This is a genomic window from Pseudomonas syringae, from assembly GCF_021605415.1.
Taxonomy (GTDB): Bacteria; Pseudomonadota; Gammaproteobacteria; order Pseudomonadales; family Pseudomonadaceae; genus Aquipseudomonas; species Aquipseudomonas syringae_S.
The window spans coordinates 56,223-112,960 of record NZ_WKEQ01000015.1; the positions used below are offsets into that span (position 1 = coordinate 56,223).

53 protein-coding genes (2 of these 53 cut by a window edge) are annotated in these 56,738 nt (G+C 59.6%); 33 read left to right on the plus strand and 20 right to left on the minus strand.

All coding sequences use genetic code 11. The annotated features are described in order from the left end of the window. Positions 1-1,340, plus strand: the 3' portion of a protein-coding gene (radA, locus tag GIW69_RS13050; RefSeq protein ID WP_236483095.1) for a DNA repair protein RadA. It extends 28 nt beyond the left edge of the window; the window shows 1,340 of its 1,368 coding nt (coding positions 29-1,368); the start codon falls outside the window, past its left edge; its stop codon occupies positions 1,338-1,340. Between the two features lie 60 nt (positions 1,341-1,400). Here the strand turns inward: radA and GIW69_RS13055 are convergent, their stop codons facing one another. After that, on the minus strand, positions 1,401-1,769 hold the full coding sequence (locus tag GIW69_RS13055) for a PilZ domain-containing protein (protein WP_236483096.1): 369 nt from the start codon (positions 1,767-1,769) through the stop codon (positions 1,401-1,403). Positions 1,770-1,929: 160 nt separating this feature from the next. Between GIW69_RS13055 and GIW69_RS13060 the strand changes: the two genes are divergently transcribed. From GIW69_RS13060 to yjiA, 3 genes are all read left to right on the plus strand, one after another. After that, positions 1,930-3,996 (plus strand): carbon starvation CstA family protein, encoded by a 2,067-nt coding sequence (locus tag GIW69_RS13060; RefSeq protein ID WP_236483097.1) that lies wholly within the window; start codon positions 1,930-1,932, stop codon positions 3,994-3,996. A gap of 15 nt (positions 3,997-4,011) precedes the next feature. Beyond that, positions 4,012-4,209, plus strand: a complete 198-nt coding sequence (locus tag GIW69_RS13065; RefSeq protein ID WP_003228401.1) for a YbdD/YjiX family protein — start codon at positions 4,012-4,014, stop codon at positions 4,207-4,209. Between the two features lie 158 nt (positions 4,210-4,367). Beyond that, positions 4,368-5,339 carry a GTPase gene (gene yjiA, locus GIW69_RS13070; protein ID WP_236483098.1) on the plus strand — a complete coding sequence of 324 codons (972 nt, stop codon included), beginning with the start codon at positions 4,368-4,370 and terminating at the stop codon, positions 5,337-5,339. 127 nt (positions 5,340-5,466) lie between these two features. Here yjiA and GIW69_RS13075 read toward each other — a convergent pair whose 3' ends face one another. The 3 genes from GIW69_RS13075 to GIW69_RS13085 form a co-directional block, all read right to left on the minus strand. Then, complete coding sequence (locus GIW69_RS13075; protein ID WP_236483099.1) at positions 5,467-6,153, minus strand: GntR family transcriptional regulator; 687 nt, start codon at positions 6,151-6,153, stop codon at positions 5,467-5,469. 21 nt (positions 6,154-6,174) lie between these two features. Next, the gene (locus tag GIW69_RS13080; protein ID WP_236483100.1) at positions 6,175-6,879 is read right to left on the minus strand and encodes a FadR/GntR family transcriptional regulator; all 705 of its coding nucleotides are present in this window, start codon (positions 6,877-6,879) and stop codon (positions 6,175-6,177) included. 81 nt (positions 6,880-6,960) lie between these two features. Further along, complete coding sequence (locus GIW69_RS13085; RefSeq protein ID WP_236483101.1) at positions 6,961-8,274, minus strand: C4-dicarboxylate transporter DctA; 1,314 nt, start codon at positions 8,272-8,274, stop codon at positions 6,961-6,963. Between the two features lie 147 nt (positions 8,275-8,421). On the opposite strand from GIW69_RS13085, the gene GIW69_RS13090 reads away from it, so the two are divergent. Continuing rightward, positions 8,422-8,580, plus strand: coding sequence for a hypothetical protein (locus GIW69_RS13090; RefSeq protein ID WP_236483102.1), 159 nt, complete (start codon positions 8,422-8,424; stop codon positions 8,578-8,580). Here GIW69_RS13090 and glyA read toward each other — a convergent pair. Next, positions 8,577-9,830: a serine hydroxymethyltransferase gene (gene glyA / locus GIW69_RS13095; RefSeq protein ID WP_236483103.1), complete on the minus strand. Its 1,254-nt coding sequence runs from the start codon at positions 9,828-9,830 to the stop codon at positions 8,577-8,579. The genes GIW69_RS13090 and glyA overlap by 4 nt on opposite strands. A 238-nt stretch (positions 9,831-10,068) precedes the next feature. Then, the gene (locus GIW69_RS13100; protein ID WP_236483104.1) at positions 10,069-13,917 is read right to left on the minus strand and encodes a bifunctional diguanylate cyclase/phosphodiesterase; all 3,849 of its coding nucleotides are present in this window, start codon (positions 13,915-13,917) and stop codon (positions 10,069-10,071) included. A gap of 285 nt (positions 13,918-14,202) precedes the next feature. Here GIW69_RS13100 and ettA point away from each other — a divergent pair, with 285 nt between their 5' ends. Next, a complete protein-coding gene (gene ettA, locus GIW69_RS13105; RefSeq protein WP_236483105.1) occupies positions 14,203-15,867 on the plus strand; it encodes an energy-dependent translational throttle protein EttA in 1,665 nt (554 codons plus the stop codon). Positions 15,868-16,241: 374 nt separating this feature from the next. Then, the gene (gene gdhA / locus GIW69_RS13110; protein WP_236483106.1) at positions 16,242-17,579 is read left to right on the plus strand and encodes an NADP-specific glutamate dehydrogenase; all 1,338 of its coding nucleotides are present in this window, start codon (positions 16,242-16,244) and stop codon (positions 17,577-17,579) included. Here gdhA and GIW69_RS13115 read toward each other — a convergent pair. The 4 genes from GIW69_RS13115 to GIW69_RS13130 all read right to left on the minus strand — a co-directional run bounded on the left by GIW69_RS13115 (position 17,576) and on the right by GIW69_RS13130 (position 21,156). Then, complete coding sequence (locus GIW69_RS13115; protein ID WP_236483107.1) at positions 17,576-18,070, minus strand: GreA/GreB family elongation factor; 495 nt, start codon at positions 18,068-18,070, stop codon at positions 17,576-17,578. The two genes, gdhA and GIW69_RS13115, sit on opposite strands and share 4 nt — an antisense overlap. 71 nt (positions 18,071-18,141) lie before the next feature. Beyond that, complete coding sequence (locus GIW69_RS13120; protein WP_236483108.1) at positions 18,142-18,498, minus strand: hypothetical protein; 357 nt, start codon at positions 18,496-18,498, stop codon at positions 18,142-18,144. Positions 18,499-18,717: 219 nt separating this feature from the next. After that, the gene (locus tag GIW69_RS13125; protein WP_236483109.1) at positions 18,718-20,571 is read right to left on the minus strand and encodes an Lnb N-terminal periplasmic domain-containing protein; all 1,854 of its coding nucleotides are present in this window, start codon (positions 20,569-20,571) and stop codon (positions 18,718-18,720) included. Between the two features lie 96 nt (positions 20,572-20,667). Beyond that, entirely contained in the window at positions 20,668-21,156 is a 489-nt protein-coding gene (locus tag GIW69_RS13130; RefSeq protein ID WP_007909797.1) for a DUF3015 domain-containing protein, read from the minus strand. A 324-nt stretch (positions 21,157-21,480) separates the two neighbouring features. Here GIW69_RS13130 and GIW69_RS13135 point away from each other — a divergent pair, with 324 nt between their 5' ends. Both GIW69_RS13135 and GIW69_RS13140 read left to right on the plus strand, forming a co-directional pair. After that, complete coding sequence (locus GIW69_RS13135) at positions 21,481-23,919, plus strand: ATP-binding protein (protein ID WP_236483110.1); 2,439 nt, start codon at positions 21,481-21,483, stop codon at positions 23,917-23,919. 294 nt (positions 23,920-24,213) lie between these two features. Next, entirely contained in the window at positions 24,214-24,534 is a 321-nt protein-coding gene (locus tag GIW69_RS13140; RefSeq protein WP_236483111.1) for a PA4575 family protein, read from the plus strand. Here GIW69_RS13140 and GIW69_RS13145 read toward each other — a convergent pair. Further along, on the minus strand, positions 24,531-26,351 hold the full coding sequence (locus GIW69_RS13145) for a hypothetical protein (RefSeq protein ID WP_236483112.1): 1,821 nt from the start codon (positions 26,349-26,351) through the stop codon (positions 24,531-24,533). The two genes, GIW69_RS13140 and GIW69_RS13145, sit on opposite strands and share 4 nt — an antisense overlap. A gap of 161 nt (positions 26,352-26,512) precedes the next feature. On the opposite strand from GIW69_RS13145, the gene GIW69_RS13150 reads away from it, so the two are divergent. From GIW69_RS13150 to bamJ, 3 genes are all read left to right on the plus strand, one after another. Next, positions 26,513-27,001 (plus strand): TIGR00645 family protein, encoded by a 489-nt coding sequence (locus GIW69_RS13150; RefSeq protein WP_192309046.1) that lies wholly within the window; start codon positions 26,513-26,515, stop codon positions 26,999-27,001. Positions 27,002-27,132: 131 nt separating this feature from the next. Next, positions 27,133-27,438: a DUF6482 family protein gene (locus tag GIW69_RS13155; RefSeq protein ID WP_236483113.1), complete on the plus strand. Its 306-nt coding sequence runs from the start codon at positions 27,133-27,135 to the stop codon at positions 27,436-27,438. A gap of 124 nt (positions 27,439-27,562) precedes the next feature. After that, the gene (gene bamJ / locus GIW69_RS13160) at positions 27,563-28,180 is read left to right on the plus strand and encodes a BamJ family beta-barrel-assembly machinery protein (protein WP_236483114.1); all 618 of its coding nucleotides are present in this window, start codon (positions 27,563-27,565) and stop codon (positions 28,178-28,180) included. Positions 28,181-28,309: 129 nt separating this feature from the next. On the opposite strand, the gene GIW69_RS13165 is transcribed toward bamJ, so the two are convergent. From GIW69_RS13165 to GIW69_RS13175, 3 genes are all read right to left on the minus strand, one after another. Continuing rightward, positions 28,310-28,567 carry a PA4570 family protein gene (locus tag GIW69_RS13165; RefSeq protein WP_236483115.1) on the minus strand — a complete coding sequence of 86 codons (258 nt, stop codon included), beginning with the start codon at positions 28,565-28,567 and terminating at the stop codon, positions 28,310-28,312. Positions 28,568-28,774: 207 nt separating this feature from the next. Beyond that, positions 28,775-29,116 carry a zinc ribbon domain-containing protein YjdM gene (locus tag GIW69_RS13170; protein ID WP_236483116.1) on the minus strand — a complete coding sequence of 114 codons (342 nt, stop codon included), beginning with the start codon at positions 29,114-29,116 and terminating at the stop codon, positions 28,775-28,777. 181 nt (positions 29,117-29,297) lie between these two features. Next, positions 29,298-30,266, minus strand: a complete 969-nt coding sequence (locus tag GIW69_RS13175; RefSeq protein ID WP_236483117.1) for a polyprenyl synthetase family protein — start codon at positions 30,264-30,266, stop codon at positions 29,298-29,300. A gap of 240 nt (positions 30,267-30,506) precedes the next feature. On the opposite strand from GIW69_RS13175, the gene rplU reads away from it, so the two are divergent. The 5 genes from rplU (at position 30,507) to GIW69_RS13200 (ending at position 34,265) form a co-directional block, all read left to right on the plus strand. Next, positions 30,507-30,821, plus strand: coding sequence for a 50S ribosomal protein L21 (gene rplU, locus GIW69_RS13180; RefSeq protein WP_003176051.1), 315 nt, complete (start codon positions 30,507-30,509; stop codon positions 30,819-30,821). A 35-nt stretch (positions 30,822-30,856) separates the two neighbouring features. Then, complete coding sequence (gene rpmA / locus GIW69_RS13185; protein WP_007950960.1) at positions 30,857-31,114, plus strand: 50S ribosomal protein L27; 258 nt, start codon at positions 30,857-30,859, stop codon at positions 31,112-31,114. 192 nt (positions 31,115-31,306) lie between these two features. Beyond that, a complete protein-coding gene (gene cgtA, locus GIW69_RS13190) occupies positions 31,307-32,530 on the plus strand; it encodes an Obg family GTPase CgtA (RefSeq protein WP_236483118.1) in 1,224 nt (407 codons plus the stop codon). A 137-nt stretch (positions 32,531-32,667) separates the two neighbouring features. Beyond that, a complete protein-coding gene (gene proB, locus GIW69_RS13195; protein ID WP_236483143.1) occupies positions 32,668-33,786 on the plus strand; it encodes a glutamate 5-kinase in 1,119 nt (372 codons plus the stop codon). A gap of 11 nt (positions 33,787-33,797) precedes the next feature. Next, entirely contained in the window at positions 33,798-34,265 is a 468-nt protein-coding gene (locus GIW69_RS13200; protein ID WP_236483119.1) for a CreA family protein, read from the plus strand. 187 nt (positions 34,266-34,452) lie between these two features. Here GIW69_RS13200 and rpsT read toward each other — a convergent pair whose 3' ends face one another. After that, on the minus strand, positions 34,453-34,725 hold the full coding sequence (gene rpsT / locus GIW69_RS13205) for a 30S ribosomal protein S20 (RefSeq protein ID WP_003228351.1): 273 nt from the start codon (positions 34,723-34,725) through the stop codon (positions 34,453-34,455). 252 nt (positions 34,726-34,977) lie between these two features. Here rpsT and murJ point away from each other — a divergent pair, with 252 nt between their 5' ends. The 6 genes from murJ to ispH all read left to right on the plus strand — a co-directional run bounded on the left by murJ (position 34,978) and on the right by ispH (position 42,462). Beyond that, entirely contained in the window at positions 34,978-36,516 is a 1,539-nt protein-coding gene (murJ, locus tag GIW69_RS13210) for a murein biosynthesis integral membrane protein MurJ (RefSeq protein ID WP_236483120.1), read from the plus strand. Positions 36,517-36,645: 129 nt separating this feature from the next. Continuing rightward, positions 36,646-37,584 carry a bifunctional riboflavin kinase/FAD synthetase gene (gene ribF, locus GIW69_RS13215; RefSeq protein ID WP_236483121.1) on the plus strand — a complete coding sequence of 313 codons (939 nt, stop codon included), beginning with the start codon at positions 36,646-36,648 and terminating at the stop codon, positions 37,582-37,584. Positions 37,585-37,597: 13 nt separating this feature from the next. Then, entirely contained in the window at positions 37,598-40,429 is a 2,832-nt protein-coding gene (gene ileS / locus GIW69_RS13220; RefSeq protein WP_236483122.1) for an isoleucine--tRNA ligase, read from the plus strand. Then, positions 40,422-40,934, plus strand: coding sequence for a signal peptidase II (gene lspA / locus GIW69_RS13225; RefSeq protein WP_236483123.1), 513 nt, complete (start codon positions 40,422-40,424; stop codon positions 40,932-40,934). Before ileS ends, lspA begins: the two co-directional genes overlap by 8 nt. Beyond that, the gene (fkpB, locus tag GIW69_RS13230; protein ID WP_236483124.1) at positions 40,927-41,370 is read left to right on the plus strand and encodes an FKBP-type peptidyl-prolyl cis-trans isomerase; all 444 of its coding nucleotides are present in this window, start codon (positions 40,927-40,929) and stop codon (positions 41,368-41,370) included. The genes lspA and fkpB overlap by 8 nt, the downstream gene beginning before the upstream one ends. A 144-nt stretch (positions 41,371-41,514) precedes the next feature. Further along, complete coding sequence (gene ispH, locus GIW69_RS13235; protein WP_236483125.1) at positions 41,515-42,462, plus strand: 4-hydroxy-3-methylbut-2-enyl diphosphate reductase; 948 nt, start codon at positions 41,515-41,517, stop codon at positions 42,460-42,462. On the opposite strand, the gene GIW69_RS13240 is transcribed toward ispH, so the two are convergent. After that, positions 42,431-42,988, minus strand: coding sequence for a GspH/FimT family pseudopilin (locus tag GIW69_RS13240; RefSeq protein WP_236483126.1), 558 nt, complete (start codon positions 42,986-42,988; stop codon positions 42,431-42,433). The two genes, ispH and GIW69_RS13240, sit on opposite strands and share 32 nt — an antisense overlap. A gap of 127 nt (positions 42,989-43,115) precedes the next feature. On the opposite strand from GIW69_RS13240, the gene GIW69_RS13245 reads away from it, so the two are divergent. From GIW69_RS13245 to thiO, 7 genes are read left to right on the plus strand one after another with little or no spacing between them, the layout of a single operon-like run. Further along, positions 43,116-43,589, plus strand: coding sequence for a GspH/FimT family pseudopilin (locus tag GIW69_RS13245; protein WP_236483127.1), 474 nt, complete (start codon positions 43,116-43,118; stop codon positions 43,587-43,589). Further along, positions 43,586-44,035, plus strand: coding sequence for a type IV pilus modification protein PilV (pilV, locus tag GIW69_RS13250; protein WP_236483128.1), 450 nt, complete (start codon positions 43,586-43,588; stop codon positions 44,033-44,035). Before GIW69_RS13245 ends, pilV begins: the two co-directional genes overlap by 4 nt. Next, on the plus strand, positions 44,032-44,745 hold the full coding sequence (locus GIW69_RS13255) for a prepilin-type N-terminal cleavage/methylation domain-containing protein (RefSeq protein WP_236483129.1): 714 nt from the start codon (positions 44,032-44,034) through the stop codon (positions 44,743-44,745). The genes pilV and GIW69_RS13255 overlap by 4 nt, the downstream gene beginning before the upstream one ends. An 11-nt stretch (positions 44,746-44,756) precedes the next feature. Then, entirely contained in the window at positions 44,757-45,236 is a 480-nt protein-coding gene (locus GIW69_RS13260) for a PilX N-terminal domain-containing pilus assembly protein (protein WP_236483130.1), read from the plus strand. Next, positions 45,223-48,321 (plus strand): PilC/PilY family type IV pilus protein, encoded by a 3,099-nt coding sequence (locus GIW69_RS13265; protein WP_236483131.1) that lies wholly within the window; start codon positions 45,223-45,225, stop codon positions 48,319-48,321. The genes GIW69_RS13260 and GIW69_RS13265 overlap by 14 nt, the downstream gene beginning before the upstream one ends. Before the next feature lie 14 nt (positions 48,322-48,335). Beyond that, positions 48,336-48,737: a type IV pilin protein gene (locus GIW69_RS13270; protein ID WP_236483132.1), complete on the plus strand. Its 402-nt coding sequence runs from the start codon at positions 48,336-48,338 to the stop codon at positions 48,735-48,737. A 57-nt stretch (positions 48,738-48,794) separates the two neighbouring features. Further along, the gene (thiO, locus tag GIW69_RS13275) at positions 48,795-49,895 is read left to right on the plus strand and encodes a glycine oxidase ThiO (protein ID WP_236483133.1); all 1,101 of its coding nucleotides are present in this window, start codon (positions 48,795-48,797) and stop codon (positions 49,893-49,895) included. A gap of 106 nt (positions 49,896-50,001) precedes the next feature. Here thiO and GIW69_RS13280 read toward each other — a convergent pair whose 3' ends face one another. The 4 genes from GIW69_RS13280 to GIW69_RS13295 all read right to left on the minus strand — a co-directional run bounded on the left by GIW69_RS13280 (position 50,002) and on the right by GIW69_RS13295 (position 54,299). After that, a complete protein-coding gene (locus GIW69_RS13280) occupies positions 50,002-51,348 on the minus strand; it encodes a sigma-54-dependent transcriptional regulator (RefSeq protein WP_236483134.1) in 1,347 nt (448 codons plus the stop codon). Beyond that, positions 51,345-52,934 (minus strand): ATP-binding protein, encoded by a 1,590-nt coding sequence (locus GIW69_RS13285; RefSeq protein ID WP_236483144.1) that lies wholly within the window; start codon positions 52,932-52,934, stop codon positions 51,345-51,347. The genes GIW69_RS13280 and GIW69_RS13285 overlap by 4 nt, the downstream gene beginning before the upstream one ends. After that, positions 52,924-53,157, minus strand: a complete 234-nt coding sequence (locus tag GIW69_RS13290; RefSeq protein ID WP_236483135.1) for a PP0621 family protein — start codon at positions 53,155-53,157, stop codon at positions 52,924-52,926. The genes GIW69_RS13285 and GIW69_RS13290 overlap by 11 nt, the downstream gene beginning before the upstream one ends. Positions 53,158-53,282: 125 nt before the next feature. Next, positions 53,283-54,299, minus strand: a complete 1,017-nt coding sequence (locus tag GIW69_RS13295) for an outer membrane protein assembly factor BamD (protein WP_236483136.1) — start codon at positions 54,297-54,299, stop codon at positions 53,283-53,285. A 150-nt stretch (positions 54,300-54,449) separates the two neighbouring features. Between GIW69_RS13295 and rluD the strand changes: the two genes are divergently transcribed. The 3 genes from rluD to clpB all read left to right on the plus strand — a co-directional run. Next, the gene (gene rluD, locus GIW69_RS13300) at positions 54,450-55,412 is read left to right on the plus strand and encodes a 23S rRNA pseudouridine(1911/1915/1917) synthase RluD (RefSeq protein WP_236483137.1); all 963 of its coding nucleotides are present in this window, start codon (positions 54,450-54,452) and stop codon (positions 55,410-55,412) included. Next, positions 55,409-56,131: a peptidoglycan editing factor PgeF gene (gene pgeF / locus GIW69_RS13305; protein WP_236483138.1), complete on the plus strand. Its 723-nt coding sequence runs from the start codon at positions 55,409-55,411 to the stop codon at positions 56,129-56,131. Before rluD ends, pgeF begins: the two co-directional genes overlap by 4 nt. 131 nt (positions 56,132-56,262) lie before the next feature. Beyond that, positions 56,263-56,738 carry the 5' end (the start) of an ATP-dependent chaperone ClpB gene (gene clpB / locus GIW69_RS13310; protein ID WP_236483139.1) on the plus strand. Its footprint extends 2,089 nt past the window's final position, so the window shows 476 of its 2,565 coding nt (coding positions 1-476); the start codon lies at positions 56,263-56,265; its stop codon lies off the right edge, out of view.

A 56,738-nucleotide genomic window follows, 5' to 3' on the forward strand; every position in this document is an offset into this window, starting at 1 on the left:
GCACGGAGTGCGGCGCAACCTTTCCCAAGTGGGCCGGCCAGTGTGGCGAGTGCGGCGCCTGGAACACCCTGACTGAAACCATGATCGAAAGCGGCGGCGCCACGGCGCCGACCGGGCGAACCGGTTGGGCGGGGCAGCAGGCGCAAATCAAGACCCTGGCCGAAGTCAGTGTTGAAGAGATTCCACGGTTTTCCACCGCATCCGGTGAGCTTGACCGTGTGCTCGGCGGTGGTCTGGTCGACGGCTCGGTGGTGCTGATCGGCGGTGACCCGGGGATCGGCAAATCGACGATTCTGTTGCAAACGTTGTGCAACCTCGCCAAGAGCATGTCGGCTCTGTACGTCACCGGCGAAGAATCCCAGCAACAAGTGGCGATGCGCGCCCGGCGTCTTGGTTTGCCCCAGGATCAACTGCGGGTGATGACCGAAACCTGCATCGAAACCATCATCGCCACCGCCCGCGTCGAAAAGCCCCGAGTAATGGTGATCGACTCGATCCAGACGATTTTCACCGAACAACTGCAATCGGCGCCCGGTGGGGTTTCACAGGTGCGCGAGAGCGCAGCATTGCTGGTGCGCTACGCCAAGCAGAGTGGCACGGCGATTTTCCTTGTCGGCCATGTGACCAAAGAAGGCGCGCTGGCTGGGCCGCGCGTGCTGGAACATATGGTCGACACCGTGTTGTATTTCGAAGGCGAGTCGGACGGTCGGTTGCGTTTGCTGCGGGCGGTGAAGAACCGTTTTGGCGCGGTGAACGAACTCGGCGTGTTCGGCATGACCGACAAGGGTTTGAAAGAAGTCTCCAATCCTTCGGCGATTTTTCTCACGCGAGCTCAGGAAGAGGTCCCGGGCAGTGTGGTGATGGCAACGTGGGAAGGCACCCGGCCGATGCTGGTTGAAGTGCAGGCGCTGGTGGACGACAGTCATTTGGCCAATCCGCGTCGGGTGACGCTCGGTCTGGATCAGAACCGCTTGGCCATGTTGTTGGCGGTGCTGCATCGACATGGCGGGATCCCGACGCACGATCAGGATGTGTTCCTCAACGTGGTGGGTGGTGTGAAAGTGCTGGAAACTGCTTCCGACCTGGCGTTGATGGCGGCCGTCATGTCGAGCCTGCGCAACCGGCCGTTGCCCCACGACTTGCTGGTGTTCGGTGAAGTCGGTTTGTCCGGCGAAGTGCGCCCGGTGCCAAGCGGACAAGAGCGCCTGAAAGAGGCGGCCAAGCACGGCTTCAAGCGCGCGATCGTGCCCAAGGGCAACGCGCCGAAGGAAGCCCCGCCGGGGTTGCAGATCATCGCCGTGACCCGCCTCGAACAAGCCCTCGACGCCCTCTTCGAATAACCACCCAACAAGACCTGTGGGAGCGAGCAGGCTCGCTCCCACGTTTGATGTGTGCGAACTTCAGAGTTCGATCAGGGCGCCCAGCTCTGCTTCCAGTTCTTTCGCATCGGCCAGGTTAAGCTCGATCAACCGCCGCAACCGCTGGATCGACTCAAGGCTGATGTGCCGACACTCAAAACCCAGATGACCATGATCGTCATGGGCCAGGTGCACATCCATTTCGATGTCGACGTCATCGCTCAAATGAATGTCGACGAAAAAATCCTGCTGCGGATCCCCGCGCCACGGCTCGGGTTTTTCGATCAGCAGCCCTTTTAGCGACAGATCGATCAGCTTCACTGGCCAGGTGAATTCGCCCTGGCTCAGTTCGGTTCGGGCATCGAACGCAATTCGTTTGAAACGACGACGATTGGCTGGGTGTTCGCTCATGGCGCAATCCTCCGGACATTCGCTGACTATAGACCCGCATTGTTCAAGCGTGCCAGCGCGGGCGGGCGACTCAGACCAACGTCGGGGTATGGCCTTTATCGTCAGTAGCGCTAAACTCGGGGTGGCTGTCTTTCTTGTCCACTCTGGCTGGAATATAAAAATGAAAAATAATAATAGCCTGCTGCGCCACCTACCCTGGCTGCTGCTGGCAATCGTAGGAGCGTGCGCCCTGGGCGTAGTGGCATTGCGCCGAGGCGAGGCGATCAACGCCTTGTGGATTGTGGTCGCTGCCGTGGCCATTTATCTGGTTGCTTACCGCTATTACAGTCTGTTCATCGCCAACAACGTGATGCAACTGGATCCGCGTCGGGCCACCCCCGCCGTGCTCAACAACGATGGTCTGGACTATGTGCCGACCAACAAACACATTCTTTTCGGTCACCACTTCGCGGCAATCGCTGGCGCGGGACCTCTGGTCGGCCCGGTACTGGCGGCGCAGATGGGCTATTTGCCCGGTACGCTCTGGCTGATCGCCGGTGTGGTGCTGGCGGGCGCGGTGCAGGACTTCATGGTGCTGTTCATGTCGACCCGTCGCAACGGCCGTTCACTGGGCGACATGGTGCGTGAAGAAATGGGCCGCATTCCCGGCACCATTGCACTGTTCGGCTGCTTCCTGATCATGATCATCATCCTCGCGGTGCTGGCACTGATCGTGGTCAAAGCACTCGCCGAGAGCCCGTGGGGCATCTTCACGGTGATGGCGACCATCCCGATCGCGATGTTTATGGGCATCTACATGCGCTACATCCGTCCGGGTCGTATCGGCGAAATTTCCGTGGTCGGTGTATTGCTGCTGCTGGGGTCGATCTGGCTGGGCGGGCAGATTGCCGCCGATCCGGTATGGGCCAAGGCCTTCACCTTCACAGGCGTGCAGATCACCTGGATGCTGGTCGGTTACGGTTTCGTTGCCGCCTCGTTGCCGGTCTGGCTGATCCTTGCGCCACGCGACTATCTGTCGACGTTCCTCAAGATCGGCACCATCGTCGCCCTGGCGATCGGCATTCTGGTGACCATGCCCGAGCTGAAAATGCCGGCGCTGACCCAGTTCGTCGACGGCACCGGCCCAGTGTGGAAGGGCGGGTTGTTCCCGTTCCTGTTCATCACCATCGCCTGCGGTGCGGTTTCCGGCTTCCACGCACTGATTTCCTCCGGTACCACGCCGAAGTTGCTGGATAACGAAACCAACGCCCGTTACATCGGTTACGGCGGCATGCTGATGGAGTCATTCGTGGCGATCATGGCCATGGTCGCTGCCTCGGTGATCGAGCCTGGCGTGTACTTCGCCATGAACAGTCCGGCGGCTGTCGTCGGCAGTGACGTGGTGTCGGTTGCGCAAGTGGTTACCAGTTGGGGTTTTGCGATTACGCCTGAGGCGCTGCAAGCCGTGGCGAATGACATCGGCGAAACCACCATCCTCGCCCGTGCCGGCGGTGCACCGACCCTGGCGGTGGGTATTGCGCAGATCCTGCACAGTGTCCTGCCGGGTGAAAACACCATGGCATTCTGGTACCACTTCGCGATCCTGTTCGAAGCGCTGTTCATCCTGACTGCTGTCGACGCCGGCACCCGTGCCGGTCGTTTCATGCTGCAGGATCTGCTCGGTTCTTTTGTTCCGGCTCTCAAACGTACCGAATCCTGGACGGCCAACCTGATTGCCACTGCCGGTTGTGTGGCGATGTGGGGCTGGTTGCTGTATCAGGGCGTGATCGATCCACTGGGCGGCATCAACACCTTGTGGCCGCTGTTCGGTATCTCCAACCAGATGCTGGCCGGTATCGCGCTGATGCTCGGCACCGTGGTACTGATCAAGATGAAGCGTCAGCGCTACATTTGGGTCACCCTGTTGCCGGCAACCTGGCTGCTGATCTGCACCACGACGGCGGGCTTCATCAAGCTGTTCGACGCCAATCCTGCGATCGGCTTCCTGTCGCTGGCCAAGAAATACAGCGATGCGCTGGCCAATAACCAGATCCTCGCACCGGCGAAAAGCGTCGAGCAGATGCAGCACGTGATCTTCAACGCCTACACCAACGCAACACTGACCGCGCTGTTCCTGTTTGTGGTGTTCAGCATCCTGTTCTATGCGCTCAAGGTCGGTATCGCCGCCTGGGGCAAAAAAGAGCGTACGGATAAAGAATCGCCATTCCAGGCTTTGCCGGATGCGTAACTCGAGGAATGCACCATGTTCAATGACCTGAGTCGCCTCGGTAAATACCTCGGTCAGGCTGCGCGCCTGATGGTCGGCATGCCCGACTACGACACCTACGTCGAGCATATGCAGACCAAACACCCGGACAAACCGGTGATGAGCTACGAGATGTTCTTCCGCGAACGTCAGGAAGCCCGTTACGGTGGCAAGGGTGGGCCGAAGTGCTGTTGATCTGACAGCGTTAGGGCCAACGCTATCCCCCTGTGGGAGCGGGCTTGCTCGCGAAAGCGTAATGTCAGTTGACGAATAAGTCGGCTGACACACCGCTTTCGCGAGCAAGCCCGCTCCCACAGTTGTTTTGTGTCGTTCATTAATCAGGAGATCGAGTTTTGTCCTCTCCCATTCCGGTAACAGTCCTTAGCGGTTTCCTCGGCGCCGGCAAGACCACCTTGCTGCGCCACCTGCTGAAAGCCGAACACGGCCTGAAAATCGCCGTGATCGAAAACGAATTCTCCGACGCCGGCATCGACACCCAGTTGCTGGGTGACGAGCCGGTGCAAGTCATGACCTTGGCCAACGGCTGTGTCTGCTGCACGATTCACACTGATTTGACCAAAGCCCTGTACCTGTTGCTCGAACGACTGGACAGCGGCGAAATCGCCTTCGACCGACTGGTGATCGAGTGCACCGGCCTCGCCGATCCGGCTCCGGTGGCGCAGACGTTTTTTATCGATGAAGAATTGCGCGACCGCTACATCCTCGACGGCATCATCACGCTGGTGGACGCGGCTCACGCAGAAGATCACCTGGCCCAGACCATCGCCCAGGCGCAGATCGGTTTCGCCGATCGCTTGCTGGTGAGCAAAACCGATTTAGTCGACGAGGCGACGTTCACCGCGCTGAGTGAACGCCTGTCACGGATCAACCGCCGGGCGCCGATCCGCGTGGTCGAGCACGGCAACATAGACCTGGCCGAATTGCTTGATGTGCGTGGCTTCAACCTGAATGCCGATATCGGCGGCGGATTGAGCCTGCGTCCAGTGAGTCAGGCGCCGTCGATCGACCGCATTTCCAGTCTGGTGCTGCGTACCGGGCAGCCGCTGGATATCGATCGACTCAGCGAGTTCATGAACGAACTGCTGGAAGCACACGGCAAGCAATTGCTGCGTTACAAAGGCGTGCTGAACATTGCCGGGGAAGATCGGCGGCTGGTGTTTCAGGGGGTTTTGAAACTCTACGGTTTTGACTGGGACACCGAATGGGCCGAGGGCGAGACGCGGGAAAGTGTGATCGTGTTCATCGCCGATGATTTGCCGGAAGAGACGATTCGGGCGGGTTTTGCCAAGGTGGCGGCGGGCTGATTATTTTGTGGTGCCTGTGAAGGCCTCATCGCTGGCAAGTCAGCTCCCACAGCTTTTGGGTTGGGCACAGAACGTGTGAACACCCTAGACCCCTGTTGGAGCCTGGCTTGCCAGCGATAGCGGCCGATCAGCCAACACAGCCCAACAATGTGTCCCCGAGATTGTCCAGATGCCGGTTCAGCAGCAGGGTGGCTTTCGCTACATCCCTACATTCCACCGCACCCACAATCGCAACATGCTCGCGCCATGCGCAACAAGCGAGCGCATCTGCGTCACATCGCGCAATTGCCAGTGATGTCAGCGGCACCAGACTTCCCAAAAAATGCGCCAACGGTGCATTCCCCGCCATTTCAGCCAAGCGCAGATGAAACTCCCCGGATAAGCGTATCGCTGCGCCGCGTCGATGCTGTTCGGCCGCCTGGCGCTCGCGCTCGATCAGTGTGCGCAAGCGTTTCACATCGTCGGCACGCGGCTGCTGGGACGCCAGGTGCACCAGCATGGTTTCGGTCAGCCGCCGCGCATGCAGCGTCTGGCGGGTCTGTTCAACATTGACGTCGGCCAGGCGCGGCCGATGATTGGCGCGCAACACAACAATCTGTTGATGCGACAACTGCGTCAGGACTCGGCGAATGTCCGTACGGCTGGCATTGAACATCTGCCCGAGGCTTTCCTCGGTGAAGCGTGTGTCGATGCGCTGATCGAGAATCGCGTCGAACACGCGCGGATACAGGTCATCCACCGACGCACGCAGGCGCGAAAAGGGCAGGGCGCGGGTGCTCTGGCGGTTGGGCTGTGGCATGGCAAGACTGTTCATGACCTGTCTCCAGTAAGTGGTTCAACTGCCGAGGTTGTCATCCGGAATGTTCAGTTCGATGCCCATCCGCTGGCCCTCGCGCAGAATGTGCCGACGCATTTCGGCGCTGGCCTGGGCACTGTTTTTGCTGCGAATGGCGCGGACGACGGCTTCGTTTTCTTCCAGACGCTCGGCCAGATGTTCCGGCGAATTGCGCAGCACCTCGGCGCTCTGCTTGAGGGCGTTGCTGGTTTGCTGAACGACGCTTTGGAAGATCGGGTTCGAAGTCAGGGTGAAGAGTTCTTCGTGGAACGCAATGTAGGCGCTGACCCCGGCTTCGCTGTCGCCGGCGTCGAGCGCTTCGCGCATGTCCATCAATGTCAGGCGTAACTGGCCGACTTCCTTGCTGCTGATCGACTGCGCGACAAGACCGACGATGAACGGTTCGAGGGTGTAGCGCAGTTGCAAGACGTCTTCGAGGCTGGCACCGGCGACTGCGCTGTCGTGGCTTTGGCTGTCGCTGAGTTGGGCGTCGAGGACGACCACGCCTTTGCCCGGCATCGAGCGCACCAGGCCGAGGGTTTCCAGGACAATCACCGCTTCACGCAGGCTCGGGCGGCTGATGCCCAATTGCTCGGCGAGTTCGCGCTGGCCCGGCAGCATGTCGCCGGAACGCCATTGACCCCGGGCCAGTGCGGCGCGGAGTTTTTCTACGACTGAGTTGACGACGGTTGAGGTGGTAATCACGTGTTGGCTCCATGAACCTCCAGAAACACCGCAAGTCAGATCAAAAGATCGCAGCTTGCGGCAGCTTCTACAGGGTTGAAATCAGAATTCCTGCTGGTGTGCGGGAATCACTGGTTTACGCGGCTGAAAGGTGTAGCCCTGCTGGCCGCTGAGTACTTTGTTTGCTCGTTGCACGTCGATGTCTTTTTCCCAGCGGGCGATGGCCACGGTGGCGACGCAGTTGCCGATCAGGTTGGTCAGCGCCCGGCCGATGCCCATGAACCAGTCCACCGCCAGTACAAGCACCAGACCAACCACCGGAATCGCCGGGATCGCGGTCAATGTCGCAGCAAGAATCACCAGTGCCGAACCGGGGATACCATGGGCGCCTTTGGAAGTAATCAGCGACACCAAAAGAATCGTCAGCAAATCGGTCATGGCCAGCGGCGTACCGGTGGCGTTGGCGATGAACACGATGGCCAGGGTCAGGTAGATCGAAAAACCGTCGAGGTTGAACGAGTAGCCCGTAGGAATGACCAGCCCGACGGTCGAGCTGCCGATGCCCAGGTGTTCGAGTTTGCGCATGATCTGTGGCAACACGGCGTCGGACGAAGCCGTACCCATGACGATCAGCAATTCTTCACGCAGGTACTTGAGCAGCGGCCACATGCGCAGGCCCGATACGCGCATGACCAGACCCAGAATCAACCCGACGAACGCTATGCAGGTCAGGTAAAACAGGCCGACCAGACTGCCCAGGTGTTGCAGCGAATCGAGGCCGTATTTGCTGGTGGTGAAGGCAATGGCGCCAAACACGCCAATCGGCGCCAGACGCACGATCATGCCCATGATCCGGAAGATCACATGGCTCAGTTCGTTGATCAGTCGCGAGATGCCCGAAGCGGCTTCGCCGACCAGATTCAACGCGCTGCCGAACAACACCGAGAACAGCAGCACTTGCAGGATGTTGTTGTCGGCGAAGGCGCCGATCACCGAGGTCGGGATCAGATCCATCAGAAACTGCGTGGTGGTGTGCATATGCTGGCCGCGTTGGGCGATGTCGCCCATGTCGGCGGCGGACAATTGCTCCAGATGAATATTCGCGCCGCTGCCGATACCGGTGCTGAAGGCGAACACCAGGCCGATCACCAAAGCGATGGTGGTCAGCACTTCAAAGTAGATGACTGATTTGAGGCCGATACGCCCGACCTTTTTCAGGTCGCCTGCGCCGCTGATGCCGCTGACCACTACGCAGAACACGATCAGACCGATGAGCATCTTGATCAGTTTGATGAAGCCGTCGCCGAGGGGTTTGAGCTGGGCGGAATATTCGGGAAGGGTCAGCCCGCAGACGATGCCGAGCACCAGTCCGAGAACCACTTGGAGGAAGATTGAACGCGAGCACCATCTGAGCATGGGAGGAATCCTGGTCGGTGTCCTGGCTGCCGGCGCTTGCGCGCTCAGATTCAGGACTTAATTATTGTGGTCTTACCGGTATGTCCAGTGCAGGCGCAGTCTAGGCTTGGGTATTTCCGGATTACAAGGGGGAAGAACTAAATTGGCATGACCGGTCTGACCAGTGGTGTAGAAGCTGCCGCAGGCTGCTCCTACACGGGGATTCAACGGGCAATTTTAGGGGAATCCAGCGGGATTTCAGGGCGAAAAAAAACCGGCCATCACTGGCCGGTTTTTTTTGTTCTGCGATTCAGCGAGGCTGATTAAGCGCCGTAGACCGGCAGCTTTTTGCAGATGGCTTTGACTTTTTCACGAACGGCGTCGATCACCGCTTCGTTGTTCAGGTCAGCCAGGATGTCGCAGATCCAGCCCGCCAGCTCTTTGCACTCGGTTTCCTTGAAACCGCGAGTGGTCACGGCCGGGGTGCCGAAGCGCAGACCGGAGGTGACGAACGGCGAGCGTGGATCGTTAGGCACGGAGTTCTTGTTGACGGTGATGAACGCTTTGCCCAGTGCGGCGTCGGCGTCTTTACCGGAGATCTCTTGCTTGATCAGCGACAGCAGGAACAGGTGGTTTTCAGTACCGCCGGACACCACGTCAAAACCGCGCTCGATGAACACGCCGGCCATGGCCTTGGCGTTTTTCACCACTTGCTGCTGGTACGTCTTGAACTCAGGCTGCAGCGCTTCCTTGAAGCAGATCGCTTTGGCGGCGATCACGTGTTCCAGCGGGCCACCCTGGGCGCCCGGGAATACGGCGGAGTTGAGCTTCTTCTCGATGTCGGCGTTGGCCTTGGCCAGGATCAGGCCGCCACGTGGACCGCGCAGGGTCTTGTGAGTGGTGGTGGTCACGACGTCAGCGAATGGCACCGGGTTCGGGTAGACGCCAGCGGCGACCAGACCGGCCACGTGGGCCATGTCGACGAACAGGTAGGCGCCAACCTTGTCAGCGATTTCACGGAAACGCGGGAAGTCGAGGATCTGCGAGTAGGCAGAGAAACCGGCCACGATCATCTTTGGCTTGTGCTCGACCGCCAGGCGCTCGACTTCGTCGTAATCGATCAGGCCGTTGCCGTCGATGCCGTACTGAACGGCGTTGTACAGCTTGCCGGAGGAGGAAACGCTGGCGCCGTGGGTCAGGTGGCCGCCGTGGGCCAGGCTCATGCCCAGGATGGTGTCACCCGCCGACAGCAGGGCCAGGTAAACAGCAGCGTTGGCTTGCGAGCCAGCGTGCGGCTGAACGTTGGCGTAATCGGCGCCGAACAGTTCCTTGGCGCGGTCGATGGCCAGTTGCTCGACGACGTCAACGTACTCGCAGCCACCGTAGTAACGCTTGCCCGGATAACCTTCGGCGTACTTGTTGGTCAGTACCGAGCCTTGAGCTTCCATCACCGCTGGGCTGGTGTAGTTTTCCGAAGCGATCAGCTCGATGTGTTCTTCCTGGCGCTGAGCTTCTTGCTCCATGGCGGCAAAAAGGTCGGCGTCGTACTTGGCAATAGTCAAATCACGGCTGAACATGGCGGTCCTCAAGGATCGGGGGCAGAAAAGGGGGGCATTCTAACCCAAGCGCTTTTGGATGGCATATGAAACGGCATCATGTCGCAGACAAGTGGCGTTCATGACAGATGTGCGGTGCTCTTGCCGGCCCCATCGCTGGCAAGCCAGCTCCCACCTTTCCTTGGTGAACCACGAGTCTTGTGATCGGCATCAACCCTTGTGGGAGCTGGCTTGCCAGCGATGACCGCGCCGCAGATTTTCAGTCGAACATGAACAGCGCATCATTGCTGAACTGCGCCTCGAACCGTGCCGCCGGCATCGGCCGCCCAAACAGGTAACCCTGCACCTCGTCGCAACCATGCTCACGCAGGAAATCCAGCTGCTCATGGGTTTCCACGCCCTCGGCGATGACCGCCAGATTGAGGCTGTGGGCCATGGCGATGATCGCCCGGGCGATCTGCGCGTCCTGTTCGCCGGACGGCAACCCGTCGACGAAAGTGCGGTCGATTTTCAGCACATCGATCGGGAATTGCTTGAGGTAGTTCAGCGAGGAGTAACCGGTGCCGAAGTCGTCGACCGCGATGCTCAGGCCAAGATTTTTCAGCCCGGCCAGAATCTGCATCGCCTCGCTGACTTCGCGCATCAGGATACTTTCGGTCAGTTCCAGCTCCAGGCACGCCGGTGGCAGACCGGTTTCGCGCAGGATGGTGGCGATCCGCGTGCCGAGCTGGCCATCGGAGAACTGCCGGGCCGAGATGTTCACGGATACCTTTGGCACCCGCACGCGGTTTTGATGCCAGGTCTTGAGCTGGCGGCAGGCCTCGCTGATGACCCAGTCGCCAACGTCCACCACCAGCCCGAGTTCTTCCAGCACCGGAATGAAATCCCCCGGCGGCACCAGCCCGCGTCGCGGATGGCGCCAGCGCAGGAGGGCTTCGGCACCGGTCAGACGCTTGCCGTCGCCGCTGAACTGGGGCTGGTAATACAGCACGAATTCGTTCTGCTCCAGGGCATGGCGCAAATCGCTTTCCAGTTCCAGGCGTTCGAGGGCGCTGGCGTTCATGTCGGCCTGGTAGAACTGGAAGTTGTTCTTGCCGCGCTCCTTGGCGTGGTACATCGCGGTGTCGGCGTTCTTCATCAACTGGCTGAGTTCGTTGCCGTCCTGCGGGCTCAGGGCGATGCCGATACTGGCGGTGACGAAGAACTCGCGGCCTTCGAGCACGAACGGTTTCACCAGGCTGGCGAGGATCTGCTCGGCCACATGAATCGCGCGGTTAAGTGCCAGTTCGCGGCTGGCGCGGTGTTGCAGCAGCAGGGTGAATTCGTCGCCACCCATGCGCGCCACGGTGTCGTCATCGTCGACGCAGCCGAGCAGACGTGTCGCCATTTCCTTGAGCATACGGTCGCCGGCGGCGTGGCCGAGGGAGTCGTTGATCGGCTTGAAGCGGTCGAGGTCAAGGAACATCAGCACCACCCACGACTTCTGCCGTTCGGCGGCTTGCAGCGCGGTGTGCAGACGATCCTGGAACAGGGTGCGGTTTGGCAGGTGGGTCAGCGCGTCGTAATAGGCGAGGCGATGAATGCGTTGCTCACTGGCCTTGCGCTCACTGATGTCGCTGAAGAAACACACGTAACTGGCGAGGTCGCCTTCATCGTCGAGCACGGCGGTAATGCCGACCCACGCCGGGTAATGCTCGCCGTTACGGCGTTTGAGCCAGACTTCGCCTTCCCAGGTGCTGTGCTGATGCAGTTGCTTGAGCACGTAACGCAGGTGCGCGTCCTGCTGCTCGTCGACGGTGAGCATGTTCGGCAGTTGGTCGAGCACTTCGCTGACGGCGTAACCACTGACCCGGCTGAACGCTTCGTTGGCTTGCACGATGTAACCGGCCGGGTCGGTGATGAGAATCGCCGATGTTGAGTGTTCGAATACCGTGGCCGCCATACGCAGGTCTTTCTCGGCGCGACGTTGCTGACTGATGTCGCGGCCGACACCGAGCACGCCTTCGAACCCGCCGTGCTCGTCCCACACCAGCACCAGGCGCAATTCGATCGGAATCTTGCGCCCGTCGGCCCGCAGGCAGTCAAACAGGAACAGTTGCGTCTGCACCTGGCTGCGCAGCAGGGTCAGTTGCTCAAGGTTGTCGAGCGACTTGCTGACCCGATCCATCAGGTGGTAGATCCCGGACAACTGATGCGGATTGGCGATGATTGATTGCCAGCCGTTCTGGAAAATCCACTCGGCGTCATAACCCAATACCGCCTGCACGGACGGGCTGACATAGTTGAGCGACAGTTTGCTGTCGGTGGAAAAAATAACGTCGCTGATGCTTTCGGCGAGCATTCGGTAGCGTTGCTCGCTGTCGCGCAGGGATTCGCTGGCCTCGATCTGTTCGGTGATGTCCTTGGCCACGCCGATGATCCGGGTGACCTGATCGTGCTTGTCCCGTGCAAGCGCCTGTTCACGAATATCGAAGCGCCGCCACTTGCCGTCGCGATGACGGAAACGCAGCTGACATTGCAGCAACTGACTGTACCCGGCGTGACGCTGCGACTGCCGCGAGCGGTGGTAATGGTCAGCATCTTCGGGGTGCAGAAGGATTTCCCAGAAGTATTCGCCCATCTGGTGCAGCTCGGTGCGGTTGTAACCCAGCGTCTGGCCCAAATGGTGGTTGCTGAAAATCATCCGCTGGCTGATCACGTCTTGCACGTAGAGGTGATCCGGCACTGTGCGCACCACATCGGACCAAAACCCTTCGCGTTCCAGCAACGACAATTCGATGAGCTTTCGGCTGGTGATGTCGTTGATGCTGAGGATCACGGCTTTATAGTCCTGTTGCTCCTGCGGGAGGCGCAGCACCAGCCATAGATGCTGGTCGCGGCCATTGATGTCCGGCAGTCTGATTTCCAGTTCGAGCTGCTTTTGCTGTTTCAGTACGGCGTCGAGCACTTGATTGCCGATGGCGCAGTGGCTGTGCGGACGGCCATCGATCAGCAGTTGCCAGGCGTGGTCACAGGAACTGACGTTGAGCAATTGCAACGCCACCTGATTGACCTCGGTGACGCGAAGTTCATGGAGCAGTTGCTGGCGCTGTTGCGGTTGTTCGAGCCAGGCCTTGAGCTGGTCGCCGGTCTGCAACTGGGCCTTGTCAAACACTTGCTTGAGCCCGGACAGGTCCAGCACGCACAGGGCAACACCGGTGCCTTCGAAAATGTCCTGATAGCGGCGACGGCCCTCATGCAACTGGCATTGCCGACGGCGCATGTTCAGCAGGGCGATGAACGGCAGCAAAGAGAAGGCCAGCCCCAGCAGGCATTTGCCAATGAACGCCGGCAGCAATTGTTCAAGCACTTGTTGACGGTCGAACAGACCACGCAGTTGCCAGTCGCTGCTGCTCAGGGGGACGGTCAGAACGCTGTTGGCCATGTCGTCCGGAGTCAGGGTCGAGGTATTGGCAGATGGTAAAGATTCGTCACGGCTGATGATCTGGTGATTGACCCGGTTTTCCACCAGCCACAGCGGGCGTATGCCGGTCTCGGCCTGTTTGGTCAAAGACGAAAAAAACGTCGGTGTCAGGCGCAGCGCCCAATAGCCGCGACTGCTGCCGCTGGCTTGATGCAGTAGCAGATGCACCACCGAGCCGTCGTCGGCATTGCTGAAATAGTGCGCCTGGGCATGGCTGCGGCGCACCAACTCGGCGAGATAGTCGGCGTCGCTGCTGTTGACCGAGCTGTCACTGAGGATTCGACCGGACGGGCTGAGCAACGCCAGGCTGCGCAGGTCGGGTAACGACTGCTGCAACTTGCGCAGGAGCAGCTGCTGTTCGTCGGCCGACTGCGGCTCTTCGACGATGGGTAGAAGGTTGAGCGCGATTTGCGCGTTCAGTGCCATGTTCAGGCTGACTTGTGAGGCCAGATCGGCGGTGTAGTCGATGGTGTACTGACGCTGGTTTTTCTGGGTTTCGCTCAGTTGATCGAGCAACTGCCAGAACAGCAATGCCAGCAGCAAAAGTACCAGCGTCGCCAGCGCGCCTTTCAATGTGCCGCGCAGGGGCGAGCCGGTCGCCGGTTGGGTCATGCTCACAGAGGCTGGCGGAGTGACGTTGGACAAACTGAAATCCTGCGATCTGGCTGGGCTGGCGCGGCGTGCACTATAAGCCGGACGCCCAAAGGGCGGCTAGCATGCCTTGAGTTGTGGCGAAGTGCCAGCCCCGCTCGGCTGGACGGCCACTGGTCATTCAGGTAGCTTTGCCGGTTACGTGGGGGCGTTCCAGCTCCTAGAATCAGACTTCTCCAGCGCGCACGCATTGATCATCATCAAGTGAACGACGCGCACGGTCTGGCCGGGCATCGCCTGCGCTCCACTCATTCATCTGTCACTGACCCAAGGTTCTCCATGGCTCAATACGTCTTCACCATGCATCGGCTGGGCAAAGTTGTTCCGCCGAAGCGGGAAATCCTCAAAAACATTTCGCTGTCCTTCTTCCCTGGCGCCAAGATCGGCGTCCTCGGCCTCAACGGTTCGGGCAAGTCCACGCTGCTGAAAATCATGGCCGGCGTCGACACCGAATTCGAGGGCGAAGCGCGCCCGATGCCGGAACTCAACATCGGTTACCTGCCGCAAGAGCCGCAGCTTGACCCGACCAAAACCGTGCGTGAAGTGGTCGAGGAAGCGGTCAGCGTGATCAAAAACGCTCAAGCGCGTCTGGACGAGGTCTACGCGGCTTACGCTGAAGAAGACGCCGACTTCGACAAACTGGCCGCCGAGCAGGCCAAGCTTGAAGCGATCCTGCAAGCCAGTGACGGTCACAACCTTGACCGCCAACTCGAAGTCGCCGCCGATGCGCTGCGTCTGCCAGCCTGGGACGCCAAGGTCGAAGTCCTCTCCGGTGGCGAGAAACGTCGTGTGGCCCTGTGCCGCCTGCTGCTGTCCGCCCCGGACATGCTGCTCCTCGACGAACCCACCAACCACTTGGACGCCGACTCCGTTGCGTGGCTCGAGCATTTCCTGCACGACTTCCCGGGCACCGTGGTCGCGATCACGCACGACCGTTACTTCCTCGATAACGTCGCTGGCTGGATTCTCGAACTCGACCGTGGCGCGGGCATTCCGTACGAGGGCAACTATTCGGGTTGGCTTGAAGCCAAGTCCGATCGTCTCGCTGCCGAATCCAAGCAGCAGTCGGCTCACGAAAAAGCCATGAAAGAAGAACTGGAGTGGGTGCGCAAAGGCGCCAAGGCCCGCCAGTCGAAATCCAAGGCACGTCTGCAACGCTTCGAAGAAATGCAATCGCAGGAATTCCAGAAGCGTAGCGAAACCAACGAGATCTACATCCCGGCCGGTCCTCGCCTGGGCGACAAGGTCATCGAATTCAAGAACGTCTCCAAGGGCTACGGCGATCGCGTGCTGATCGACAACCTGTCGTTCTCAATGCCGAAAGGCGCCATCGTCGGCGTGATCGGTGGTAACGGTGCCGGTAAATCGACCCTGTTCCGCATGCTGATGGGCAAGGAAACCCCGGATTCCGGCACCATCGAAGTCGGCGAAACCGTGCAACTGGCTTGCGTCGATCAGAGCCGCGAAGACCTGGACGGCAGCAAAACCGTGTTCCAGCAGATTTCCGATGGTTCCGACCAGATCCGCATCGGCAACTACGAGATCCCGTCGCGTACCTACGTCGGTCGCTTCAACTTCAAGGGTGGCGATCAGCAGAAGTTCGTCAAGGATCTGTCCGGTGGTGAGCGCGGTCGCCTGCACCTGGCGCTGACCCTGAAGGAGGGCGGCAACGTCCTGCTGCTCGACGAACCGTCCAACGACCTCGACGTTGAAACCCTGCGTTCCCTGGAAGAAGCCCTGTTGGACTTCCCGGGCGCCGCCATTGTGATCTCTCACGATCGGTGGTTCCTTGACCGCGTCGCGACGCACATCCTGGCGTACGAAGACGACTCGCAAGCGGTGTTCTTCGAAGGCAACTACACCGAGTACGAAGCCGACCGCAAAAAGCGCCTCGGCGAAGCAGCGGCCCAGCCACACCGGGTTCGCCACAAGAAACTGGCCTGATTGCAGGTGGGTTGCTTGATAGAGACGGAGCCTTCGGGCTCCGTTTTTTTTTGCCCGGGTTTTCATGGAAACCGAGTTGGATTCATCGCTGGCAAGCCAGCTCCCACAGGATTTTTGTCATCCCTGGAGTGTGTGAACGCCACTAAAACTGTGGGAGCTGGCTTGCCAGCGATGGCGGTGTAACTGATGGTGCATTTTCGGAATGTGTTTTCACTATTCAGGTGCAAAAACAGCTCGGAAAGCGTGCCTATTTATATCCAGTGCACCATTTAATTTCATAACTGCGACATCTTGCGCTGTTCCTGTGCGCAATTCGTTTGTTAAAGTCCGGCCCAATCGCTTCCAACGACAATAAATTTGCCGAGACTTTTCCCATGATCGAATCCGTCGAATCCTTTCTTGCCCGCCTGAAAAAACGCGACCCGGATCAACCGGAATTCCACCAGGCGGTCGAAGAAGTGCTGCGCAGTCTGTGGCCGTTTCTCGAAGCTAATCCGCACTACCTGTCGTCGGGCATTCTGGAGCGCATCTGCGAACCGGAGCGTGCGGTGGTTTTCCGCGTGTCGTGGGTCGATGATCAGGGCAAGGTTCAGGTCAATCGCGGGTTCCGCATTCAGATGAACAGCGCCATCGGCCCCTATAAGGGTGGCTTGCGTTTCCATCCGTCGGTGAACATGGGCGTGCTGAAGTTTCTGGCCTTCGAGCAGACCTTCAAAAACTCCCTGACGTCGCTGCCCATGGGCGGCGGCAAGGGCGGTGCGGACTTCGATCCGAAAGGCAAGAGCGACGCTGAAGTCATGCGTTTCTGCCAGGCCTTCATGAGCGAGTTGTATCGCCACATCGGCGCTGACGTTGACGTGCCGGCCGGCGATATCGGTGTCGGCGCGCGGGAGATCGGTTTCCTGTTCGGCCAGTACAAACGGCTGAACAACCAGTTCACCAGCGTACTGACCGGCAAAGGCATGACCTACGGCGGTAGCCTGATTCGTCCGGAAGCCACCGGTTTCGGTTGCGTGTACTTCGCTGAGGAAATGCTCAAGCGCCGCGACCAAACCGTCGAAGGCAAGCGCGTGGCGATTTCCGGCTCCGGCAACGTCGCGCAATATGCGGCGCGCAAGGTCATGGATCTGGGCGGCAAGGTGATCTCCCTGTCCGACTCCGAAGGCACGCTCTACGCAGAGGCCGGTTTGAGTGAAGAGCAATGGTCGGCGCTGCTGGAGCTGAAAAACGTCAAGCGCGGGCGCATCAGCGAGCTGGCTGCTGCATTCGGTCTGGAGTTCCGTGCCGGTGAGCATCCATGGTCGCTGCCGTGCGACATCGCGCTGCCCTGCGCCACGCAGAACGAACTCGACGCCGAAGCTGCCCACGCTTTGCTGCGCAACGGCTGCGTTTGTGTGGCTGAGGGCGCAAACATGCCGACCACACTTGAGGCTGTGGATATCTTCATCGAGGCGGGGATTCTGTTCGCGCCGGGCAAGGCATCGAATGCCGGCGGCGTGGCGGTGAGCGGTCTGGAAATGTCGCAGAATGCCATGCGCCTGCATTGGACGGCGGGCGAGGTGGACAGCAAGCTGCACGGGATCATGCAGTCGATCCATCACGCTTGCGTGCACTACGGCGAAGAGAACGGACAGGTCAACTACGTCAAAGGCGCGAACATCGCCGGTTTCGTCAAAGTGGCCGATGCAATGCTCGCTCAGGGTGTGGTTTAAGCCGGATCGATGCGGATCACTTCAATCAGTTGATCGCCGACGGGGCGCTGCCACAGCACCTCGTCGTTGAGCCCGGCGCCAAGCAGTGCCCTTCCCAGCGGTGAGCCCCAGTTGATCAGACCCTTTGCTGCGTCTGCCTGATCTTCGCCGACCAGTTGCACGCGGTACTCGTTGTCGTGTTCATCGGCGTAGGTCACGCGACTGCCGATCTGCACTTTGTCGGTGGCGGTGGCGGCGGGCACCACTTGGGCGCTGCCGACGCGCTGATTGAAATAACGCAGATCCCGCTGGAGATCGACCAGGCGTTGCTTGTTTGCGGTCTCGCCCTTGGCCGATTCTTCGGCGTGAAGGTTTTGCAGTTCGGCGACTTTCGCCTGCAACAGCGCGTAGCCCTGCGGCGTGACGTAATTGGCTTGCGCGCTGACCTGCCGTTCGACGGGCTGATCGGCTTGTGCGGCGGCGTTATCTTCGTTGACGAAAGCGCGGCTCATGGAGTCCTCCTTTGTTAAAGAGTTGGGCCATGGTCGCAGGCATTTGGTTTCAGCGGATGTCGGCAAACGACCTATTGCGAGCGATACGCCCGTCCAGCGTCCTGATCCTTCTGTTGCTGCCAGGCGCGTTCGCGTTCGTCCCAGTGCTCGTTGCGGTAGTCTTCGCGGCTCTTGTTTTCCAGCATCGCCTGACACTGACGGAAGCCGTCGACCCAGCCGTCGGCATATTTTGCGTCCTTGAGATAGCGCGGCACGTTCTTGCGGAACTCGCCGCTGATCGAACCGGCGGCCTGGCGGCCGCTGATGCAACCGTCATCGAAGCCGTCGGCGAAAGCCGGTGGATATCCCTTGGCGATCAAGTCGTCGTGAGTGGACTGGCAACCGCCCAGCAACAGCAAAACACTCAACAACCCCGCACACCGCCACATCGCACTTCTCCCTCGCCGTTTCGCGGCCTATGAAGAAAGTCTAGAAGGTGATTTGTGAGGTGTCTGTGAAAGACATGTCAGCGATCTGTCGAACACAACATGACCTTTGTGAGAGCGAGCCTGCGCGCGAAAGCGATATGTCTGTCGATCCAGGGTTGTCTGATACGACGCCTTCGCGAGCAGGCTCGCTCCCACAGGGAACAGAGGTATGTCAGAAAATCAATAGTGATACCACTTCACTTCGAGCATCACTTCGGTTTCCGGCGTCGCCACGTGGCTGAACTCGCGCTGCGCACTCAAGCGCAAACCAAGGTTGCGCGACAGTTCCCATTGCTGGTTCAGGCTCAGGCTGCGGCGCACCTCGCCGTTGGTGAAGTAATCGCCCTTGGCTTCCAGGCTCAGATTGCCCAGCGGGTTTTTCCACAGCACGCCGCTGTTGAACCCGGCAGCCGGCGCGATGAACCCGGCGAAATCGTTGTTGTGCTCGACGCGTACGGTGCCGAGAGCAAAACCGAGCACGTCTTCGCCGAGCTGCCAGGTGCCGCCGCCACCGCCGTTGACGTGGCTGACCAGGTTTTCGTCGTCATGCTTGCCCGGCACTCGCTCCAACCCGCCGGTGACTTGCCACGACAGCGGCTGCAACAGCTCATTGCGTGGGGTCAGTGAGCGGATGGTCGCCAGATCCAGTTGCTGCACCTGCCAGTCATTGCCTTCGTACTGACGCAATTTCAGCTGGAGAATTTCGATCTGCGCGCCGAGCGGGAAGCTTTCGGCGTTGTCATTGAGATCGTGATAGGCCATGCGCAGACCGTATTCGCCGAAAGCGCGGTCTCCCCGAGTACCGAGTCCGGCTTGCCAGGTGCGCGATTCGTGACCGTCTTCGGGCAGGCCCGGTTGCGGGATTTCCAGCTCCGGCGCCGGGTTTTTGTTGATCGCCCGTAGCAGTTCGAAACTGCGTTGTGCGCGCTGCGGGTCACGCTCCTGACCGTTGGCGCGGTAGCGCTCCAGACGATACGCCGCGTCGATGATCAACGCCTGACGGTCGCGGGGCAGGGTTTGGAATGTCGGATCCTGCAATTGCTGTTGATCGGCGCTGACTTTCAACACCCATTGTTGCTCTTCATCACTGAGCGGTTCGGCGCGGCTGAGCAGTTCGCGCTCCCGCGATGGGCGATATTCGATGTGCTCGACCAGGCCTGACTCTTTCACGGCTTTGACCGTGTCGGTCGGGATCGCCGTCAGCGGGAATTGCTCGGTCAGGCGCAGGCTCGGGCGTGCCACTTGCAACAATTCGAGCAGGCGATAGGAGCAGTTTTCGTCGAAGAAGAAATAGTCGAACTGGATCTGCTTCAACTCCCAGACATGCTCGACCATCCGCGCGGTTTCTTCTTGCGTCAGATTCAGACGGTATTCCCACAGGTCGCGGTTTTCCAGGCTGCGGTACTCGGAAAGTTTTTCCTGATACGGCACCAGCGCGAACAGCCCCGGGTAGCCGCCCATCAAACCTTTCCAGGCGTAAAGAATGCTGTTGTCCGAGCCTTCGATGTAGGCACCGAAGTTGATCGCGTAACTGAGCAGGGACGTTTTGTCGCTCTTCGCCCCGGCCTGATCGATGCGCAGCAGGGTGTGGCCGAACATCGACGATGGACTGTTGAGGTAAGCGGCGGGGAAGATCATCACCGCGCTGTCCGGCGAGACGTCCTTGAACCATTGCTTGAACTCGGCACAATCCGGGCTCGGCAGGTCAGTCAGATTCAACTGATCCTTGAGCCAGCGGGTGCGCGCCGGGTACACGCATTGGGCATGTTGTTCGCCAGCGCTGGCCGGGGCATACAAGGCCTGCACGGTGGCGGCGAGTTCATGATCGGGGTGTTCGTTGCCGTCGGGGGCGAGAAAGAACTTCCTGTCGCTGACGTAGCTGCGCCAGCCGCCGAGCTTGGCGGTTTCGTAATGACCGAGGGAAATCCAGAAGCGGTCGTTGGCCAGTTGCTGCAAACGTTGAGGATCGATGTGTGGCGCGGCGGACAGCGGGGCGCAGACACAGAGCGCCAGCCAGGCAAGGCGTTTGAGCATAAGTGGCAACTTAATCGAAAGAAAAAAATCCATTTACCTGCAGGAACTAGCCCAAAAACAAAACCCGCTTCCCGAAGGAAGCGGGCGGGGTCGAGCTTAAGCCTGAGTCGCGTACTTGGCCAGACGTGGGTCTGATTTAAGAACCGCCAAGGTGTTGGTATGTACATCTTCGGCAGTCACATCAGCCTTGCTGAAGATCTGCTGGAAGTGCTCGTGAGTAACGGCAGCGAAGTGCGCACGGTCTTCCGGCGCCACGCCCAGTACCACGGCATAGGTCGTCAGCGCTTCGCCGTTGCCTTTTGCCATGTCTTCGGACAGCTCGTTCATCATGCCATTCATGGCAAACCAGGATTTGCCGCCATAGGTCAGCGACGCGTTGGTGGAGCAACCGTTGGTGCCGGAAGTCATACCGAACGTTGCGTTACCGGAAGTGCCGTTGGTGGTGGATGCCAGGAAGTGAGCCGGGGTGCCACGCTGACCTTCGAACAGCATGTTGCCCCAACCGCAATCCGGGCCGCCTGGCGCTTGAGCCATCGCGTTGATGGATACAGCGGTGAAGAGAGTACCGAGAAGAATCCGTTTCATAGCTTTGTTCTCTTTATGTGCATACCAATGGACAGGGGTTCTGGCTCCGGTTGTGTTGGTCAGATCACCGCTTGGCGAAGTGGCCTACAGAACTTATTGGCGCCAGTGGGCCGGTTATTAGTTCCAGCCGCGCAGTTTGGAGTTTAGGCACGATCCAGGGGTTCCGTGGTTTTTTGCAAAATATTCATGGAAAAGCCCGGTTTCATGGCGGGCGGGCGCAGGCGGGGTGGTTGTCTATGCTTTGTCGTATGGCGCGCCTTGCCAGTGGGGGGCGGGCAGCGCCAGAATGCCCGCTATCTGCCCCGCCTGATGTAAGGAAGCCCGATGCCTGATTCTGTTGCTGCCAGCTTGCGTATAGCGCCCGAAGCGCTGACTCGTCCGTTTTCCGCTGAACAGTTCAGCTTCACTACCACCAATGATCTGGAGCCTTTTCGCGGTGTGCTCGGCCAGGAACGCGCGGTCGAAGCCTTGCAGTTCGGTGTGGCCATGCCACGGCCCGGTTACAACGTGTTCGTCATGGGTGAGCCCGGCACTGGCCGGTTTTCGTTCGTAAAACGCTACCTGAAAGCCGAAGGCAAACGCCTGCAAACCCCGGCGGACTGGGTCTACGTCAACAATTTCGATGAGCCGCGCGAGCCCCGTGCCCTGGAACTGCCGTCGGGCACCGCCGGCGCGTTCATGGGCGACATCAACGGCTTGATCGACAACCTGCTGGCGACTTTTCCAGCGGTCTTCGAACACCCTTCCTACCAGCAAAAGAAAAGCGCCATCGACCGCGCCTTCAACCAGCGCTATGACAAAGCCCTCGACGTCATCGAGCGCCTGGCCCTGGAAAAAGACGTCGCCCTGTACCGCGACAGCAGCAACATCGCCTTCACGCCGATGCTCGACGGCAAGGCACTGGACGAGGCCGAGTTCGCGCAACTGCCGGATACCGAGCGCGAGCGTTTTCACGAAGACATTTCCGGTCTGGAAGAGCGTCTGAACGAAGAACTCGCCAGTCTGCCGCAATGGAAACGTGAGTCGAACAATCATCTGCGTACGCTCAACGAAGAAACCATCACCCTGGCCTTGCAGCCATTGCTGGCGCCGCTGTCGGAAAAGTACGCGGAAAACGCGGCGGTCTGCGGTTACCTGCAAGCGATGCAGGTGTACCTGCTGAAGACCGTGGTCGAGCAACTGGTCGACGACAGTAAGACCGACGCCGTTGCACGCAAACTGCTGGAAGAGCAATACGCCCCGAGCCTGGTGGTCGGGCATCCGGCCAGCGGCGGTGCGCCGGTGGTGTTCGAGCCGCACCCGACCTACGAAAACCTGTTCGGCCGCATCGAGTACACCACCGACCAAGGCGCGCTCTACACCACCTATCGCCAATTGCGTCCAGGCGCGCTGCACCGCGCCAATGGTGGTTTCCTGATTCTTGAAGCGGAAAAAATGCTCAGCGAGCCATTCGTATGGGACGCGCTCAAGCGTGCCCTGCAATCGCGCAAGCTGAAAATGGAATCGCCGCTGGGCGACATGGGTCGTTTCGCCACCATGACGTTGAATCCGCAGCACATTCCGTTGCAGGTCAAAGTCATCATCATCGGCGCGCGGCAACTGTATTACACGCTGCAGGATCTCGATCCGGATTTCCAGGAGATGTTCCGCGTCCTGGTCGACTTCGACGAAGACATCCCGATGGTCGACGAGAGCCTGGAGCAATTCGCCCAATTGCTGAAAACCCGCACCTCGGAAGAAGGCATGGCGCCGTTGACCGCCGATGCGGTGGCGCGCCTGGCGACGTACAGCGCACGACTGGCCGAGCATCAGGGACGCTTGTCGGCGCGTATTGGTGATTTGTTTCAACTGGTCAGCGAAGCGGATTTCATCCGCCACCTGGCCGGCGATGAAATGACCGACGCCGGCCACATCGAACGTGCGCTCAAGGCCAAGGCCACTCGCACCGGACGCGTATCGGCGCGGATTCTCGACGACATGATGGCCGGGATTATCCTGATCGACACCGACGGTGCGGCGGTGGGCAAGTGCAATGGCCTGACCGTGCTGGAAGTCGGCGACTCGGCGTTCGGCGTGCCGGCGCGGATCTCCGCCACGGTGTACCCGGGCGGCAGCGGCATCGTCGACATCGAGCGTGAAGTAAATCTCGGTCAGCCGATTCACTCCAAAGGCGTGATGATTCTCACCGGTTACCTCGGCAGTCGTTACGCCCAGGAATTCCCGCTGGCGATTTCCGCGAGCATCGCGCTGGAACAGTCCTACGGTTACGTCGATGGCGACAGTGCCTCGCTGGGCGAGGCATGCACGCTGATTTCGGCGCTGTCGAAAACCCCGCTCAAGCAATGCTTCGCGATTACGGGGTCGATCAATCAGTTCGGTGAGGTGCAAGCGGTCGGTGGGGTCAACGAGAAAATCGAAGGCTTCTTTCGTCTCTGCGAAGCGCGCGGGCTGACCGGCGAGCAGGGCGCGATCATCCCGCAAGCCAACGTCGCCACATTGATGCTGGACGAGAGAGTGTTGGCGGCGGTGCGTGCCGGGCAATTCCACGTTTATGCGGTGCGTCAGGCCGATGAAGCATTGAGCCTGCTGGTGGGCGAGCCGGCCGGTGAGCCGGATGCCGATGGCCAGTTCCCGGAAGGCAGCATCAATGCGCGGGTGGTTGAACGCCTGCGGGTTATTGCGGAAATGATCAGCGAAGAAGACTTGAAAGAAGCCGAGAAAGAGCTGGCGCAGGAGGCGCTGGTCGAAGCCAAACCGGCGTAAGCCCCACCCCTAACCAATGTAGGAGCGAGCCTGCTCGCGATGGCGTCCATTCAGTCGACGGATGCTTTGACTGAAAGACCGCCTTCGCGCCAGGCTCGCTCCTACAAGGGCTGTTGGAAGTGACGTCACTCTGACGTCAGAATTCACACAATGACCATTCGGCGCCTTCTGGTTCCGCTTTGCTTGCGGGGCGCACTTTTCTTCTATTCTCAGCTCAAGGATATCGACAGCATCGCTGGATCGAGCCAGTGCCTTCGTGGGCGCTGAATACCGGATTTATCGAGGGTCGCCGCCATGTCGCGCAACCTCTGCCTTACCCGTCAGTGTCTGGGTCTCGTCACCCGGATCGAATGCGCCATCAAGCCGTTGGCCGGTGACAACGGCATGTGGACACTGCTCTTCGCTGCCGGCATGGCCGGTGAACAACCTTCCGCAATCAAAGCCCAGGGGCCGTTTCCCGGGCCGATGGCGGCCGAGTCGATTCTCGACACCATTGTTGAAAGCCTGACCACCCACGGTTACGAACTGGCCGATGATCCGCAGATCTGGAGCCTGCACCTGCAGGCCCAGCTACGGCAGATCAATGGTGGACGCGGACGCAGTCTCAGCAGTTAAGGCGCTGTGGGCGCCTGATCGAGCTTGACCTCGAAACCGTATTGCACGGTGGCGAGGTCGGTGCGCTGATAGGTTTCCACACGCGTCGGATGGCCATAAAAATAATGCACGCCAAACACGGCCGGGCCCTGCGCGCTGGCGTCGTGGCTGACCGACAGAATCCGCTTCAAGTAATTCCCGCTGTCATCCTTCACGTAAAACCGCCATTCATTGGCCGGGAATACTTTCAAATCCACCACCAACGCGTTGTTCCGGATCTCCAGGCCTTTGGGCAAGTTCCTGTTGTCAAACGACTGCTTGGCGATCGTGGCTAAAAACAACGGCATCGAGCCGACCGCAATGGCCGGGGGTTCCGGAAACAGGTTGAGGTCGTAAACAATGGCCCCGTGCAAAGGATCGACTTGGTAGGCCTGCGGCGGCAGCTCGATCGGTTCGTCGAGCTTGCCGTTACGCTTGCCGGCGAAGAACGTCACTGGGCTCACCCCTGGGTTGAGATCGTCACCGAGCAATTCATCGTTGAAGGTTTTGCGGTGTTCGAACTCGATGCGTGCGGCGCTGGGTTCCTCCACGTTTTGATGGATGCGCACGCTGCTTTTCAGTTGATCCTCGGTCAGCGTCGCGTCTTTGAGCCTGTCGACGGCTTGATCGTCATACGCCACCACCGGCATTTCCAGTGGCTGCACGGTTTTTGCCGTGGTGTGATGATCGAAGCGGCGGATCGGCAGATCCAGATCCTTGCGGGTCACGGTGGCGGAGGAAAAGTCGAGGACGCTGACTTCCAGTGTCTCGATCGGCCCGTTGAAATAGACCTTGTTATAGCGGCGCGGGTGTTCCTGCTCGAAGGTGCGCTGATCTTGCTCGAGCTGTGTTTCCAGCGAATCGCTCCAGGCTGTCTGCTTTTGCAGGTGCGCCAGTTGTTTTTGGTAGAAGTCGACCTGGGCCGGGCTTTCGTGGATTGAGCCGGCGCGCAGCAGATAGTGCCCGGTGTTGTCGCGGGCCTGGACGATCAGCGGGTTGAGCTGAGTGTCGGCGACTTCCGGGGCCAACGGCAGGCTGTTACTGAATTCGACTTCGGCGTAGTTCTTTGCAAGTTTCAGCAGGGTGACGCTGAGGTTGTCGTTGGTGCGAGTCTGGCCGACGTCCTTTGAGGTCAGATCGAAACTGTACAGCCGGCGTGGTGCGATAACTTCGACCCGGCCTTGCAGGCTGAGCGGTTGCGGCAGGCTTTTCTTGTCGACGTCCAGGCCGTCGATGAACGGATAGGTGACGGTCAGATCATCCGGATGGGTAACGTTGGAACTGGACGGGCTCAACTGGATGCCCGGATCGGTTTCCGACCACTCCGGCTGGAAGGCAATCACTCGTTTATTGCTCAAGGTCACGGATTGCCATTCGACGGCGTGCGGGAAGAGGAAGGCGCCGGGGATGTTGAAGTTGAACGGGAACAGCGGTTGCAGATCGGTGAGGTAGTCGGAGCTGGAATCCTTGTGCAGCACAATCAGACCGTTGATGTAGGTGTCCACCAGCGCTTGCGGGGTCGGGTAATGTTTGAGTACGGCGAGGGCGTCTTCGCCGTATTCGGTCTTGTCGGGTTTGCTGTCGAGCTTGAGCTGCGCACGCTCCAGCAACAGCAGCGAGCCGCCGAGTTCAGTCACCGCGTCCTTGAGCTTCGGATCGGCAATGGCGTCGAGCGATTGCTCAAACTTCGTGGTTTTCTCCTCGAGGCTGACCGTGTGTTTTTCATCGGCGGGCGAGCAACCGCCAAGCAGCAGGGTCAGGCCAATTCCGGTCGCTGTAAACGGTAAACGTACATCCATTTTCCTGGTGTCCTGTCCGCTGTCGCTGGGCTGTCAATGGCTTGGACACTAGCAGAAAAACTTTGACACACACATGCAGGTAACGGATTTCCGGGCGGTTTCTGGCTGTCATGGGTCACTGGTATACTCGCGGCCATTTCCACCCCCTTGTGTGAGATTCAATGGAACGCTTTATCGAAAACGCAATGTACGCCTCACGCTGGTTGCTGGCGCCGATCTACTTCGGTTTGTCCCTCGGGCTGCTGGCGCTGGCGCTGAAATTTTTTCAGGAAGTTTTCCACGTCATCCCCAACGTGTTCTCGATGGCCGAGTCCGACCTGATTCTGGTGCTGCTGTCGCTGATCGACATGGCGCTGGTGGGCGGCTTGCTGGTAATGGTGATGATTTCCGGCTACGAGAACTTCGTCTCGCAACTGGACATCGACGACACCAAGGAAAAGCTCAACTGGCTGGGCACCATGGATTCTTCGTCGCTGAAGATGAAAGTGGCGGCGTCGATCGTGGCGATTTCCTCGATTCACCTGTTGCGGATCTTCATGGACGCCAAGAACGTCGATCCGGAACACCTGATGTGGTACGTGATCATTCACATGACGTTCGTGGTGTCGGCATTCGCCATGGGTTATCTGGATAAGCTCACCAAGCACTGATCGATCGTTGATCGATAAAACACCGCCCGTCTGTTGCGAAACAGACGGGCGGTGTCGTTTGTGGCTTGTGCTTTGAGGCGACGAGGCCTATCCCTGTAGAGTCCTGGCTCGCCATTGCGTGAGGTGCGTTCATGAATCTGCAAGAGTTGAATGCGTATGCCATCGCCGGAAAGGTCGATGAGCTGAATCTGATTTCCATGGAAGGTGGCATCTATCTGCTTGAAGCACGGATGCACGGTACGGCGTACCCGTTGAGCGATTTGAAAGGCGGAATGTTTAAGGTGCGCTCGGTGGAGCATGCCCGCGACGTGCTGCACACGTTTCCGGTGCTGCCGTTCAACCTCGTGCACACCTCGGTGCACGATGAAATGTGCGGGCTGGGCGCCAGCGGTGAAGAACCGCTGAAGGTGCCGCTGGCATGGCGTTCGGCGCTGTAGCACCTGGCCCCTGATCAACGCTGTTACATCTGTGCTAGTCTGCTCGCCCTTTTTTATGAAGGGCTTTTCGGAAGGTCGTGTGTGAATTATTACCTTCCGTCGGCCCCATCAGCGGAGCAGCGTCATGTCCGAAGTCAATCTGTCCACCGACGAAACGCGCGTCAGCTACGGCATTGGCCGTCAGCTGGGCGACCAACTGCGCGACAACCCGCCACCGGGCGTGAGCCTGGACGCGATCCTCGCGGGCTTGACCGACGCTTTCGCCGGTAAGGAAAGCCGTGTGGGTCAGGAAGAAATGTCTGCGAGCTTCAAAGTGATCCGCGAGATCATGCAAGCCGAAGCGGCAGCAAAAGCTGAAGCAGCGGCAGGCGAAGGCTTGGCGTTCCTGGCTGAAAACGCCAAGCGTGACGGCATCACCACTTTGGCTTCCGGCCTGCAATTCGAAGTGCTGACCCAGGGCGAAGGCGCCAAGCCATCCCGTGAGGACACCGTGCGTACTCACTACCACGGCACGCTGATTGACGGCACCGTGTTCGACAGCTCCTACGACCGTGGCCAGCCGGCTGAATTCCCGGTCGGCGGCGTAATCGCCGGTTGGACCGAAGCCCTGCAACTGATGAATGCCGGCAGCAAATGGCGTCTGTACGTGCCGAGCGAACTGGCTTACGGCGCTCAAGGCGTTGGCAGCATCCCGCCGCACAGCGTTCTGGTGTTTGACGTCGAGCTGCTGGACGTTCTGTAAGAAGGGCCTGTCTTTATGACGGGCTAATGTAGGAGTGAGCCTGCTCGCGATAGCGTCTTTTCAGCCGACTTTGCGGTTACCTGACACACCGCTTCGCGAGCAGGCTCACTCCTACAGGTTTACGGTGTTTCATATTTCCAGCTTGTGCTGCAATTCATTGGTCGGGCGCAATGCCCGGGCATAGCAGAACAGGAACAGATTGCGCACCAGTTCCTTGAGCACCAGCGGTTCGCTGGAGTTCAGGCTGTTGACGTCCAGATCCCCTTGATCCTGCAACTCATGCAAGGCTTCTTCTTCCAGTACCGCGCAGACTTCTCCGGTTTCCCGATGCAGGATCCTCAGGTAGGGATGTGGGCGATCCAGCCAGGCGTCGATCAAATAAGTCATGGTTCTCATCTCCATTAAGTTGGTTTCAATGAGAATAATTCTTATTCATCAAATAGCAAGCGACTATTGGCGCTTTGCCGATTTTTCCGGGCAAAGATTGCGTAAGGTCAAAATGGCTGGCGTTTGGCTATTGCGGGGATTTGCTGACGGTAAGCGGGGAGGGTGAAGCGCCATCCCACGCCAGGCGCGGGATGGAATACAAAAGATTCAGACTTTTCTGACGAACTCCGATTTGAGTTTCATCGGGCCGATGCCATCGATCTTGCAGTCGATGTCATGGTCGCCATCACACAGGCGGATGTTCTTGACCTTGGTACCGACCTTGACCACCAGGGACGTGCCCTTGACCTTCAGATCCTTGATCACGGTGATGGTGTCGCCGTCCTGCAGGACGTTACCAACCGAATCTTTCTTCACGGCGTCATCGCTTACCACTTCGGCATCACCGGCGGCAGACCACTCGTGGGCGCACTCCGGGCATACCAGTTGGGTACCGTCTTCGTAGGTGTATTCGGAATTGCATTTCGGGCAGGGTGGCAACGTGCTCACTAAGGCTCCTTGGAGAGAGGATCGCTAAAAGTCGCACATTGTATAGGGTTTTAATCAGGGAAGGGTGTAGCGCAAAAAACAACTGTATGAGCGAGCCTGCTCGCGATAGCGGTCTGCCAGGTTACATCTCTGTTGACTGACACAATGCTTTCGCGAGCAGGCTCGCTCCTACAGGGGGCGATCAGTGCGTGCGGGCGACTGCAAACTCGCTTAGTTCAACCAGCGCATCCCGGTATTCACTGGCCGGCAGCGCTTCGAGGCACTTGATCGCACGGGCGACGTAATCACGGGCCAGTTGCGCGGTGTATTCCAGCGAACCGGAGGCCTCGACCGCCACACGAATGCTTTCCAGGTCTTCGATCCCGCCTTTCTGGATGGCTTGGCGAACAAGGGCCGCCTGTTCCGGCGTACCTTCGCGCATGGTGTAGATCAGCGGCAGGGTCGGCTTGCCTTCGGCCAGGTCGTCACCAACGTTTTTGCCCAGGGTTTCGGCGTCGCCTTTGTAGTCGAGCAGGTCGTCGACAAGTTGGAACGCCACGCCCAGGTGATCGCCGAAAGTGCGCAGGGCTTCGCTCTGCTCGGCGGTGGCACCGGCCAGCGCGGCGGCGCTGTGGGTCGAGGCCTCGAAGAGCATCGCGGTCTTGCCGCGAATGACTTCCATGTAGGTTTCTTCGGTGGTACTGGCGTCACGTACCTTGGACAGCTGCAACACTTCGCCTTCGGCGATGATGCGCGTGGCTTGCGACAGGATCTTCATCACCGGCATCGAGCCCAGTTCGACCATCATTTCGAACGAGCGCGAATACAGGAAGTCGCCCACCAGTACGCTCGGGGCGTTGCCCCACATGGCGTTGGCGGTCGAGCGGCCACGGCGCATGCCGGACATGTCGACCACGTCGTCATGCAGCAGGGTCGCGGTGTGCAGGAACTCGATGGTGGCGGCCAGCAGACGCATGTCATCGCCTTCGCGACCCAATGCCTTGCCACACAGCAGCACCAATAAAGGACGCAGGCGTTTGCCGCCGGCCGAGGTAATGTAATCGCCGATTTTCGATACCAGCGGCACTCGGGAAGTCAGCTGCTTCTTGATGATGCCGTCGACGGCGCTAAAATCGTCCGCCACCGCGCGGTAGAAAGCTTGGGGTTGCATCAGCGACAGTTGCTCCAGAAGGGTTGCGCGGCATGCTAGGACCCACGTCCGGGACTGTCAAGGCGCGATGGACGGCCTATTGCAAGGCGCTCATGCCTTGCGTACAATCGCGCACCCTGAACTTCCTGGGCAGCACCTGCCTTACGCAATTGCAAGCGGGCCTTCCAGCCCCATGCAGCCATGCCAGCCAATACCTCTTCTTATAAAGCGCTGGGTGAGCAGGATTATCGGAGAAATACCATGTCTTATGCAGTAATCGTTACTGGCGGCAAGCAGTACAAAGTCGCCCCAGGTGAATACCTGAAGATCGAAAAACTGGAAATCGCTACCGGCGAATCCGTTACCTTTGATCGCGTTCTGTTGGTTGCCAACGGCGACGACGTGAATATCGGTGCTCCAGTTGTTGCTGGCGCTACCGTTGTGGCTGAAGTGATCTCCCAAGGTCGTCACGATAAAGTCCGCATCATCAAGTTCCGTCGTCGTAAGCACCACATGAAGCGTATGGGCCACCGCCAGTGGTACACCGAGATCAAAATCACCGGTATTCAGGCTTAATTTCAGCCTAATTCCTCACTAGGAGAATTGAACTCATGGCACACAAAAAAGCTGGTGGTAGTACCCGTAACGGTCGCGACTCAGAAGCCAAACGCCTTGGCGTGAAGATGTATGGCGGCCAGGTCATCAAGGCCGGCAACATCATCGTGCGTCAGCGCGGCACCCAATTCCACGCTGGTTACGGCGTTGGCATGGGTAAAGATCACACTCTCTTCGCTAAAATCGAAGGCGTGATCAAGTTCGAAGTAAAGGGCGCGTTCAACCGCCGTTACGTGAGCGTTGTCGCAGCTTAATTGCGAGAATGCTGGAGAAGCCCTGTCTTGCGACGGGGCTTTTTCGTTTGTGGGGTGAGTCTCTTGCAAAGCTGTTTGCATGGGCTGTGGCGTACGATATAGATCGTGTTTTGGGCTCGCTGCACTCATTTTTGCAAGAGTCTTATGTCTTGATTGTTTTTCGGCTCGTCCGTATGGCGAGAGGCGTTTGTTATGAAGTTTGTTGATGAAGTATCGATTCGCGTAAAGGCTGGTGACGGCGGCAATGGCGCCATGAGTTTCCGTCGGGAAAAATTCATCGAGAACGGTGGCCCGAACGGCGGTGATGGCGGTGACGGCGGTTCCATCTACATGATGGCCGACGAAAACCTCAACACCCTGGTGGACTACCGTTATACCCGTCACTTCGACGCCGAGCGTGGCTCGAACGGCGGCAGCACGGACTGCACCGGCAAGAAGGGCGAGGATCTGGTTCTGCGCGTCCCGGTCGGCACCACGGTGATCGACTCCGCAACCCAGGAAGTCATCGGCGACCTGACCAAGGCCGGTCAGAAGTTGATGGTGGTTCAGGGTGGCTGGCACGGTCTGGGCAACACCCGTTTCAAATCCAGTACCAACCGTGCGCCACGTCAGACTACCCCGGGCAAGCCGGGCGAGCAGCGTGACCTGAAGCTGGAAATGAAAGTGTTGGCCGACGTTGGCCTGCTGGGCTTGCCGAACGCCGGTAAAAGTACGTTTATCCGTTCGGTGTCGGCCGCCAAGCCGAAAGTCGCTGACTACCCGTTCACCACGTTGGTGCCGAATCTCGGTGTGGTCAGTGTCGATCGCTGGAAAAGCTTCGTTATTGCCGACATCCCGGGTTTGATCGAAGGTGCCTCCGATGGTGCGGGCCTGGGCATTCGCTTCCTCAAGCACCTTGCGCGTACGCGTCTGTTGCTGCACCTCGTCGACATGGCGCCGCTGGACGAAAGCAGTGCACCGGATGCCGCTGAAGTGATTGTCAATGAGTTGACCAAGTTCAGCCCGTCCCTGGCCGAGCGTGATCGCTGGCTGGTGCTGAACAAGTGCGACCAGATCCTCGAGGAAGAGCACGAAGAGCGCGTCAAGGAAGTGGTCGAGCGTCTTCAGTGGGAAGGTCCGGTCTACGTGATCTCGGCCATCGCCAAAGAGGGCACCGAGCGTCTGACTCGCGACATCATGCGTTATCTGGAAGATCGCGCCGATCGTCTGGCCAATGACCCTGCCTACAAGGAAGAGTTGGCGGATCTCGATCAGCGCATCGAAGACGAAGCTCGTGCGCAACTGCAGGCGCTGGATGATCAGCGTGCCCTGCGTCGCAGCGGCGTGAAGTCGGTCCACGACATCGGCGACGATGACTGGGACGAAGAAGATGTGGATGACGAAGACGGTCCGGAAATCATTTACGTGCGTGACTGATCCGTTGCAGTAAACTTGAACGCCGCTCAATCGAGCGGCGTTTTAGTATCTGGAAATCGATCGTTGGTCAGCAATAGCCACGATTAACGTCATGGGCGGTGCCAGGTCGCGCCGCCCTCAAGCTAAGGTTGAAGATGATGCGGAGCAAGGTGACAGGTGCGCAGCGTTGGGTCGTGAAGATCGGCAGCGCTTTGCTGACAGCGGATGGCAAGGGGCTTGATCGTGCGGCAATGAGTGTCTGGGTCGAGCAGATGGTGGCCTTGCATGAGGCTGGCGTCGAGTTGGTGCTGGTGTCCTCCGGGGCGGTGGCGGCCGGCATGAGCCGTCTGGGCTGGAGCGCACGACCCAGTGCGATGCACGAACTCCAGGCAGCTGCGGCTATCGGCCAGATGGGCTTGGTGCAGGCCTGGGAGTCGAGCTTTGCCGAGCATGGCCGGCACACCGCGCAGATTCTCCTGACCCACGATGACCTTTCCGACCGCAAGCGTTACTTGAATGCCCGCAGCACCCTGCGTGCACTGGTCGAGCTGAAAGTCATCCCGGTCATCAACGAAAACGACACCGTGGTTACCGACGAAATCCGTTTCGGCGACAACGACACGCTGGCGGCGCTGGTGGCCAACCTGGTCGAGGCGGATCTGCTGGTGATTCTCACGGATCGCGACGGCATGTTCGACGCCGATCCGCGCAACAATCCCGATGCGCAGCTGATTTACGAAGCGCGTGCCGATGATCCGGCGCTGGATGCGGTGGCGGGCGGCACCGGTGGCGCGCTGGGTCGTGGCGGCATGCAGACCAAGCTGCGTGCTGCGCGTCTGGCGGCGCGTTCCGGTGCGCACACGATTATCGTCGGCGGGCGTCTTGAGCGCGTGTTGGATCGCCTGAAGGCGGGCGAGCGTATCGGCACCTTGCTGTCACCCGAGCGCGGTATGTTGGCGGCGCGCAAGCAGTGGCTGGCCGGTCATCTGCAGACCCGTGGCACGCTGGTGCTGGATGAGGGCGCGGTATCGGCCCTGTCCAAAGGCAACAAGAGCTTGCTGCCGGTGGGTGTGAAGCTTGTGCAGGGCAGTTTCCGTCGCGGGGAAATGGTGGTTTGCGTGGCGCCGGACGGGCGTGAGATTGCCCGTGGCCTGGCAAATTACAGTGCTCTGGAAGCGCAAAAAATCATCGGTCAGTCGTCGGATGCGATTGTCGGTTTGCTGGGTTACATGGCGGAGCCTGAGCTGGTTCACCGTGACAACTTGATTCTGGTCTAAGGAAAAACTCGATGCGCATAGCAAAAGGATTGTTGGGCTTGCTCATGGCGATGCCATTGCTGGCCTCGGCCGAGGAAATCGGTCAGGTATCGACAGTGTTCAAATTCGTCGGCCCGAACGACCGTATTGTCGTTGAGGCGTTTGACGATCCGAAAGTCGAAGGCGTGACGTGCTATCTGTCGCGCGCCAAGACGGGCGGCGTGAAGGGTGGCTTGGGGTTGGCTGAAGATCGTGCCGAAGCTTCCATCGCCTGCCGTCAGGTCGGCCCGATCAAGTTCAAAGCCGAGCTGAAGGATGGTGATGAGGTGTTCAAGGAGCGCACGTCACTGGTGTTCAAGACCATGCAGGTAGTGCGTTTCCTCGACAAGAAGCGCAATACGTTGGTGTACCTGGTCTACAGCGATCGCTTGATCGAAGGCAGTCCGCAGAATGCAGTGACGGCAATCCCGATTCTGCCGTGGGCGCCCGTCCAGCAGTAAAAAACGCAAAATCAATCCTGTAGGGGTGAGTCTGCTCGCGATAGCGGTGTATCGGTCAATATTAATGTCGACTGACATACCGGCATCGCGAGCAGGCTCACTCCTACGTTTTTTTTGTGTTTGGCTCACCAAATCACAGGCAATAAAAAACCGACCCTAAGGTCGGTTTTTTAATGACTACGTCGGATTAAGCAGCTTCTTTCAGTGCTTTGACGTGGCCATTCAGACGGCTCTTATGACGAGCAGCCTTGTTCTTGTGGATGATGCCTTTATCGGCCATGCGGTCGATAACTGGCACAGCCAGAACGTATGCAGCTTGAGCTTTTTCAGCGTCTTTTGCGTCGATGGCCTTAACTACATTCTTGATGTAGGTACGAACCATGGAACGCAGGCTGGCGTTGTGGCTGCGACGCTTCTCAGCCTGTTTTGCACGTTTTTTGGCGGAAGGTGAGTTGGCCACCGTCGAGCTCCTCGAAAGACTTTTTAGGAAATAGCAAACAAAATAGGCCGCGAATCATGCCGATGAGTTGAAGTCTTGTCAAGGGCGCTTGAAACGTTCCGCTAAGTGGTAGGTGTGGTGCGACGGGATATTTCTTTCCGGCGTGTGACCTGTAAACTCGCGAGCTTTGGCTCTGTGCTGTTGCGGCGCGGAGTATCGCACAAGTAGGCGCATTGTTCGCCTGCTGTTTATCGACAGGCACACATTCCCTCAATGAATCTGCTCAAATCGTTGGCCGCCGTCAGCTCTATCACCATGGTTTCCCGGGTTCTGGGTTTTGTTCGGGATACGTTGATTGCGCGGACATTCGGCGCTGGAATGGCGACTGACGCCTTCTTCATCGCCTTCAAGTTGCCCAATCTGCTACGCAGGATCTTCGCCGAAGGTGCCTTTTCCCAAGCCTTCGTGCCGATCCTGGCCGAATATAAGAGTCAGCAGGGTGAAGAGGCGACGCGCACCTTTGTTGCCTATGTCACCGGGTTGTTGACCTTGGTGCTGGCACTGGTGACCGCGCTGGGCATAATTGCCGCGCCGTGGGTGATCTGGGCCACGGCCCCCGGTTTTGTCGATACGCCGGAGAAGTTTCAGCTGACCACCGACCTGTTGCGCGTGACCTTCCCTTATATATTGCTGATCTCCCTGTCGTCGCTGGCCGGCGCGATTCTCAATACCTGGAACCGGTTTTCCGTACCCGCCTTCGTGCCGACGCTGCTCAACGTCAGCATGATCGTGTTCGCGCTGTTCCTGACGCCTTACTTCGATCCACCGGTCATGGCCCTCGGCTGGGCGGTACTGGTCGGTGGTCTGGCACAGTTGCTCTATCAACTGCCGCACCTGAAAAAGATCGGCATGCTCGTGCTGCCGCGCCTGAACCTGCGCGATACCGGCGTCTGGCGGGTGATGAAGCAGATGCTGCCGGCGATCATCGGTGTGTCGGTGAGCCAGATTTCCCTGATCATCAACACGATTTTCGCCTCGTTCCTGGTGGCCGGCTCGGTGTCGTGGATGTATTACGCCGACCGTTTGATGGAGTTGCCGTCAGGTGTGCTGGGTGTGGCGCTCGGGACAATTCTGCTGCCGACCCTGGCCAAGACCTACGCCAGCAAGGATCGTCATGAATACTCGCGCATCCTCGATTGGGGCCTGCGTTTGTGCTTCGTGCTGGTGCTGCCCTGCGCGCTGGCGCTGGGGATTCTCGCCGAGCCGTTGACCGTTTCGCTGTTCCAGTACGGCCAGTTCAGCGGCTTCGATGCCGAAATGACCCAGCGTGCGCTGATTGCGTACTCTGTCGGTCTGCTCGGGATTATCGTGATCAAAGTGCTGGCACCGGGGTTTTATGCGCAACAAAACATCCGCACACCCGTAAAAATCGCGATCTTCACGCTGGTGGTGACTCAATTGTTCAATCTGGTATTGATCGGCCCGCTGGCCCATGCCGGTCTGGCGCTGGCAATCAGTGCCGGCGCCTGCCTGAACGCCGGGTTGCTGTTCTATCAGCTGCGCAAGCAACAGATGTATCAGCCGCAGCCGGGTTGGGCAAAGTTTGGTTTCAAACTGGTGGTCGCGGTGGCGGTGATGTCGGCGGTATTGCTGGTCGGCATGCATTTCATGCCGGCGTGGGATGAGGGCCACATGCTTGAGCGGTTCCTGCGTCTGGGCGCGCTGATCGCGGCGGGCGTGGTGGCTTATTTCGGCATGTTGCTGTTGATGGGCTTCCGTCTGCGTGACTTCAATCGCAAGGCGCTGAGCTGAGGTTTTGACCTCGATAAGCCTGGGCGAGCCGGCAGTTTTGTCGGCTCGATCACTTTGGGTGACGGTGTTGCCTGTCGTCGGCCGCCGGGTGTGGTTATAATCGGCCACTTTATGAGCAAGAAGCGCGTTATGCAGCTGGTTCGAGGCCTCCACAACTTGCGCCCCCAGCATCGGGGCTGCGTCGCCACTATTGGCAACTTTGACGGTGTTCACCGTGGTCACCAGGCTATCCTGGCCCGACTGCGTGAGCGTGCGCTCGAGTTGGGCGTACCCAGCTGCGTGGTGATTTTCGAGCCGCAGCCCCGGGAGTTTTTCGCCCCCGACACTGCACCGGCACGGCTGGCGCGCTTGCGCGACAAGCTGCAACTGCTGGCTGCCGAAGGCGTTGACCGGGTGCTGTGCCTGGCATTCAACCAGCGCCTGAGCAAACTCAGCGCCAGCGAGTTTGTCGACACGATTCTGGTGGATGGCCTCGGCGTGCAGCATCTTGAGGTCGGCGACGACTTCCGTTTCGGTTGCGACCGCCTCGGTGATTTCGATTTCCTGATGCAAGCCGGTCAGGTTCACGGTTTTACCGTCGAAGCCGCTCAAACCGTCGAGCTGGACGGCATTCGCGTCAGCAGCACTCAGGTTCGCAATGCGCTGGCCGCCGCTGATTTTGCCTTGGCCGAACGCTTGCTCGGTCGTCCGTACCGGATCGCCGGTCGCGTGTTGCACGGTCAGAAACTGGCGCGGCAATTGGGTACGCCCACGGCCAATATTCAGCTCAAGCGTCGTCGTGTGCCGTTTACCGGGGTTTACCTGGTGGATGTCGACATCGACGGCAAGACCTGGCCCGGCGTCGCCAATATCGGCGTGCGGCCCACGGTGCAAGGTGATGGCAAGGCCCACCTTGAAGTACATCTTTTAGATTTTGCCGGCGATCTGTATGACCGGCGTCTGACGGTGGTTTTCCACCAAAAGCTGCGTGAAGAGCAGCGCTTCGCCTCCCTGGAGGCATTGAAAACGGCGATTAACGCGGATGTCGCCGCCGCCCGTGCACTAGCCGCACCTAGCGCCCATCGCTAATGAAGAGCCTTAAATGACCGACTATAAAGCCACGCTAAACCTTCCGGACACCGCCTTCCCAATGAAGGCCGGCCTGCCACAGCGCGAACCGCAGATCCTGCAGCGCTGGGACAGTATTGGCCTGTACGGAAAGTTGCGCGAGATTGGCAAGGATCGTCCGAAGTTCGTCCTGCACGACGGCCCTCCGTACGCCAACGGCACGATCCACATCGGTCATGCACTGAACAAGATTCTCAAGGACATGATCATCCGTTCGAAGACCCTGTCGGGCTTCGACGCGCCGTACGTTCCGGGTTGGGACTGCCACGGCCTGCCGATCGAGCACAAGGTTGAAGTGACCCACGGCAAGAACCTGGGCGCCGACAAGACCCGCGAACTGTGCCGTGCCTACGCCACCGAGCAGATCGAAGGGCAGAAGTCCGAATTCATCCGTCTCGGCGTGCTCGGCGACTTCGCCAACCCGTACAAGACCATGGATTTCAAGAACGAGGCCGGTGAAATCCGCGCCCTCGCCGAAATCGTCAAGGGCGGTTTCGTGTTCAAGGGCCTCAAGCCTGTGAACTGGTGCTTCGACTGCGGTTCGGCTTTGGCTGAAGCGGAAGTCGAGTATGAGAACAAGAAGTCCTCGACCATTGACGTCGCCTTCCCGATTGCTGACGAGGCCAAACTGGCTGCCGCGTTCGGTCTGCCGTCGTTGAGCAAACCTGCCTCAATCGTGATCTGGACCACCACCCCGTGGACGATCCCGGCCAACCAGGCACTGAACGTTCACCCGGAATTCAACTATGCCCTCGTCGATGTTGGCGACAAGCTGCTGGTGCTGGCCGAAGAACTGGTCGAGGCGTGCCTGGAGCGCTACTCGCTGCAAGGTTCGGTCATCGCGACCACAACGGGTAAAGCGCTGGAGCTGATCAACTTCCGTCACCCGTTCTACGACCGTCTGTCGCCGGTATACCTGGCTGACTACGTCGAGCTGGGCGCCGGCACCGGTGTGGTTCACTCCGCTCCGGCCTATGGCGTGGACGACTTTGTGACCTGCAAGAAATACGGCATGGTCAACGACGACATCCTCAATCCAGTACAGAGCAACGGTGTTTACGTGCCGACCCTGGAGTTCTTCGGCGGCCAGTTCATCTGGAAGGCCAACCCGGCCATCGTCGACAAACTGACCGAAGTCGGCGCGCTGCTGCACACCACCGTCATCGAACACAGCTACATGCACTGCTGGCGTCACAAGACTCCGCTGATCTACCGCGCCACCGCGCAGTGGTTCATTGGCATGGACAAAGAGCCCGTCAGCGGCGATACCCTGCGCGTACGCTCGCTCAAAGCCATCGAAGACACCAAGTTCGTCCCGGCCTGGGGCCAGGCGCGCCTGCACTCGATGATCGCCAACCGTCCGGACTGGTGCATCTCCCGTCAGCGCAACTGGGGCGTGCCGATCCCGTTCTTCCTCAACAAGGAAAGCGGCGAACTGCACCCGCGCACCGTCGAACTGATGGAAGAAGTCGCCAAGCGCGTTGAGGTCGAAGGCATCGAAGCCTGGTTCAAGATGGACGCCGCCGAACTGCTTGGTGACGAGGCGCCGCTGTACGACAAGATCAGCGACACCCTCGACGTCTGGTTCGATTCGGGCACCACGCACTGGCACGTCCTGCGCGGTTCGCACCCGATGGGCCACGAGACCGGCCCGCGCGCCGACCTGTACCTGGAAGGCTCCGACCAACACCGTGGCTGGTTCCACTCGTCATTGCTGACCGGTTGCGCCATCGACAATCACGCGCCGTACCGCGAACTGCTGACCCACGGTTTCACCGTCGATGAGTCCGGCCGCAAGATGTCCAAGTCTCTGGGCAACGTGATCGCGCCGCAGAAAGTCAACGACACCCTGGGCGCCGACATCATGCGTCTGTGGGTCGCTTCGACTGACTACTCCGGCGAAATGGCCGTGTCCGACCAGATCCTGCAACGCAGTGCGGACGCTTATCGGCGTATCCGTAACACCGCGCGTTTCCTGCTTTCCAACCTGACCGGGTTCAACCCGGCCACCGACCTGCTGCCAGCCGAAGAAATGCTCGCACTGGATCGTTGGGCCGTGGATCGCACCTTGCTGCTGCAACGCGAGCTGCAAGAGAACTACAGCGAATACCGTTTCTGGAACGTCTACTCGAAGATCCACAATTTCTGCGTGCAGGAATTGGGCGGCTTCTACCTCGACATCATCAAGGATCGCCAGTACACCACCGGCGCCGACAGCAAGGCGCGCCGCTCGTGCCAGACCGCGCTGTTCCACATCTCTGAAGCGCTGGTGCGCTGGATCGCGCCGATCCTCGCCTTCACTGCCGACGAGCTGTGGCAGTACCTGCCGGGCGAGCGCAACGAATCGGTGATGCTCAACACCTGGTACGAAGGCCTGACCGAGCTGCCGGAAGGCTTCGAGCTGGGTCGCGCTTACTGGGATCGCATCATGGAAGTGAAAGTCGCGGTCAACAAGGAAATGGAAATCCAGCGTGCAGCCAAGGCTGTCGGTGGCAACCTGCAAGCCGAAGTGACGCTGTATGCCGAAGACGCGCTGAGCGCCGATCTGGCCAAGCTGAGCAACGAACTGCGCTTCGTGCTGATCACGTCCACCGCCAGCGTCGCACCGTTCGTGCAGGCGCCGGCCGATGCCGTGGTCACCGAAGTCAGCGGCCTGAAGCTGAAGATCGTCAAATCCGCCTTCACCAAGTGCGCCCGTTGCTGGCACTGCCGTGAAGACGTTGGCGTGAACCCGGAGCATCCGGAAATCTGCGGCCGTTGCGTGGACAACATCAGCGGCGCCGGCGAGGTTCGTCACTATGCCTAACGCCATCGGCCGTTTCGGACGGTTGAGCTGGCTCTGGTTGAGTTTGCTGGTGCTGGTCATTGACCAGGCCAGCAAGTTCTACTTTGAAGACAGGCTCGAAATGTACCAGCAGATCGTGATCATTCCGGATTACTTCAGCTGGACGCTGGCCTACAACACCGGCGCGGCATTCAGCTTTCTCGCCGACAGCTCCGGCTGGCAGCGCTGGCTGTTTGCCCTGATCGCGATCGTGGTCAGTGCGGTGCTGGTGGTCTGGCTCAAGCGCCTGGGGCGCAACGAAACCTGGCTGGCCGTCGCTTTGGCGCTGGTGCTGGGTGGTGCGCTGGGCAATCTGTATGACCGCATTGCCCTGGGCCATGTGATCGATTTCATTCTGGTGCACTGGCAAAACCGCTGGTATTTCCCGGCGTTCAACTTTGCCGACAGCGCCATCAGCGTTGGCGCAGTGATGCTGGCACTGGACATGTTCAAAACCAAGAAAACCGGAGAAGCTGTTCATGACTGAAGCAGAACAACGCATCGGCCAGAACACGGAAGTCACGCTGCACTTTGCACTGCGCCTGGAGAATGGCGACACCGTCGACAGCACGTTCGACAAGGCGCCCGCCACGTTCAAGGTTGGCGATGGCAACCTGCTGCCGGGTTTCGAAGCAGCGCTGTTCGGCTTCAAGGCCGGCGACAAGCGTACGCTGACCGTCGAGCCGGAAAACGCCTTCGGCCAGCCGAACCCGCAAAACCTGCAAGTGATCCCGCGCAGCCAGTTCACCGATATGGAACTGTCGCCCGGTTTGCTGGTGATCTTCAACGATGCGGCCAATACTGAGTTGCCAGGCGTGGTGAAAGAGTTCGATGACACGCAAGTGACGATCGACTTCAACCACCCGCTGGCAGGCAAGACGTTGACCTTTGACGTAGAAATCATCTCCGTCAGAGCGCTGTAAAAATGTGGGAGCGAGCCTGCTCGCGAAAAGGGTGTGTCAGACAACACCTTTGTTGAATGTCAGTCAGCATTCGCGACCAGGCTCGCTCCCACGAGGGTTTCCATCGTTTTCGCTATTTCTTGCGCGCAAGACACGAGGCACAGCATGCAAATCAAACTCGCCAACCCCCGTGGCTTCTGCGCCGGTGTGGACCGGGCGATCGAAATCGTCAACCGCGCCCTGGAAGTCTTCGGGCCGCCGATCTACGTGCGTCATGAAGTGGTGCATAACAAGTTCGTGGTCGAAGACCTGCGCTCCCGTGGCGCGATTTTCGTCGAAGAACTGGATCAGGTGCCGGACGACGTCATCGTGATCTTCAGCGCCCATGGCGTTTCCCAGGCCGTGCGCACCGAAGCCGCCGGCCGTGGCCTTAAGGTGTTCGACGCGACCTGTCCGCTGGTGACCAAGGTGCACATCGAAGTCGCGCGCTACAGCCGCGACGGGCGTGAATGCATCCTGATCGGCCACGCCGGTCACCCGGAAGTCGAAGGCACCATGGGCCAATATGACGGCAGCAATGGCGGAGCTATTTACCTCGTTGAAGACGAGAAAGATGTCGCTGCCTTGCAGGTACACAACCCGGAAAAACTGGCCTTTGTCACCCAGACGACGTTGTCGATGGACGACACCAGTCGCGTCATCGATGCCCTGCGTACACGCTTCCCGGCCATCGGTGGCCCGCGCAAGGACGACATCTGCTACGCCACACAGAACCGTCAGGACGCGGTCAAGCAACTGGCCGACGAATGCGATGTGGTGTTGGTGGTTGGCAGCCCGAACAGCTCCAATTCCAATCGCCTGCGTGAACTGGCCGAACGCATGTCGACACCGGCCTATCTGATCGACGGCGCCGAGGACCTGCAAAAGAGCTGGTTCGATGGTGTCGAGCGCATCGGCATCACCGCAGGGGCTTCCGCGCCGGAAGTGCTGGTGCGCGGCGTCATTGAACAGTTGCAGGCCTGGGGCGCCACTGGCGCCGACGAGCTGGCCGGCCGTGAAGAGAACATCACGTTCTCGATGCCTAAAGAGCTGCGCGTACGTTCCCTGCTTTAAGGCTTTTTGCTTCCGGGCATAACGCCTGTGCAACCTGGTGGTTGCTCAGGCGAACCCGCCCGCTGGCGGCCAGCACCACCTGAAGCTGGCTGACCGCTTTGCCTGTTGCGCAAATATGCAACGTCCCCGCCTGAAACGCCCGACCGGGCATCAGTGGCTCGCCGAGGCTGCTGAAGCGTATGTACTTTTTGACTGACCAGTTGCCGACAATCGCAATACGCGAATCACTCGCACGTTCGACCAGCATTGGATTGTCGCTGTCGTCCGCGCCTTTGCCGCTGCTGTCGAGAATGATCCGCCAGCCCTTGCTCCAGTCGCCTTCGATACCGTGGATGACCACGCTCTGGCTGCGCGCGATGGCCAGGGCTCTGGCGTTGCGGATGCCGCTGATCAACGACTCGGCAGACTGATCTCGACGGTTCGATTCGGTAAGCGTGGCGAACGCCGGACTGATCAGCGACAGAACAATTGCGCCAATCGCCAGTCCCATAAGCAGTTCGATCAGGCTGAAACCCTGTTGCGGCATGGCAGCTCCCTCCGTGGAGTCTCGTGATCGGCGCAATCCGTGCGCCAATCGAGGCAAATCAACTGACGGGCGTCAGCTGAATGTTCTAGCGTGTATCAGGTATAGCCGACGGCAACGGAGGGCATCGATGGATCATCGTACAAAAGGTTTCACGCTGATCGAGCTGCTGGTGACGCTCGCCGTGTTCCTGGTACTGACCACGCTGGTGGTGCCGGCTTTTACCCGTTCGATTCAGGGCACCCGTGCCGATACCGAAGTCGGCGACCTGCAACGGGCGATCAATTACGCAAGGCTCGAGGCGATTGATCGCGGCGTGACTACGCGGCTTCGACCGACGGCCGGCGGCAGCGTCTGGACGGGCGAGTTGACGGTGTATGACAGTACTGGCAATCCGGCCAATGTATTGCGGGTTGTTCCAGCCATGAGCAGCGGAGCGACTCTGGCACTAACCTCTGGGGTGACCGCGCTGGATTTCAACAATCTCGGGGGGCTGGCGGCGCCGGCCACGGCGGTGGTCATTACTTACACGCTGGGAACGCAAAGCAGGACGCTGAACGTGTGTCTGAACGGACGAATTCAATTGGGTGGTAGTTGCGGATGACGGCAGGGAGCAGGCAGGCACAGAAGGGCATGACGCTGATCGAAGTGCTGGTCGCGTTACTGATTCTGACCATAGGGTTGTTGGGCGCGGCAGCGGTTCAACTCAATGCGCTGAAGTACACCGACAGTTCACGTATGGCCAGTCAGGCCAGTTTTATTGCCTACGACATGATGGATCGCATCCGCGCCAACTCGGGCGCCAATTACACCACCACACCGCCGACCTCCGGCAACCTTAATGTTGCCCGTGATCAGGATCTTTACGACTTCACCACCAATATCGTCAACTTCGGCGGCGCCACCGCGACCGGCAGCATCGCCCTCAACCAGCGCGTCTACACCATCACCATCACGTGGGATGACGCACGCGCCGCCAACGCCGCCAATTCCCGGCGAAGCTTCGTGCTGACCAGTCGTGTCGCTGTCGACCCGGTGGCAACGCCATGAAGCGTCATAACCAAGGCTTCGGCCTCATTGAGTTTCTCGTCGCATTGGCCCTCGGCTTGATCATCGTACTTGGTGTCGTGCAGACCTTCATCGCCGCAAAAAACACCTACGCCAGCCAGAACAGCGCCGCCGCGATGCAGGAAGACGCGCGATTCGTCTTGAGCAAGATGATCCAGGAGATTCGCATGGTGGGCATGTTCGGTTGCCTTGGCACGATCACCGACGCGAGCAGTGCAGGGGATTTCAATGCAGCGCAGCTTACGCCCGTCAGTTGGGACAACGCGAATCTCAAACTGACTCTGGTGACGGCCGATGTCGGCAACGGTGGCGGCACGCCGACCTGGACGGTGGTTTCCGATTGTCGCAACACGGCCACGGCGTACACCGGTTTGCGTACTCCAGCCAGTGGGCAAATCGGTTTTCCGATCCGGCGCCTCATTTATAGCTTCAGCAACAACCAGATTCTGATGGGTACCGGCAGTGGCACGCCCGCGCAGGTGGCGCTGGTCAACAACGTCAGTGCGTTCACTGTCCTGTTCGGCCTGGCTGCGACTGCAACCGACGTGGCGGCCTCCAGCTACAGCGCCAACCCGGTCGATCCGGCACGCATCCGCAGCATCCGTCTGAGCCTGACACTCACCGACCCCAACAACCGGGTGCGCAATCAAACCTTCAACGTGGTTGCCGCTTTGCGCAACCGTCTGCAATGAGAGCCTGGCCGATGGGGATTTCCCTGCACAAGCGTCAGGCGCAGGGCGGCATGGTATTGCTGGTCAGTCTGGTGTTTCTGTTGCTGTTGACCCTGATTGGCTTGTCCTCGATGCAGAGCGCCAACCTGCAGGAAAAGATGACCAGCAGCATCAGCCTGCGTAATCAGTCATTCCAGACCGCCGAAGCGGCGCTTCGAATGGGTGAAAGCGCTGTGCAACTCGACACCTATTCGCTGGCGGTGTGCACGACCACGACCCAGTGCGCGCCGCCGGCGGAATCGTCGGTGGTCCGCGCGGCGGGGCTCAACTCGACGTCCGGTGTGATGTGGGTGGCGGCCGGAGGCGGTTTTTATGGTGTGCAAAATATTGGCACCACGCTGACGGCGGTCAATGTGCCGAGCAATACCTCGGCGACGTTGTACCGGGTGACAGCGGTAGGCCTCGCCGGCAGTTCACGCAGCGTGGTGGAGAGTGTTTATGCGAAATATTGAGCACCGCAACGGATGGCGGTCGCTGCTGTTCGGCATGCTGGCGAGCCTGTATTTAAGTGCGCCAGCGTATGCTTTCACGCCCTCGGATTCGCCACTGTTGAGCGCGGCGGCGGTGCCACCGAACGTTATGCTGCTGATCGATGACTCGGGGAGCATGAATAGCATTATTTACGCGGCAGGGTTTGATCCGACGGTCGACCGTATACCCGCCCGGCAATGTAATGCATTCCTCGGGTTGTGCTCGGGTCTTAACGCGCCAGCGATTACCGGTGATTCGGTTTTTTTATCGAGCCTCCCGACCTCCGGATGCTCCGGCGGGGCGTACGCTTTTTATAACAACAGTATTGCGCCGCTTTGCCTGAAACTGCCGGATCCGGTTGGCAACGAGAACACCCGTTACTCGGGGGATTACATTGCCTACGTGGTCGGTCTGGCGATCAACAACGGCACCCGCGACTTCACCACGGGTGCGATTCCGAACGACTACCGAATCAACGTGGCACGTAACGTGTCCACGGCGCTGGTTGCCAATAACCGCTCGCTGCGCATCGGCCTGTCGACGTTCAACCCGGTCACCAGCAACAATTCCGGCAATGGCGGTTTCATCGCCCGGGCCATCAGCGACCTGGCACCCGTCACCGGCAGCGTGACCCAGGCCCAGGCTAACACCAACTACAACGCGCTGATCTCGTCGATCAACGGCTTGAGCGCCGTGGCCAACACGCCACTGGCCGAGACCTATTACGAGATCACCCGCTACATGCGCGGCCTGGCGCCTTACTACAACTCGACGCCGAGCACTTACACCAGTCCGATCCAGTACCGCTGCCAGAAAAACTACGGGGTGGTGATCACCGACGGCTTGCCGACCTTCGACCGCACGTTTCCCACCAACGATCCGCTGGGTGGCAGCCGCTTGCCCAACTGGGACGGCGTCAATAACGACGGCAATAACCTCAACGGGGACGGTGAGGGTGACACGTTGTACTTCGACGACATCGCCAAGTTCGCCTTCGACATCGACATGCGCTCCACCGGCACTGATGCGGCGGGCAAGAGCTGGAACGCCGTGGACTTTCCCAAGCAGAACATGAACACCTACACCGTCGGGTTTACCGCTTCCAACGACATGCTGTCGGATGCGGCCGCTTACGGGCAGGGCAAGTATTACCAGGCGACCGACAGCACCGGCCTCAACGCCGCGCTCTCCTCGGCGTTGAGCGACATCACATCAAAGGCCGGTTCCGGCGGCAGCGGCGTTACCAGTGGCACCACGCTCACCAGCACCAGCAACTTTTTCCAGACCAGCTACGACCCCAAGGACTGGCGCGGCACCATCAAAGCCTTCGGCTTCACGTCGGCCGGTGCGGTGAATTCGTCTGCGGCGGTATGGAACACCGACACGACCATCGTGCCCGGCGCCACGGCACCGACCTATCAATCGTGGAATACATTGAACAACGCGGCCGTCACGCTGGCCTTCGCTAGCCTTTCCCCGGCCCAGCAAACCACGCTGAGTCAGAATCTGCCCACCGGCATTACGGGCAATGACCTGGTGGAATGGAGTAAGGGCACCAACAAGACCGGCCTCAAGGTGCGCAGCGTCTTGCTCGGCGACATCATCAACTCACCGTTGGTGCTGGCCTCGCCGACAGAAAAAACCGCCTCTGATCTGTCCGGCGACACGACTTACAGCACCTACCTCACCACTAAGGCGTCGAACATGAACGCCAGCCTGGTGGTGAATGCCAACGATGGTTTCGTCAACGTTATCAATACGGCCAACGGCACCCGGCGTTATGCGTACATGCCGTCCAGTGTGCTGCCTTCGCTGCGGCTGATTGCCGATCCGGGCTATATCAATGGCGTCAGTCACAAGTTTTTGGTGGATGGTCAAGTCGGTGTGTTTGACGCGCAATTCGGCAAAGCCTGGAGAACCCTGGCCATTGGCGGAACCGGGGCCGGCGGCAAAACGTTTTACGCTCTGCAAATGTTCGATGCGTCAGCGGGTAACGTCATCAAGGCCTTGTGGGAAGTCAGTGCGCCGGCCACCGCCAGTACCGCGAACGCTTTCAATGATCTGGGTTACGCCTACGCCCGGCCGGAGGTGGCACGCTTGCCCGATGGTCGCTGGGCCGCTTTCATTGCCAACGGTTATGGCAGCAACTCCGGAGTAGCCGCGCTGTATGTGCTGGACGTGACCAACGGCGCGCTGATCAAGAAAATCGTCATCGACAGCACGGAGACCACCAATGGGCTCTCGTCGGTGAAATTGCGGGTTAACTCACAGAACGTGGTGCAAGCCGCCTATGGCGGTGACTTGAAAGGACGGTTGTGGAAATTCGACCTCAGTGCAACGTCGACGGACAGCTGGGGCCTAGCCTTTTCCGGCAAGCCGCTGTTCACCGCGCCGGGTGGCGCGACTCAGCCAATCACTGCGCAACCGCTGCTGGCGGACAACTCAGTGGGCGGCAAGCAGATATTTTTCGGCACGGGCAAGTTCAACGAAACCGCCGACAAGACCAACAAGGATCTGCAGGCCTTTTATTCGATATGGGATGCCGACGGCGGCTCAGGGCAGATTACCGTCAGCAGTTTGCAGGCGCAGGCGCTTACCGGCGTGTTCTCCGGCAGTACCGGGCAGTTCGTCACCACCACTCAGAATGACACGACGTATCCCGGCGAGAAGGGCTGGTATTTGCCGCTGATTTATAACAACGTGCTGACCGGCGAGCGGGTGATCAACCAGGCCAGCCTCGTGCTGGGGCGAATCGTGTTTACCACGGCCATCGTCGATACCACCGATCCCTGTTCCAGTTTTGGCACCGGCAAATTGATCGAACTCGATGCGTTCAACGGTAAGATGCTCAACTATGCGGTACTCGATACCAACAACGATGGCGTGGTCGATACCAGCGACACGATCTCCAGCGGCGTGGTTTTCACTGGCGGCATCCCGACACTGAACGCCATCGTCAATGGCGGCAAGGGCAAGCTGGTGACCGAAACCAACAGCAACATCACCACGCTTGTGGAAAAGGGCGGCGGCGGCAGTCGCCGTATCATGTGGCGGCAAATTCAGTAAGCGAGAGTCGAGGCATGCGCAGATCCAACCGGGGCTTCACCCTGATCGAAATCATGATCGTGATTGCGATCATCGGAATCATCATCACCATCGGCTACCCGAGCCTCACCGAATACATCAAGAAGGGCCGCCGCGCCGAAGTGGTGAGCGTGTTGTCCGAGCAGGCGCAGATTCTCGAGCGTTACTACACCCGGAACAATGTCTATACCAATGCCACCGGATTGAGCGCGGGGACGGATTTCTACACGATCACCCCGACGCTCACCGACCAGACTTTTCTGCTGACCGCGACCCGCAAGTCCGGTTCGGCAATGGCGACCGACAAATGCGGCGACTTCACCCTGACCAACACCGGCGTCAGAAGCATGAACAACGCAACCACCGGCCTGACCACCAAGAATTGCTGGGGCCGCTGAGCCATTCCTGTTCGGGCGCCTTTTGCGCCCACTGTCTTTTTTACGGTTGGACCAAACATGACCAGGCAACAGCAAGTGGTGATTGTCGGTGGCGGGGTGATTGGCCTGCTCACCGCCTATAATCTCGCCTCCGAAGTGAGCAGCGTCGTGCTGCTGGATCGTTCGAACGTTGGGCAGGAATCGTCCTGGGCGGGCGGCGGTATCGTTTCTCCGTTGTATCCGTGGCGCTACAGCCCGGCGGTGACGGCACTGGCGCACTGGTCGCAGGATTTTTATCCACAGCTCGGCGAGCGTCTGTTCGCCGCCACCGGTGTCGACCCCGAGGTGCACACCACCGGCCTGTATTGGCTGGATCTGGATGACGAAGCTGAAGCGCTGGCCTGGGCAGCACGGGAGAATCGTCCGCTGCGAGCTGTGGATATCTCGACGGCGCGCGATGCCGTGCCGGTGTTGGGCGGTGGATTTTCCCGGGCGATCTACATGGCCGACGTCGCCAATGTGCGCAATCCGCGTCTGGTGAAATCGCTGAAGTCCGCTTTGCTGGCGCTGCCGAATGTGACGATTCATGAGCACTGCGAAGTGAGCGGATTTGTACGTGAGGGCGAAAAAATTGTCGGCGTGCAAACCGCTGATGGCGTGATTGCCGGTGACCAGGTTGTGCTGACGGCCGGCGCCTGGAGCGGCGATTTGCTGAAGACACTGGATTTGACGTTGCCCGTAGAACCGGTGAAAGGGCAGATGATTTTGTATAAATGCGCGGCGGATTTCCTGCCGAGCATGGTGCTCGCCAAAGGGCGTTATGCGATACCGCGTCGCGACGGGCACATTTTGATCGGCAGCACGCTGGAACATGAAGGCTTCGACAAAACGCCGACGGATACGGCGCTGGAAAGCCTGAAGGCTTCGGCACTTGAATTGTTGCCGGCATTGGCAGATGCCGAGGTGGTGGGGCATTGGGCCGGATTGCGCCCGGGATCGCCGGAAGGCATTCCGTATATCGGGCGCGTGCCGGGGTTTGCTGGCTTGTGGCTCAATTGCGGGCATTACCGTAACGGGTTGGTGCTGGCGCCCGCGTCATGTCAATTGTTTGCCGATGTGATGTTGGGGCGTGCGCCGATCATTGATCCGGCACCGTATGCCCCCGAGGGCAGGATCTAACCTGTTTATGTAGTGCTTTCAGATCGCCATCGCTGGCAAGCCAGCTCCCACAGGACGTGTGTTCAACACAAAACCTGTGGGAGCTGGCTTGCCAGCGATGGGGCCCTCAATCCAGACCGAGCTTTTTCAGTCTGTAACGCATCGACCGAAACGACAAACTCAACCGCTGCGCCGCCGCCGTGCGATTCCAGCGTGTCTCTTCCAGTGCCTGAAGAATCAACTTGCGTTCAACGCTTTCCAGGTAGTCTTCCAGATTGTCGATCTGCGTCAGATCCGGCACGCCCGAATCCGCCGTGCAATTGCCTTCGCTCAACCGCAAATCTTCAGCTTCGATCAAACCGTTCTCGCACAGGGTGTGCGCCCGCTCCAGCACGTTCTCCAGCTCCCGGACATTGCCCGGAAAACGATAGTTTTTCAGGGTTTCGAGGGCTTGCGGATGCAGGCGGGCGGCGGTGTCGCCGCTGCCGTTGGCCAGTCGTTTGAGTATGTGCGCGGCCAGCACTTCGATGTCATCGCGACGCTCGCGCAGCGAAGGCACGCGCAGTTCGATCACGTTGAGCCGGTAATACAAGTCCTGGCGAAAGCGCTCGGCGGCGACTTCGCCTTCAAGATCCTTGTGCGTCGCGCAGAGGATGCGCACATCGACGACGGTTTCCTGCTGGCCTCCGACGCTGCGCACGGCTTTTTCCTGAATCGCTCGCAGCAATTTGACCTGCATGGACAGCGGCAAGTCTGCCACCTCATCGAGAAACAGCGTACCGCCCTGCGCCGCTTGAAATAGCCCAGGCTTGTCTTCCACCGCCCCGCTGAAACTGCCTTTGCGGTGGCCGAAAAACTCGCTTTCCATCAGCTCCGAAGGAATCGCCCCACAGTTCACCGGCACGAACGGCTGGCTGGCGCGCGGGCCCTGTTCGTGAATCAAGCGGGCAACGCGCTCCTTGCCGCTGCCGGATTCGCCGCTGATGTACACCGGCGCCTGGCTGCGGGCGAGTTTGTCGATTTGTTTGCGCAAGTTGCGCATCGGCACTGAGTCGCCGAGCAGACGGCGTTCAATCGAGGTCGCCACGCCACCGCTTGCCGGCATTCGCAAGGCCGTGCCGACCAGTTCACGCAAACGCGTGAGGTCGACCGGTTTGGTGAGGAAATCGAAAGCGCCGGCCTTGAGGGCGTTGATCGCCGTTTCAAGGCTGCCATAAGCGGTGATCATGGCGACCGGCAGTTGTGAGTAACGTTGCTGGATGTGCTGCACCAGTTCAAGCCCCGTGCCGTCTGGCAGGCGCATATCGGTCAGGCAAAGATCGAAGGTTTCGCGCTTGAGCAACGCGTGAGCTTCGCTGACATTGCGTGCGCTGAAGGTGTCGAGCTTCATCCGGCCCAGGGTAATTTCCAGGAGTTCGCGGATGTCCGGTTCGTCGTCGACGATGAGGATCTTTTGCCGTGAGCTTGTATTCAACTGTGTTTCCGTCCGTGAGCAAAAGTGATGCGAAAGCAGCCGCCGCCTTGGCGTGATTTAAAGTCTAGGCGCGCTTGGTTGCTTTCGCACAGCTCACGGGACAGATACAGCCCAAGGCCCGTGCCTTGGCTGCTGGTGGTGAAGAACGGTTCAAACAGGTGCGACTGCTGATCAAGGGGCACGCCGGGGCCGTTATCCAGCACTTCGAGTACGGCCAGCTGACTTTCGGCGTCGATAAACAGCGTTAGCCAGACTTCGGCCTGATCGTGCAGCAGGGCACTGTGACGCCAGCCGTTGCGCAGCAGATTATCGAGAATCTGCGTCAATTGGTTGGGATCCATCAACGTGCGGAAGTCGCCCGGCTCGGCTCGTACATGGATTGTTTGCCGGTCAGTGGCGTGTTCTCGGCTTTCCTCGACAAAACGTTCCAGCCACGGCAATAGATCCAGTCTTTGCGGTGCGCTGTGCGGGCGGCGGGACAGTTGCAGGACGTTTTCGATGATTCGGTTCATGCGCTGGGAGTGATCTTGAATGATCTGAGTCAGACGCCGATCCGCGCTATCGAGTTCCTCTGATTCCTGCAGCAACTGCGCGGCGTGACTGATAGCACCCAGTGGGTTGCGGATTTCATGGGCGATGCCGGCGGTCAGGCGTCCCAGTGCGGCAAGTTTAAGTTGCTGGGCTTGCTGGGCGATTTGCGCGAGATCTTCGAGGAACACCAGTGTCTGCTGGTTGGGACTTTGATCCAGGGCGATGAAGTTGGGTTGCAGCTCGATGCCGTTGCCGGGGATCTTAAGGCTCTGCGGGCGCAAGGTTGAGTTGCTCAACCACAGTTGCAAGCGTTCGACCAGTTCCGGTGAGTGGTCATCGATCCGCTGCCCTTCCAGTGTCTGTCGGCCAAACAGGGCGAGGGCGCTGTGGTTGGCGAGTTGAACGCGGCGTTGCTCGTCGAGCACCAGAATGCCGGTGCGCATGCGTTGCAGGATCAAGGCATTGAGGGCTTCGAGCCCGACGACTTCGCTGGCGCGCTGCTCAGCCAGATTTTCGCTGACCTCAAGGCGCCGCGTCAGGCCTTGCACCAACAATGACGCGGCGAAACACAGCGCGCCGAGCGTACCGGCCTGCAAGTAATCATTGGCGCTCAGCGCGTGATTCAGACCCAGCAGAAAAGTCAGGCCGACGATGCCGAGTGCACCGATGGCCGCGATCGATAGCCCGATGCTGCGTCGCAGGAGGGTATTGCTGATGGCCACGGAAACGATGAGCAAATGGCCAATCGCGCTGCCAACGCCACCGGCGGCATAAAACAGCCCGCACAGCAGCAACACGTCGACCAGCGCCAGACAAAACAGCTGCGCCGGTCGTCGGGTGTTCTCGAGGAACACCACCAGTAGAATGTTCAGCACCAGATACAACCAGCTGCCGCTGCGCAGCAAGTCATCGTTGGCCGACGTCAGCAGGCGGTTGTCCATGTCGCTGGAGATGAGCAGCACCAGGGTGATGCCGACGCTCAAACGGTAAAGGTGATAAAGGCGCAGCAGTCGCTGGGCTTGTTTGCTGTCGGCGTTGGCGGCCTCAGCGATCACTGGAACCTGGGCCTTGCTCAAGGTGAGCCTGGCTGCAATACCACTGTTTTTGAAGATTCAGTGCGCGGTCGCGCGGCAAATGCACCCCGCAATGAGCGCAACGCACCATCGGTGCGGCGTCCTGGTCGCGCGAGGGTTGGGAAGGGGCGGCAGGGGCCTTGAATTTGCGCCACAGCCAGAAGGCGGCGGCAATCAGGGCGATCCAGAACAGTAATCGAAGCATGATGGGCGGCTTTGTGACGAATGAATCGGCAGTTTAGCCAAGGCCTTGCGCAGCGCACAGCCTATTTGAACGGCGGCCATAAAAAAGGGAGATCCGCAGATCTCCCTTTTTCATAACCCGGTGTGTCAGTCGAACACGCCGAAGGTCATGTAGCTGAACCACGAGCGGTCAGTGTCGGTCGATTCCGGCTCAGGCTCTTCGATCACGTCGCCGTTCTCGTCTTTGGGCTTCAGCTCGTTCGGGATCGCGTCTTTCGCTTCCTGGAACTGCTTCTGCACGTCCTGGTTGGCGCGGGTCTCACCCGGCGGCAGCGGCGGACGGGATTCGATCAGGCCGAGGGTTGCCTTGCTCAGGAACGAACGGTTGTCGGCTTCATCGACCGACGGCACGAATTGGCCGTCTTGCAGGCTCGGGTGATTCGGGTAGTTAAGCTTCAGGGTTTCCAGGCTGGTGGCTGCCAGTTCGTCCAGGTGCAGACGCTGATAGGCCTCGGTCATCACCGCCAGTCCGTCGCCGACCGATGGGGTTTCCTGGAAGTTTTCGACGACGTAACGACCACGGTTGGCGGCGGCCACATAGGCTTGACGGGTCAAGTAGTAGTCGGCCACGTGGATTTCGTAAGCCGCCAGCAGGTTGCGCAGGTAGATCATGCGCTGCTTGGCGTCCGGCGCGTAGCGGCTGTTCGGGTAGCGGCTGGTCAGCTGCGCGAACTCGTTATACGAGTCGCGGGCGGCACCCGGGTCACGCTTGGTCATGTCCAGCGGCAGGAAGCGCGCCAGCAGGCCGACGTCCTGGTCGAACGAGGTCAGGCCCTTGAGGTAGTAGGCATAATCCACGTTCGGGTGCTGCGGATGCAGACGGATGAAACGCTCGGCGGCGGACTTTGCAGCTTCCGGCTCGGCGTTCTTGTAGTTGGCGTAGATCAGCTCCAGCTGCGCCTGGTCGGCGTAGCGCCCGAACGGATAACGCGATTCCAGAGCCTTCAGCTTGGCGGTGGCGCTGGTATAGCTGTTGTTGTCCAGATCGGTCTGAGCCTGCTGGTACAGCTCGGATTCGCTCAGGTTTTCGTCGACGACTTCCTTCGATGAGCAAGCAGCGGTCAATGCGAGGATGGCGATCAGCAGCAGGTGTTTCACTTGCATGGCGGCTTGCGTCCCTATGACGGCCGCTGTCTTGGGCGGGGCCGTCCTGTTATGATGAGCGCCCCGTTGAAAAGCCTCGGGGCAAAAGACGCCGTATTTAACCACAAGCGCGCAGCCGAAACCAAAAGCTGTGCCGACGCCAGTCAGAGCATGTCCGAGAAAATTGAACTTCGCGCAGAGGTGCCGTCCGAATTGGGCGGCCAACGCCTCGATCAAGTCGCCGCCCAACTCTTCGCCGAGCACTCGCGCTCGCGCCTTTCCGCCTGGATCAAAGACGGCCTCCTGACTGTGGACGGGGCGGTCATTCGCCCGCGCGACATTGTTCATGGCGGCGCCGTGCTTGAACTGACCGCCGAGCAAGAAGCCCAGGGCGAATGGATCGCCCAGGACATCGAACTCGACATCGTCTATGAAGACGACGACATCCTGGTGATCAACAAGCCTGCGGGCCTGGTGGTTCACCCGGCTGCCGGTCACGCCGATGGCACCTTGCTCAACGCCTTGCTGCACCACGTGCCGGACATCGTCAATGTTCCGCGCGCCGGTATCGTGCATCGCCTGGACAAGGACACCACCGGTCTGATGGTGGTCGCCAAGACCATCCAGGCACAGACCAAACTGGTCACGCAGCTGCAAAGCCGCAGCGTGAGCCGCATCTACGAGTGCATCGTGATCGGTGTGGTGACGGCTGGCGGCAAGATCAACGCGCCGATCGGTCGTCATGGCCAGCAGCGCCAGCGTATGGCGGTGATGGAGGGTGGCAAGCCTGCCGTCAGCCACTATCGCGTGCTGGAGCGTTTCCGTTCGCACACGCATGTGCGGGTGAAACTGGAAACCGGTCGTACTCACCAGATCCGTGTGCACATGGCCCACATCAACTTCCCGTTGGTCGGCGATCCGGCATACGGTGGTCGTTTCCGCATCCCGCCGGCGGCCAACCTGAACATGGTCGAAACCCTCAAGAACTTCCCGCGTCAGGCCCTGCACGCGCGTTTCCTTGAGCTGGAACATCCGACCACCGGTGAGCGCATGAGCTGGGAATCGCCGTTGCCGGAAGACTTCGTCTGGCTGCTGACCCTGCTCAAGCAGGATCGCGAGGCATTCGTCGGATGAACTGGCTGACGCCGGACTGGCCTGCGCCGGCCAGCGTCAAAGCCTGTGTCACCACCCGCGAGGGCGGCGTCAGCCTGGCGCCGTTCGACAGCCTCAACCTCGGCGATCATGTCGAGGATCAGCCCGAAGCAGTGGCCGAAAACCGTCGGCGGCTGACCGATTATTTCTCCATACAGCCAGCCTGGTTGCAGCAGGTTCACGGCATTGCCGTGGCGCATGCGGATCCCGCCGTGGTTGCGACCGCTGATGCCAGCTGGACGTCAACGCCGGGTGTTGCTTGTGCGGCAATGACCGCGGATTGTCTGCCTGCGCTGTTTTGCGACCGCGCCGGCACTCGCGTTGCCGCTGCCCATGCCGGTTGGCGTGGATTGGCGGCCGGCGTGCTTGAAGCCACGCTGGACAGTCTGGATGTAGCGCCGCAAGAGGTGCTGGTCTGGCTCGGCCCTGCCATCGGCCCAAAAGCCTTCGAAGTCGGCCCCGAGGTGCGGGAAGTCTTCATCAATCAGTTGCCCGAAGCCGCGAAAGCCTTCGTGCCCAGCGACAACGCCGGCAAATACATGGCCGACATCTACGAGCTGGCGCGCCTGCGTCTGGCGGTTCGTGGCATCACTGCTGTTTATGGTGGCGGTTTCTGCACCGTGACCGATCCGCGCTTCTTTTCTTACCGTCGTGCTTCACGCACCGGTCGCTTTGCCTCCCTTATCTGGATCACCCGCTAGACTGACTGATCTGCATCAACCCGCTGACGCTTGAATCTTGCAGAATCGACCGCATCTATAGCGGTATCTGGCAGGTTTCTTTATTCAGGACGGTTTTTATAGGTCCGGCCTGCTCAAAAGGAAGGTGACCCATGCGTATAGACCGTTTAACCAGCAAATTACAGTTGGCGTTGTCCGACGCCCAATCCCTGGCTGTCGGCCACGATCATCCCGGCATCGAGCCCGCGCATTTGATGCAGGCCATGCTTGAGCAGCAGGGTGGTTCGATCAAACCGCTGCTGATGCAGACAGGCTTTGACGTCAACAGTCTGCGCAAAGAGCTGACCAAAGAGCTCGATCAACTGCCGAAAATCCAGAACCCGACCGGCGACGTCAATATGTCGCAGGATCTGGCGCGTCTGCTCAATCAGGCGGATCGTCTGGCCCAGCAGAAGGGCGACCAGTTCATCTCCAGCGAACTGGTGCTGCTCGCGGCCATGGACGAGAACAGCAAACTCGGCAAGTTGCTGCTCGGCCAGGGTGTGAGCAAAAAAGCCCTGGAAAACGCGATCAATAACCTGCGCGGGGGCGAAGCCGTTAATGACGCCAATCACGAAGAATCGCGTCA

Excerpts from the sequence above, each read along its gene's own strand:
- gdhA (WP_236483106.1), top strand. The coding sequence starts at position 16,242 with ATGATCGAATCCGTCGAATCCTTTCTTGCCCGCCTGAAAAAACGCGAC.
- GIW69_RS13245 (WP_236483127.1), top strand. The coding sequence starts at position 43,116 with ATGGATCATCGTACAAAAGGTTTCACGCTGATCGAGCTGCTGGTGACG.
- GIW69_RS13130 (WP_007909797.1), bottom strand. The coding sequence starts at position 21,156 with ATGAAACGGATTCTTCTCGGTACTCTCTTCACCGCTGTATCCATCAAC.
- rplU (WP_003176051.1), top strand. The coding sequence starts at position 30,507 with ATGTCTTATGCAGTAATCGTTACTGGCGGCAAGCAGTACAAAGTCGCC.
- GIW69_RS13240 (WP_236483126.1), bottom strand. The coding sequence starts at position 42,988 with ATGCCGCAACAGGGTTTCAGCCTGATCGAACTGCTTATGGGACTGGCG.
- GIW69_RS13145 (WP_236483112.1), bottom strand. The coding sequence starts at position 26,351 with ATGGATGTACGTTTACCGTTTACAGCGACCGGAATTGGCCTGACCCTG.
- GIW69_RS13090 (WP_236483102.1), top strand. The coding sequence starts at position 8,422 with ATGACCGGTCTGACCAGTGGTGTAGAAGCTGCCGCAGGCTGCTCCTAC.
- thiO (WP_236483133.1), top strand. The coding sequence starts at position 48,795 with ATGACCAGGCAACAGCAAGTGGTGATTGTCGGTGGCGGGGTGATTGGC.
- GIW69_RS13255 (WP_236483129.1), top strand. The coding sequence starts at position 44,032 with ATGAAGCGTCATAACCAAGGCTTCGGCCTCATTGAGTTTCTCGTCGCA.
- GIW69_RS13260 (WP_236483130.1), top strand. The coding sequence starts at position 44,757 with ATGGGGATTTCCCTGCACAAGCGTCAGGCGCAGGGCGGCATGGTATTG.
- rluD (WP_236483137.1), top strand. The coding sequence starts at position 54,450 with ATGTCCGAGAAAATTGAACTTCGCGCAGAGGTGCCGTCCGAATTGGGC.
- GIW69_RS13075 (WP_236483099.1), bottom strand. The coding sequence starts at position 6,153 with ATGAACAGTCTTGCCATGCCACAGCCCAACCGCCAGAGCACCCGCGCC.
- GIW69_RS13290 (WP_236483135.1), bottom strand. The coding sequence starts at position 53,157 with ATGCTTCGATTACTGTTCTGGATCGCCCTGATTGCCGCCGCCTTCTGG.
- ettA (WP_236483105.1), top strand. The coding sequence starts at position 14,203 with ATGGCTCAATACGTCTTCACCATGCATCGGCTGGGCAAAGTTGTTCCG.
- pgeF (WP_236483138.1), top strand. The coding sequence starts at position 55,409 with ATGAACTGGCTGACGCCGGACTGGCCTGCGCCGGCCAGCGTCAAAGCC.
- GIW69_RS13265 (WP_236483131.1), top strand. The coding sequence starts at position 45,223 with ATGCGAAATATTGAGCACCGCAACGGATGGCGGTCGCTGCTGTTCGGC.
- GIW69_RS13055 (WP_236483096.1), bottom strand. The coding sequence starts at position 1,769 with ATGAGCGAACACCCAGCCAATCGTCGTCGTTTCAAACGAATTGCGTTC.
- GIW69_RS13295 (WP_236483136.1), bottom strand. The coding sequence starts at position 54,299 with ATGCAAGTGAAACACCTGCTGCTGATCGCCATCCTCGCATTGACCGCT.
- GIW69_RS13065 (WP_003228401.1), top strand. The coding sequence starts at position 4,012 with ATGTTCAATGACCTGAGTCGCCTCGGTAAATACCTCGGTCAGGCTGCG.
- GIW69_RS13115 (WP_236483107.1), bottom strand. The coding sequence starts at position 18,070 with ATGAGCCGCGCTTTCGTCAACGAAGATAACGCCGCCGCACAAGCCGAT.
- murJ (WP_236483120.1), top strand. The coding sequence starts at position 34,978 with ATGAATCTGCTCAAATCGTTGGCCGCCGTCAGCTCTATCACCATGGTT.
- GIW69_RS13060 (WP_236483097.1), top strand. The coding sequence starts at position 1,930 with ATGAAAAATAATAATAGCCTGCTGCGCCACCTACCCTGGCTGCTGCTG.
- GIW69_RS13150 (WP_192309046.1), top strand. The coding sequence starts at position 26,513 with ATGGAACGCTTTATCGAAAACGCAATGTACGCCTCACGCTGGTTGCTG.
- GIW69_RS13120 (WP_236483108.1), bottom strand. The coding sequence starts at position 18,498 with ATGTGGCGGTGTGCGGGGTTGTTGAGTGTTTTGCTGTTGCTGGGCGGT.
- GIW69_RS13175 (WP_236483117.1), bottom strand. The coding sequence starts at position 30,266 with ATGCAACCCCAAGCTTTCTACCGCGCGGTGGCGGACGATTTTAGCGCC.
- GIW69_RS13085 (WP_236483101.1), bottom strand. The coding sequence starts at position 8,274 with ATGCTCAGATGGTGCTCGCGTTCAATCTTCCTCCAAGTGGTTCTCGGA.
- GIW69_RS13165 (WP_236483115.1), bottom strand. The coding sequence starts at position 28,567 with ATGACTTATTTGATCGACGCCTGGCTGGATCGCCCACATCCCTACCTG.
- glyA (WP_236483103.1), bottom strand. The coding sequence starts at position 9,830 with ATGTTCAGCCGTGATTTGACTATTGCCAAGTACGACGCCGACCTTTTT.
- GIW69_RS13270 (WP_236483132.1), top strand. The coding sequence starts at position 48,336 with ATGCGCAGATCCAACCGGGGCTTCACCCTGATCGAAATCATGATCGTG.
- GIW69_RS13155 (WP_236483113.1), top strand. The coding sequence starts at position 27,133 with ATGAATCTGCAAGAGTTGAATGCGTATGCCATCGCCGGAAAGGTCGAT.
- ribF (WP_236483121.1), top strand. The coding sequence starts at position 36,646 with ATGCAGCTGGTTCGAGGCCTCCACAACTTGCGCCCCCAGCATCGGGGC.
- GIW69_RS13140 (WP_236483111.1), top strand. The coding sequence starts at position 24,214 with ATGTCGCGCAACCTCTGCCTTACCCGTCAGTGTCTGGGTCTCGTCACC.
- proB (WP_236483143.1), top strand. The coding sequence starts at position 32,668 with ATGCGGAGCAAGGTGACAGGTGCGCAGCGTTGGGTCGTGAAGATCGGC.
- GIW69_RS13125 (WP_236483109.1), bottom strand. The coding sequence starts at position 20,571 with ATGCTCAAACGCCTTGCCTGGCTGGCGCTCTGTGTCTGCGCCCCGCTG.
- GIW69_RS13135 (WP_236483110.1), top strand. The coding sequence starts at position 21,481 with ATGCCTGATTCTGTTGCTGCCAGCTTGCGTATAGCGCCCGAAGCGCTG.
- lspA (WP_236483123.1), top strand. The coding sequence starts at position 40,422 with ATGCCTAACGCCATCGGCCGTTTCGGACGGTTGAGCTGGCTCTGGTTG.
- bamJ (WP_236483114.1), top strand. The coding sequence starts at position 27,563 with ATGTCCGAAGTCAATCTGTCCACCGACGAAACGCGCGTCAGCTACGGC.
- ispH (WP_236483125.1), top strand. The coding sequence starts at position 41,515 with ATGCAAATCAAACTCGCCAACCCCCGTGGCTTCTGCGCCGGTGTGGAC.
- pilV (WP_236483128.1), top strand. The coding sequence starts at position 43,586 with ATGACGGCAGGGAGCAGGCAGGCACAGAAGGGCATGACGCTGATCGAA.
- GIW69_RS13200 (WP_236483119.1), top strand. The coding sequence starts at position 33,798 with ATGCGCATAGCAAAAGGATTGTTGGGCTTGCTCATGGCGATGCCATTG.
- rpmA (WP_007950960.1), top strand. The coding sequence starts at position 30,857 with ATGGCACACAAAAAAGCTGGTGGTAGTACCCGTAACGGTCGCGACTCA.
- cgtA (WP_236483118.1), top strand. The coding sequence starts at position 31,307 with ATGAAGTTTGTTGATGAAGTATCGATTCGCGTAAAGGCTGGTGACGGC.
- fkpB (WP_236483124.1), top strand. The coding sequence starts at position 40,927 with ATGACTGAAGCAGAACAACGCATCGGCCAGAACACGGAAGTCACGCTG.
- ileS (WP_236483122.1), top strand. The coding sequence starts at position 37,598 with ATGACCGACTATAAAGCCACGCTAAACCTTCCGGACACCGCCTTCCCA.